The sequence below is a fragment of the Pseudomonas sp. MT92 genome, from assembly GCF_058792515.1.
The window spans coordinates 111450-161568 of the sequence record NZ_JBXAFA010000016.1 but is presented as its reverse complement, the minus strand read 5'-3'; the positions used below and the strand labels follow the sequence as shown (position 1 = coordinate 161568).

Below are 50119 nucleotides of genomic sequence, written 5' to 3'. Positions count from 1 at the left end.
GCCCACACACCGGATTGGCAAGGTGGTTATTGCTTCTTCGAACATATCGCGAAGGCCCTTGCGGGAGGATCCGGGAATCCCGGTACACCAAAACAGTTCGCGACCCATCCCTGACTATCTGCACTATCTATCGGGGCCGACATGTGGATATAACCGCGGGTGGGATCAGAACAGTCTGCTCCTCCTCCTAGGACAATCTCGTCTGAGTTACAAAAAGCGACGCCTCCGTCTCCTCCGATGTTCCCGAAAGTCCCGTAAACTACTCTAGGACGCTCCAATTTGAATCCTTTTGCCCACACACCGGATTGGCAAGGCACGCGCTTCGTACGATACCTTTGACACGATTTCTATCGAGCAATTGTTGATGCCTTTTTTCGCGGCTTAGCCAAGCAGGCCGGGCGTCTCGTCAGTTATCTAGGTCAATATTCCTAATACTTTATTGAAAATTTTGGTTGTTCAAGCAGCCGCTAAAGGATCAATCATCACTACGCTTGTTTCCTCAATCAATTCCAGGTACTGATCTGGTGCCGGTATGGGTGTAGCGTCCCTGAGTGCCGTCATCAGTCGTCGAAGTAGCCTGTCCTGGGCGAGCGCGAGCGTGGAATCTCTGCAGGATCCCGTGATCAGGAGCTCATCAAAGTCCAGGAACCGAACCGTTACGTGATTCTCCGTCTGCAGGAGAATGGCGGGGTAGGGGATCAGGTGATTGATTACGACCTGTCGACCCTTGCTCTTTCCGCCCTCAAGTTTCTTGACCAGGCGCTGTGCCTTCAAGTGCGTGTAGCGCTTAAGCATGCTGAGCGACTTGTGGCCACTGATGGCTGCAACTTCCATCATGTCCAGCGTGCCCAGTTCAAACAGCCTGCTGATGGCTTCATGGCGTAAGTCATGGAAATGGAGGTCCACGATCGCCAGGCGCTGCAGCATCACGCGCCAGGTCGATTTGAGGCCCTGCGATCCATACTTGAAGACCTGCCCGGTGTTTTCGACACCCATCCTGATGATGGCATCACGCGCCTTCAACGAGAGCGGCACGTCGCGACGCGTGCCGTTTTTGGTGTCTGGCAGATGCGCCACTCGCGCCTTGAGGTTGATGTTCTCCCAGCGCAGGCCGAGGATCTCGCCCTGGCGCATTGCTGTCTCAAGCGCAACGACGATGATCGAATAGAGAGATTCGTTACCGTGGTTGTGGGCATATCGCAAAATCAGGCGCTCTTCGCGCGCAGTGAGTCTTCGCTCGCGCCCAGGGGGACTTTTTGGCTTCCGAACTTTCAGGACAGGGTTGTCGTCACAAATCCCCCATTCAATACGACCGAGCTCGAACAGATTCGATAGCAACGACATTTCAAGCCTGACTGTCGCGGGAGACAGAAGCTTGCCGGTTTTCTGGTTTTTCTGGAGGAGGCGCTCATCACGATAGGTCGCGATGTCTACTGAGGTGACAGCCCGGGCGGTCATTGGGCCTAAGAACGATCTGGACAACTGCTCGACGCGATAACACTCTTGAACGTAGCCTTTTTTGAGGATCGAAACCCTTGTCTTGTAGTGATCAAGGGCCTGGGCCATGGTCATTTCGGTCATTTTGAGATTCGTCCAGATCTTGCGCTCTAACGGCCAACTCGACCAACGAGATGCCAAGTACTTCGCAGAGGGAAATTAGCGTGTCGATCGTTGGGGAACGCCGGCCGAGTTCCAGGACGGAAATGTAGGTGCGATCCAAGCCGGCCTCGAACGCGAGAGTTTCCTGCGTGAGGCACCTTTTTTTCCTGAACTCACGAAGAGCCTTTCCGAAGGCCTGGTTGTGCGTGCGGATGATTTTGCGTTCCCGGCTTGATCATTTGAAGGGCCGGGATTTTCAGCGGTTCCGACTATAGTCGTCTTCCGTTTAAAAGCGGAATTGAGGAGCAACGGCAAATCCTATGCCGACATCGAAGGCTCTATCTCAGGGTTCCCGGAGGGGGCAGCAGGGTATATGAATCAGCTGTTTTTTTCAGTCGTGGCGAAAGGCAAACTGCCATCACAAGTTGCCGGTTGTAGGCACAAGTGCCTATAATCGGTGATCAGACTAGCAGTGGCCGTACCGAACGACAGGCAATGAGCTAAGACTGGAAGGTTTCCTTGAGAGAGGAATGTACGAATGGAGAAGCTGGGTTAGAATAGGCACAAGTGCATTATGAGGTGTTGAATGTCGAACCAAGAAACATTGCGATCCTTGATCGATCGTGCCTCGATAACCCAGGGAGAGGCCGCTGCTCTCATCGCTGAGGAGACAAAGCGTCCCTGCAGCATTCGGAGTATCAGATCGTGGTTAGCGGCAAGCGTCCTCAAGAGCGCCCGACCATGTCCGAAATGGGCACTGGATGCTCTGGAGGCTATCCTCAGGCGACAAAACAAGATCCAGTAGCTCCGACAGCGTGAGCCTGGGGCAACACAACTACGCTCAGTGCTGGGTGCTGCTCAATCAGATCTAGCAGCAGTTCCCGAATTGTGAACATACCGGCGGACGGGTCTTCTCCGACGCGTAACCGGTCAAGGGTCTCCAATACCGGCGCGGGGACAACTGTGTTTTTGGTGGCTCCAGTACCATCACTCCATGCAGATCCCACGGTCAGCGCCCGCTCGATCACTGCCAAGTAGGGGGAGGAATAGGTCAACTCAGTCATGTCTCGTTCCTTTCACTTGCTCGCTATGGTTCAGGCCCATACATACCTCCGCAACCGATATGCTTGAGAACCCTGGTGCACATCTCCAAGGTTGGTACACCGCTAAACCCACCTGGTACGCCATACGGATTGTCCATCCAGGTGATGCCATCAGCTTTGTCGTAACTGAATGAATGCCCGTCCACATCAACACTTTCGCCTGCAGTCAGTTGCTGCAGGAATTCATCAGGGCTCGGCAGGTTGAGTTCACCCCATCGCCCAGCTTCCATGGAAACTAAAGCCTGCGTGCGCCTGGCTTGGCGTTGTTGCTCATTGGCTGCTTCTAATCTTTCTTCCTCCCATCGCGCCTCTTCTTCAGCATTCAGTTGCTCAGCGAGCTCCCGTTCCTGGACGAACGCGGAGAGGTAGTGGTCAGCCAGTTCTGGGGCGTCCACGAGAAGAGGCGGGAGGTGCTCCCCATAGACGGGGTTGCACCGATTTGCCTCTAGCTCAGCAAGACAGGCCACTATTTCAAATGCGCGCAGCCTGGCCGCGGCGACGGTTTTCTCACCCCCGGTGATTGAGCGCCAGACAACCACATCGATCCATTGAAGTCTTGCGGAAAGGCATAGTTCGAAGGACTGGTTCATGCGGGCCAATGCTCCTCGTTTGAATGGTGTGCGTATCTAATCACAATTGCGATAGTATCACCGTGATCAAATTCTATAAGGACTTGCTCGCATGCTCAGGCGACGCAGCTCACCAGATGTAAATGCAGAGCTTCTTAAATGCGCAGTGTTCGACGGCTTCGACTATGGATTGTCGTTTGCTTATGTCGAGGGATTGGGCCGGGTGCTGAGCAGCCTCAAAGCTCGTTGCTTCAGAAAACCCGGGCACCCGCTTCACAACACTTGGCGCATCGCGAAGAATCTTGTTCACGAGGAAACCCAAGAATTTTTTGCGACCCTCAAAGCGGCCGCGGGTGAAGCGTTCGTAGAAACCTACGAAACCTTTACACGCAAGCTCGACGTTTCCCGGGCGAAGCCATTACTGGCGGCGTACACGACCGATATCCAGGTCAGAATCGCAGTGATGGCCGACGGAAAGGTTCTCGCACGGGGTGATTACCACCCTGGATTGATAGCGATCTACCGGCGAATGGGTGGGGTATATCTGGGACCCAGCAAAGCCTGGAAAATCGTCTGCACTGCCGAAGCGTTGCGCAGCAATCTCATTGACGGACTGGGACTCAGCGAAGAGCAGGTGCAGATTCTCGAAGGTCAGCACGAGCTGCTTGAAGATGGCGCCTTGGTGCAGGCTCGCGAATGGGAGAGCATCGCCGTAGGTGGTGAACGTCCGGACCCTACGGGGGAAAGCGAGGATTCTGTAAACGAGGTGTACCTGGCCAGCATTCCCCAGATTACCCCGATCTCTTGGACTCCACAGGCACTTGAGGAGGCTCTCAACCAGTACCAGCTCTATGACTATCAGCGCGCCGGAGTTGCTCACCTGGTGCAGCGCAGCAGCGCTTTGCTGGCTGACGATATGGGCCTCGGCAAAACACGGCAGTCGATCGTTGCTGCACACATCCAGGCGAAGGGGCGGCCGATCCTGATTATTTGCCTGGCCAGCCTCATCATCAACTGGAGCCGCGAGATCCAGGCGGTGTGCCCGGATGCAAAAATTTCGATGCAGGCCGCTGACCCTTCGGCCCAATGGGTGATCATCAATTACGAAAGGCTGGGACAATTTGTCACGACGGCGTCCCTGTACAACGTCATGGTGATCGATGAGGCGCACCGTCTCAAAGAGCCAACGGCGGAATGGACGCGTCACGCGTTCGACATCGCCTCAAAAGTCCCCAATCGATATCTGCTGACCGGGACGCCTGTGCTGAACCGGGAAAGCGAACTGCACACGCTGCTTCGTCTGTCGGGCCATCCGATTGGCCTCATGTCCCTCAAGGCGTTTTGTGAGCAATTCGCTGGAAGTAGCGAGTTCCGTGCGTCGCTTCGGACTCTTCTCTCAGACTGGATGCTTCGCCGTACCAAAGACGTCCTGGTCAATTTGAAGGGTAAGCAACGCCAGACCTTCGCCTCGCAGATGTCGCCGGCAGAACGTCGGCAGTACCAGGAGGTGTTTTACAGCGACAGGTCCCCTCTGGCCCGAATTGGCGTCCTGCGTTCGATGCTGGAGCGCTTTAAGGCCAGGACCATTGTCGATATGGTCAGAGAGCTCGACACCCAGGATAAAGTGATTATCTTTTGCGAGTTCATTGAGACGGTCGAGTGGCTCAACAGCGAGCTGGCCAACGAGGGCATCAATTGTGTGACGTTGACTGGTAAGCACTCAGGCGCCCGGCGGCAGAAGGCCGTCGATCAGTTCCAAGAGGACGAAAATATTCGTGCATTTATTGGCACCACTGCAGCGGCGGGGACAGGTATCAATCTGACAGCTGCTAATTACGTGTTTTTCGCCAGTCTACCTTGGACACCGGCCCTGCAGGATCAAGCGGAAGATCGTGCATACCGCAATGGTCAGCTGCGCTTGGTGATCGTAAAAATCCCGCTTATTGACGACTCCATCGACCAAGGATTGTGGAGCATGCTCGCAGCGAAGCGGGCAGTAGCTCGCGATTTGATTGAGCCTGAAGACGCATCGGAAAAAGCGCAACTGGAGCTGGCTTCGTTACTGTTACAAGCGGCTTAATTTGAACCGCGCTATTGGTGAATAGCGCGGTTTGATGTCCAACTCTAATAACTATTCGTCATCGAAGTTGTAACTGCCTGGTGCGAGGTTTTCGAATCGGGTGTATTTACCGATAAACGCCAATCGCGATGTACCAATCGGGCCGTTTCGCTGTTTTCCGATGATAATCTCAGCGATGCCTTTGTGTTCGGTTTCAGGGTGGTACACCTCGTCGCGGTACACGAACATGATGACGTCGGCATCCTGCTCGATCGCTCCGGACTCTCGCAAGTCGGAGTTTACCGGTCGCTTGTTTGGACGCTGCTCCAGAGAACGGTTGAGCTGTGACAGCGCGACCACTGGGCAATTGAACTCCTTGGCCAGCGCCTTCAGAGAGCGCGAGATCTCCGAGATCTCATTGGTTCGGTTATCGCCTCCAGAGCCTGGAATCTGCATTAGCTGCAGGTAGTCGATCATGATCAGCCCAATGTCACCGTGTTCACGGACCAGGCGCCGGGTGCGGGCGCGCATTTCTGACGGGCTGATGCCGGCGGTATCGTCGATGAACAGTTTGCGATCGTTGAGCAAGTTGACAGCGGCAGTCAGCCGCGGCCAGTCATCGTCTTCCAAGCGGCCAGCACGTACCTTGGTTTGGTCAATGCGGCCCAGGGAAGACAGCATACGCATGATCAATGATTCGCCGGGCATCTCCAACGAGTAAACCAGAACCGCTTTGTCGCTACGCAGGACAGCGTTCTCTACCAGGTTCATCGCAAAGGTGGTTTTGCCCATAGATGGGCGGCCGGCGACGATGATCAGATCTGAGGGCTGAAGGCCGCTGGTCTTCTCGTCGAGGTCGGTGTAGCCGGTGGACAAGCCGGTGATGGCATTGTCAGTGTTGAACAAGGTATCGATACGGTCGATGGCCTTGGTCAACAGGTCGTTCACGCTCACCGCGCCCCCCGTCTTCGGCCGCGCCTCGGCGATCTGGAAGATCTGGCGCTCCGCTTCGTCGAGAATCTCATTGGCAGTGCGACCTTCAGGATTGAAGGCGCTGTCGGCGATCTCGGTGCTGATGCCGATCAACTGGCGCAGAGTGGCTCGTTCACGGACGATCTGGGCGTAGGCCTTGATGTTGGCCACCGACGGTGTATTTTTCGCCAGCTCGCCCAGGTACGCCAAACCACCGACTTGGGTTGTTTGGCCCTCTTTATCCAACTGTTCTGCCAGTGTCACGACGTCGATCGGTGAGTTCTGGTCAGCGAGCCGGGCGATCGCACGGAAGATGAGGCGGTGGTCGTGTCGGTAGAAATCGCCATCGGATACCTGATCAAGTACACGCTCCCACGCGTTATTGTCCAGCATCAGTCCTCCCAACACCGCCTGCTCTGCTTCAATCGAGTGCGGTGGCACCTTCAGGGAAGCGGTTTGCAGGTCGTACTGTTCGGGAGCGGCGAAATCGTTCATGTCTTCTTCCTCGGCCGGAATGGGCCTTTGGCATAGTTTTTAGTCTGCGGGTCGTATTTACGAAATTTTTCGATGTGCACCAGCTCCGATGCGATGGCTCTCCCAACCCGCGGATCTTTGGGTTTGGGGACGTTGCCAAGCTCCGAATCGGAGAAAGCATGTGCACCTGGTACGAGGTTTTCAAAGCGGGTCAATCGGTCGACAAAAGCAAGTCTTGAAAAGCCGGTTTCACCCTCTCGCTGTTTGCCAATGATGATCTCTGCAGTTCCTTTGAAGCGGGAATCGGGGTAATAGATTTCGTCGCGATAGACAAACATGATCACGTCCGCGTCCTGCTCGATCGCGCCGGACTCGCGGAGATCCGAATTCAATGGCCGTTTGTTTGGGCGCTGCTCAACGGTTCGATTGAGCTGTGACAATGCGATCACTGGGCAATTGAATTCCTTGGCCAAGGCCTTCAGAGAGCGCGAAATTTCGGAGATTTCGTTGGTCCGATTCTTGCCGCTGGCCCCCGGGATCTGCATTAACTGCAGGTAGTCGACCATGATCAAGGCAAGCGGCCCGTGCTGCCGAACTACTCGGCGAGTCCTCGATCGCATCTCCGACGGACTGATGCCGGCGGTGTCATCGATGAACAGCTTGCGGTCGGTAAGGCGTCTGACGGCGTTAGTCAGCTTTGGCCAGTCCTCATTCAACAGGCGTCCTGAGCGGATCTTGCTGTGGTCGATACTCCCAAGAGACGACAGCATTCTCATGATGAGCGACTCGCCTGGCATCTCAAGTGAGTAGACCAGCACCGCCTTCTCGCTATGCAGGACGGCGTTCTCGACCATGTTCATGGCGAACGTTGTTTTACCCATCGACGGCCGTCCTGCGACGATGATCAGGTCTGCCGGGCGCAGTCCATCCAGTTTCTGGTCTAGATCGGCATAACCAGTTGATAGTCCGGTCACCAGATCGCCGGACTTTGACCGCGCACCGATTTTTTCGGTGGCCTTGGTTAACAGCGTGCTGATGCCAACTGGGCCACCGGCCTTCGGCCGAGCGGAGGAGAGGATCAGTATTTGGCGTTCCGCGTCCTCGATCAGATCCTCTGCCGACATTCCGGCAGGGCTTTGTGCCTGGTCATTGATACTGATGCAGGTGGAGATGATCTTTCTCAACTGAGAGCGTTCGCGAACCACCCGGGCGTACGCTTCAATGTTCGCAGTCGACGGCGTATTTTTCGCGAGCTCGCTTACATAGCCCTGGGTGAACCCCACGAGTTCGCTTTCTCCTGAGAGATTCAACACTTCCTGCAGCGTCACGGCGTCAAACGGTTTCTGGCGCTCGGCCAGTTCAAGAATGGCTCGGAAGATCGAGCGGTGTTCTTGCAGGAAAAAATCATCGGGGGAGAGCAGGTACTGGAGTGAATCCAGGGTGGCGTTGTCCAGCATCAAACCACCGAGCACGCCCTGCTCAGCCTCTACCGAATGGGGAGGGACGCGAGGCGCTGCAGTTCCTGCAGCACCTTCTTCCGCGGCGGCGATCGTACTCAAAGCGTTAGTAATCCGCAGCGAAGCGGGCTTCTTGGAAGCGCGATGTCCGACCAGTCGTGCTGCGTCGTTTTTGTAGAGATCAAATACACCTGCAGTTCTCCAATAAATTACTGATCCAAGGCTAGGCACATGTGCCTATCTAGTCAAGCATTTTTGCTACCCATCCCTCAGTCCCTCCCTGCCATCCAAATCCGTCGCTGAATCGGCCAGCGTCCACTGGCCGATCGGAGCGTCGCTCAGGTTAACGAGCGCTCTCGGATCTGCAAGGCGTCGAGGCTGTCTGTCCGCGCGTTTCGCACACTTCAACCCTAGCTACTGCTGAGCGAGAGGCGCCCTACTCTGGCTTAATGCTGATCGCTGATAACTAAGGTTATCAGCGATAAACGACATTCTATCATTGCATATGTAACAGGTATCCTCATTGCATATGTTCGCGAGCTGCAGATAAACCTCAGTAAATGCCGTTGCATACTGCAATTCATCGTGAGTGAGCCAAGGTGGGTGTGTTGCAGTTGTCGTTATCGACGATCGTCAACACTGCGCGAGCGGCACACGGCGAGCGCTTCAGGGGGGGGGATCTGCGAGACGCCCAACGCGAGGTGGCGGCAGCGGTTCGCAAGCCGGCATCCGCCAGGCAAAATTTCCTTGGAGCAGCCTTGCGTGACGATTGACGGCGCATAAGGCCTGTTGCTTAATGTTGTTCTATTGAATCTACATTAGGATGTGATACATGGAGCGATTTAAGGACCGGCTTTCTCGCCTGGAAAAATGCGCAGCGGCCGTTGCAAACAGCAAGGAGACTGACGCGGCAAAAACCGAAGTTGCCGGTCAGGTGGCGGTGTATGCCGCAATCCTTCTGGATCTGGGCGCTACGCCACGGTCAAACGAGAGCGAGGTTCTGGGACCTATCGACCAGTTTTGCGTGCTGGTGGAAAGGACGTTTCCGCAAGCCATAGGAGTCGCGCAATGAGCATTCCAGCAGCACCTGGTGAAAGTCTGTTTCAACAACTATCGCGCAACATCTACACCAAGTGTACGGACGCGCTGCGGCGCATCGGGGCCAACGAACTCTTCGGTCTTGCCTCATTCGTTCCTGCTGCAATGACAATGATTGGAGCGGCATCTGGCGCCTCGTACGGCGCCGATATGGCGCATCAAGGCCATGCGGTCTACCAGGCATATCTTGACGCAACCAGGGTCGATAGCTTGGGTGAGGGTGTTGCCAGAGCGCTTACCGGTGGATTCGAAAGCACCGGTGTCGCGGCATTTTGGGCTGGGAGTGCGGGCATGATCGCATTCCCTTCGCTTGCGATGGCTGCCAAAGCCGTCGTTCATGCTTTTGACCTCGGAAAGCCCAAGCCGGATCGCGACGTCAACATACAGATTGAGCACGAACATTCTGGGCCATCGATGTAGCGCCGTATTTGGCACCGATATCAGAAGACTGCTGGTCCGTAGTGATGCGCCCATAACCAGATGAGCGCATCACCTCCCCCGCTCCTCCCTCCATCGTCCCTCCCTGTCCGACTCTCGGCCTGCCCTCCAGCACCTCACTTAAAGGTTCTTGCTCGAAGCGAAATCTTGTGTTGACAGAAAAAATATCAAGTTATAGTTTGGCGATTACAAAAGCACGTCGCGAGGCTATTATGCGCTCTCCTAAAATGTCTACTCCAAGCTCGCCCGCTGAGCATCGCAGCAATCTCGTCAAGCTCTTGCGGGCTAATGCGGGGCGACACAACCTTTGGGACGTGTTCGGCGACTTCATTGAGATGTCCGCTCTGGCCATTGCCAACAAAGTGGACCTTGCCCAATTTGAGGAGCGCGAAAAGCGCTATCTATCGATCGTCCGGCGCTATGAGCCACACGAAGTGGCACGCTTTCCTCAGATGTATGCAGAACTTGTGAATGCTCTGGAGTACGGGCCTGACGACGTTTTGGGGAAAGTGTTCAGCGAATTGGAGCTGCACAACGCTTCCCGCGGCCAGTTTTTCACCCCCTATTCCTTGTGCACGCTCATGGCCAACATGCAGGTCCAGGACGGGAGCGGTTTTCGAGAGAAAATCGAACAACGCGGATTTGTTAGTGTGAGCGAACCTGCCTGTGGTGCCGGTGCGATGGTTATTGCAACCGCCGAAGCCATGCTCGGCGCCGGCATCAACTATCAGCAACATCTGCACGTCATCGCCCAAGACATCGACTCCAGGGCAGTACATATGGCTTTCATTCAGCTGAGCCTTCTCCACATCCCTGCGGTCGTGATTCTCGGCAACACCCTGATGATGGAGGAGCGGGAGCACTGGTACACGCCGGCGCACGTCTTAGGCGGGTGGCAGCGTAAGTTGGACCGCGGATACGCCTTGGGCAGCAGCATCGATCCTCATCGCGACAACGAACGAGATCAAATGACCTCTGCAGAACCTTATCAGGAAGAGACTCTGCCGCGGGAGCTCGTCGCATGAATGACCATCATGACTCATCAGCTCAGCGAGCTCTGGCTCGACTATGCGACTTTTGCTCGAAGCAGCGCTTGAACATGGCGCTTGAAAAAAGGGCGCAGGCGGATCTCGAAACAGCCTTGGACGAGGCTGGCTTCGAGTTCAAGCGGGAGCAGGAACTTTCGAAACGTGACATTCCAGACTTTGTGGTGACTATCGACGGTCACGCCATTGTTCTGGAGCTAAAGACCCGCGCACAGCGCAAGGCAATTTATAGGCAGCTGGAGCGTTACGCCGAGCATGAATCGGTTGATGGTTTGCTGCTAATGACGGGCACGGCCATGGGACTTCCATCTCACATTAACAACAAGCCTTCACGGGTGGTATCAATGGGCGGGGGCTGGTTATGAGCACTCGATACGGGCAATTGAGCCTGGAAAACGGCACCCAGTGGGTAATGCGCAATATCGCGCCTCACATCGCGATCCGACTCAAGCAGATATTCCCGCGGGTGCCGAAGTGGCAGACCGACGAGTACGTCTTTCCAAACGACCTTGCGCACTGCGCTGACATCGCCTGGTTCACCTCTCGCTATCCCCTGGCCATCACTCCGACCGACGCGCAGGCCCTTGATTGGGGTCGTCAAAGCTTCGAGCGCGAACAGTCGCGGATGGAAGAAATTCTTCGTCCGGAGTACACCCCGCTGGCCGCCATCGGCCTGAAACCAGGCTGTGTCATTCGTCACTATCAAAGCCAGGCTGTTGACCTGACACTGGCGCGGCGATCGTTGCTTTTGGGCGATGATGTCGGTTTGGGCAAGACCTACACCGCCGCTGCTTTGATCCTGCACATGCAAACACGGCCGGCGGCCATTGTTGTGCAAACCCATCTGCAGCAGCAGTGGTTTGAAAAGCTTAGCGAATTCACGGACCTGAAGCTTCACTGCATCAAGGGCACCCGGCCTTACGAGTTGCCGCCGGCTGATGCGTACATCTTCAAATACAGCCAACTGCTTGGCTGGATCGATACTTTTAGCGATGGCTTTTTCAAGGCAGCAATCTTTGACGAAGTTCAGGAACTGCGCACCGGCACCGACAGCGGTAAGGGGAAAGCAGCCCAGGCGTTGGCCAGCAAAGCAGATTACCGTCTGGGCTTGAGTGCGACGCCCATTTATAACTACGGCATCGAGATTTGGAACATTGTCGAAGTCATCGAACCAGGGCTCTTGGGCAGTCACGGGGACTTCCTCAGGGAATGGACCGATGGCGACAAAAAAGTCACCGATCCTCAGGCTCTAGGAACCTTTCTGCGGGAGCAGATGGTGTTCCTGCGCAGGACTAAACGTGACGTTGGGCAGCAGATGCCGCCGCTGAACGTCATTGTTGAGGAGGTGGGTTCAGATGACGAAACACTCCGCTCTGTAGAACTGCTCGCTAGACAGCTGGCTATCCGAACCACCGAAGGGACGTTCATGGAGCGCGGTCGCGCCGGGCGCGAGTTGGATCTGTTGATGCGTCGTATCACCGGCGTGGCCAAGGCACGCTTTGTTGCCCAGTACGCACGCCTTCTGCTTGAAGCCGACATTCCGATCATATTGATGGGCTGGCACCGGGATGTGTATGACATCTGGCTAAAGGAGTTGGCGGACTACAATCCTGCGATGTACACCGGGTCAGAAGGCGACAAGCAGAAGATTGATTCAAAAGAAGCGTTTATTTCCGGGAAGACGAATCTTTTCATCATGAGCCTGCGCTCTGGTGCGGGACTGGATGGCCTACAGCACCGCTGTTCTACCGTCATTTTCGGTGAGCTCGATTGGTCTCCGAAGATCCATGAACAGGTCATCGGCCGCCTTGAACGCGAGGGTCAGGAGGAACAAGTTACAGCGATCTACCTGAACAGCGACGATGGCAGCGATCCACCGATGGTCGAACTACTCGGACTCAAAGCATCGCAGGCCCTTGGCATCATCGATCCGAATGCCCCGCTCACGCAGCGGCACTCCGATAAATCGCGGATCCAGGCACTGGCTGCGCAGTTCCTGAAACGAAAGGCTGCGGCTTAGTGGCGCTCAATTCAATTTTTGCAATCCAAGGGCAAGCCAATGACTGATCGACTGAGCGCACTGATTGCCCTGGGGTGGCTACCAGGAGTTGGGGCTGCAACGCTTCGAAAAGCTGCAGTCCATGATGAGCTTGAGCACATGTCCACGGAGGACCTCGGCGCTATTGACTCTCGTATCTCAAGGGCGCTTGCGGAAGCAGGTGCCTGGGATGCCGCGCTGCGAGCCGCCGACGCCGATCGCGAGCAGGCTCTGAAAGCTGGGGTGCACCTCTTCATCCATGGCGACCCTGGCTTCCCGAGGATTTTGGCGCGGGCGTCAGAGGTGCCATTCTTCCTGTATGTCAAAGGGACACTGCAGGAGCAGAACACCTTGGCAGTGGTTGGGACCCGGGCGCCGACGCCCCGCGGAGCAGTTGTGGCCACCAAGATCGCGACGCACTTCGCAGCCTCAGGCGTTTCGATCGTCGGGGGGTTGGCGTTTGGCATCGACGCGGCCGCGCACGTCGCTGCACTCGACGCCGGCGGCCACACGGTAGCGGTGCTGGGCCACGGCTTACAAACCATCTACCCCAGAGAACACGCCGCACTAGCTGGACGCATTCTCGACCAGGGCGGAGCTCTGGTAAGCGAGTACCCTTTTGGAACACCGCTTGTTCCGGCCCGCCTGATCGAGAGAGATCGCATCCAGGCCGGCCTGAGTCAGGCTGTGATCATGGTTCAGAGTAAATCCGATGGTGGCAGCATGCATGCCGCCAAGGCGGCGTTGCGTTACGGTCGCCGGCTGTATGTACCAGCACCTCTTGACGCCGATCTGGCCGGCGACAATCCCGCCATCGAAGTTCCTCGAATGCTTACCCAGGCTTCTGCAGAGGAGATCTGCGCACTTTTTCGTTGTGACGAAGAAAAGTTGGCCGAGATTCAGATGATATCTGGACGGGATGATTATCTGGGGGTGACTCAGTACCTGCAGGGCAGTGCTCTTTCGACAGCAACCCCTATTCTGCAAACGCAACTGCAGGAGACAGCCTTCATGCCCGACAGTCACGCCTCCGCGCCTGATCCCGTGTGGATTAACCCTGGTCCTACTAAAGCTCTGCAAACGGAGTCACAGTCACCAGAGCTGGAGATAAAAATTTCTCTACTCCAGGAACAATCGCAGCAACCTCAGGACCTGGATGCGCTTGCTGAAATTCACTGCTTCCACGATGAAATCACCGGGCTGGAAAAAGTCCTGGATGAGATGCGCCGTGGAAACAGAGCATATAGCCTGGCTCGCAAGCACATTGTTCAGTACTACGGGTTTGACGGTACGACCCATGAGCAGGACATGCTTCAGGTAATCCTTGATGGCATGGACGCTAGCCCGGTCTACCGGCGTACGATCAACGAGGAGGCAACCAGCGATCTTGACTTTGCACTGCTGGCTGCAGCGGTGGTGCGCGATCGGGCGATCGTTGCAAAAGAGATGGGGCAAGATGCGGACATGCATCTCTCTGACGCAGAACCGGCGCCGGAATACGAGTTCCAATTCTAACCGTCTGAGGTTTCTGACCAGGCCCCGTCGCCTTACGGAGCTGATCGCGCGACGAACTGCGCCCTTGCACGAATAGGCACATGTGCCTATTATGCTGAACATCACCAAGGAGCCTCCTATGAATCACCCCATTCAGCCCCTGGAAGCGGATGAGCAACATTCGTTTCGTTTCAAGCAAAACAAAATCGTTACGCACCTGCTGGACAACGGCGGCATCGACATGAACGCTCTTGCGATGCTCGATTTTAGCGTGGAAGATCGCGAGCAATTTGCGCAGCTCATTGGTTACAGCCTGGCTGGTTTTGGTGAGCTGAGCTACGTGCGCGCCGACACCTATGCAGTCGCGGCAACCATGGCAGGCACCGGCCAAACGGAGGTCGAAAGCCGTATCGCCTATCTTGAGGCGGAATTGAAAGCACTAAGAGCTGCCCTGCTTGAACCCGTTTCAAGGCTGTACGGTATTCACCCCGATGACCTCACATCTTCGATCTGATGTACACCTCCTCGCCGCCTGTAAGGGCCGCACTGTGAATCGCCTACAGGGATAAAGTTTGGAGCATCCTCAATGATTAAGCCTTACAGCCAGCAGACTTACGCCGCGGTGATGGATCTCCTGCGTGCTGGCCAGACCCCATCATGGAGGCGAGTGCGCGAGATTACCGGCACAGGATCAAGCAACGACCTACTGCGTGAAATTCGGCAGATCGTGATAGAGGTCGCCGAACGTGCGTCCGCCGGCGACTACCCCAAACAGGCTCAGGACGCTTTCTGGTCGCTTTGGATGGAACTTAAAGGCATCGCGTCCCGTGAGCTGGATACGATGCGCGAGCAATTGTTGGAACAGAACCGTCTGGCACAGCATGCCGCAACGGACGCGCAGATAGATGCCGCCCAGGCGAAGCAACAACTTGCGGAGCGTGAGCGCCAGGTTCAATTGCTGGAAAATCAGCTTAGCCTGGCTGGAGCGCGTGAGCAGAAACTGAGTGACAATATCGAAGAACTCAACGGCCGGATCGTCCAAGAACAGGAAAAATTGGCCGTTTTGCATCAGGCTCATCAATCAGCGATCGAGGCGAAGGATCAGGATATCCGCACCTGGCAAGGCAAACTGGAAACTGAAACGCAACTCCGTCACCAGGTGCTGGCCGAGACAGTTTCAGAGCATCAGGCCAAAGTGTCGCGCCTTGAGCAGGAAATCAAAAACGAGCTGGACCGCTATGACAAGGACACCGCGAAGCTGATGCGTCAACTGGATGCGGATAGAACCGAGCATCGCAAAGAGCAGCTGGTCGTCAATGGCGAGCTCAAGCTCGTCCGCGAGCAGTTGGCAGATTCACGACAGCAGAGCGCTGCTGTTGCCGGCGAGAACTCCGCACTGCTCCGACAAATCGGCGACCTGACAAGCCAGAGGCAAGCGCTTGAACAGCGCAATCAGGCGCTCCAGGATGAAACCCGGGCATTGTCCAGCCAGGTTGCTGAGCTCTCTGGAACGTTGAGGTCCTTGGAAAAATTGAACTTAGATGCCGATCGCAAAACGGAGTGAGCATCTAATCAAATGCGCTTCCATTCGGTCGCCGCGGACTTAATGGCGATTCATCGGTGGCTGACCCTGAATACGCAAGCAAGCCGTAATCCCGAAGTGGAGAGATTGGGTAGCCGTTAGACTGGACAAAACATGTGCACCTGGTAATGCGCATCAACGATGCCGTGCTGGGTTTGCAACCCTGTCAGGTCATCCACCAGTGGCTCGCCCCCCCATCTCCCCCCATCTCCCCCTACCTCCCCCTTGAGAGTGAGCCGCGCGCGTGGCTCGCAATTTCATGTCAGCTATCACTCTCCCCAGTTTTCTCGATCTCTGCCGTTCACCACAACTCATGCTGATCTGGCTATTATTTTGTCGTTGACACGAAATTCACATAAGTATAATTTCGAGACTACGAAACAAAACTTACAAGGATCATTGCATGTTCAACCAACCCTTCAATGGCGTTTCCAGTGCGCTGCGTCGCGTGTTTAAACATTTCCACTTCTGCTGCGGGCTGGGTAGCGGCGCTGCAGGGTTCAACGATTCAAAGGCCGTGGTCTCTGGAGTGCAGGCTGAATGGGAATGCCTCGGTGGGATCGATGTTGACCCAGCAGGCCTTCGCGACTTTGAAATGCTCACCGGTGTGAAAGGCACGCTGATGGACCTTTTCACGCGTGAGCAGTACACAGCGTTCCACGGCAAGGAGCCGCCCTCGGGGTGGCGTGAGGCGACACCCGATGATGTGCGCCGGGCTGCTCGCAACGAAAATCCTGATGCGGTGTTCATCAGCAGTCCGTGTAAAGGTGCCTCTGGACTGCTGTCTGAAACCATGAGCCAGACACCGAAGTACCAGGCTCTCAATGAGTTGACGTTGCGCTGCGTTTGGCTGATGTGTGAGGCCTGGAAGCACAAGCCTGTGAAGCTCATCGTATTTGAGAACGTGCCACGTCTTGCGAGTCGTGGTCGCCACCTGCTTGATCAGATCAACAAGCTACTCACCTACTATGGTTACGCAGTTGCCGAAACCACTCACGACTGCGGCGAAATCGGCGGCCTGGCCCAGAGCCGGAAACGTTTCCTGTTGGTGGCCCGGCACGTTGAGCAAGTGCCCGCGTTTCTTTATGAGCCTGAAAAACGCAGTTTACGCGCGGTTGGGGACGTGCTGAGTCGCATGCCGTTGGCGGGCGATATCGAACAAGCCGGCCCTATGCACCGGGTTCCTGCCTGTCAATGGAAAACCTGGGTACGCCTTGCCCTGGTAGAGGCAGGGAAAGACTGGCGCAGCCTGAGTCGCTTTGCGATCGAGGATGGTCATCTGCGCGATTTTGTAATCGTGCCAGAGTACCGGGCCGGCTACCTGGGAGTTCATCAATGGCAGGACACTGCCGGCACGGTTGCAGGACGATCGACTCCCACGAACGGCAAGTTTTCAGTAGCCGATCCACGACCAACCAGTAACGCCGAATATACCCAGTATGGCGTGCTGCCTTATGACCGCCATTGTGGTGTGGTCACCGGACAACGGAGTCCTGGCCAAGGGACGTTTAGCGTTGCTGATCCGCGCATGTCTGGTGAACGACACAAGAATGTCTTTCGCGTAGTGCCAATGGAGCAGGCCGCGGGCACCGTTACTTCTGGGCACGGCCCAAGCTCTGGCGGGCAGTCTGTGGCCGACCCTCGCCAGCCAACAAAGGGCTTTGGCAAATACCTTGTCACCGACTATTCCAAACCAGCAGGGACAGTGATCGCGGGTAGCACCACCGGGCAAGGCGCATTCGCGGTAGCTGATCCGGCGTACAAGAACTGGCATCCCAGCGCGAGTACTCAGAAGTTGCGTATCACGCCGTGGAGCGATCCGGCAGGAACTGTGACAGGGTCCCAACAAGTCGCAAGCGGCGCCCTGTCGATCGCCGATCCTCGTACTGGCATGTCGCGGAAAAAAGGAGACGCCTATCTCACCGGTGGCCATTACGGGGTGGTTAATTGGAATGAACCGGCCGGGGCTGTTTCTGCCAGTGCCTGCCACGACAACGGCCGCTGGTCCATCGCCGATCAAAGGATGCCGGCTCCCAATGACCGCCTCACTTGCATGATCACCAGCCTGGACGGCACCTGGCACCGTCCCTTCACGACACTGGAATTGGCCGCCCTGCAGTCGTTGTTCGATCCGGACGAAATGTGGTCGAGCGACCCGAAAACAGCACTGGAAATCCAGAAAGAGCAGCACATGCGGAAATTGGAACAGGCGCGGTACTTTCAGTTGGACGGCATCAACGACGGTTACCACCGCGAGCGTATCGGAAATGCTGTTCCTCGCGCTGCAGCCAGAGCGATGGCCGACGTGTTTGCCACAACACTTCTCCTGGCTGAAGCCGGTGAAACATTCATGCTCAGCAGCGTACCGGTTTGGGTGCAGCCAGTGGCCATTGCACTGAGCGTCTCACAATTGAGCAGCGCCGATTAATCACTCTACCCAACCGCCGGATACAGCTACACAGGAGTCAGCATGTCGCACCAAGAAGAGAAGCATCCACTGGACCTGGCCATCCCTGATCGTTCGAAAGTCACAACGGCTGCCTCTCCAACCGCGGGGAATAGCCCTGTGTCCACGGAGCCCCATATCGACTGCCCAGCACTGCGCAAGCGCAGCAGTAGCTACCCGTTTGGCGACCGAGTGCCGCGCGCGGTCCGAATGCTCAAAACCGTCACCGCCGATCCTATGCCAGGCATAGGGCTCGCCTACATCAAGGGTGATGCACCGGTGGCAAAAGCTGGCCAGACGTATCTGGCGTGGACGAATAGTCACGGCGCCGTCGCAGCGGTGATGCCAGACGGTAGCCACCTTGGCCTGCGCCCTGCCGAGTTCGAGGTCGACGCCTGGCACGACCTCTCGCCGGCTCCAGGAGGATCAGGAACGGCGCTGCATACTGAGCGCTCGACCGTGACAAAGCTGGTAATCACGGGCGCGCCGAGGCTCGACCCGATCACCGTTTTCCTTGAGGACTTCGGCCGCCGCGCCGTCCCAACCGACGACAACCCGAACTACGAAACTGCCCAGGGCAAGATCACCATCAACTGCTGGGACAAGAGTTGGAGCGCGTACTGGGGTGGCATGGGGCCGCGCACCGTGGCGGAGTTTGTCGCCGACTGCGGCTGGGACTACGTCCTCAACTGCCTGGATCGGGGCATCAGTCCCACGGTATTCAGTGGCAACGCGCTGCACGCCCTTGCAAAGAAGTGCATCGTTCAGCGTCGGCGGCAACAGACCGGACGCCACGATTGGGAACTTGGCGATCTGAGCAAAAGCGAAGCCCGACAGCTTTGGGATGACATCGACGTTCTGCTCAGCATCGAAAGCCCAAGCGAGTGCTGGCATCAGAGCGCGCTGCTGACCTTGCTGTTCGGGGACGAATGGCATTATCCCCTCGACGGGAAGGCCGTCGAGGAGAACCACGATTACACCTACCTGCGCCTGATTGTTGAAGCTGTGCAGCAAGCACTGCGCCAACAAAAAGCGGCGCCGGCATTCGAGCCTAGTTACCAGCGCATGTTCATGACGGCAATTGAGAGCCTGGCTGTGATCGACAAAGCCCTGGGCATCTCCGAGGAAACGCACATCGTAGGCGGAGCGGGCCCGGCGCTGCACGAAATCAAGAAGTTGAAGGACGAAAACCAGCGACTCACGGGCGAGCGCGACGCCCTGCAGCAGCGCCTGAACGCAGCGGATCAGCGGGTTGATGAGTTGGGGTCCCAACCGCTCGAAAGCCGCAAGATCACGCTGTCAGGTTGTGAGTTCAGCGAGCATGAGTTGGTCGGTCAAGCTGTTAGAGCTGCGACCGGAACTCACCGGCGCGGCACTCAGCGCTGGGTAGCGATAATGGACGCTTTCTGTTGCGGGTCTGGAGTCGCGCATGCACTCTGCCGTCGATTCGGATTCGATCCTGACGAAATGGTGAAGCCATGATCGATCTCAACAGTCTGTCGCCCGCCGCGCGCTCTGCGGCGATGCGCGGCGGAACCTCTGGCTGGGGTCAGGTTGGCGGTCTCCCTGAACAGGTACGGTACATGGAGCTGCGGCCAAGACGCCCGGGGCGAAAGCCGAAATGCCATTGCGGCTGCGGTACGCCGAAAACGCACCTCGGCATGGCCAATGGTGTCTGCTTAACGAGCGGCTGCGAGCTATCCATTCGACGCTGGATCAAGACGGGCGAACGCCGGGCGGTGACGCCATGATCGCCCTCCCCGCCGCAAGACAACGATCCGAGGGCGGCCGATGAAGCCGCTCGAACTCCTTCAAAGTCAGCCGCTACAGCGGCAAAGGAACAGTCATGCCTGAAATTAAGGATCGGCCGATATTGTTCTCGGCCCCGATGGTGCGCGCCATCCTGGAAGGGCGGAAGACGGTCACGCGGCGGACGGTGAAAGTGCAACCCTTCGACCTGACCTGGTCGAGTCGCGATCATCGCTTCGAGTACGTGTCTGGTCGCAATGAAAACGGCGATGAGGTTGATGGGTTTCACGCCTACACCACCCGCAACGGCGGTGAGTGGAGTGCGAAATGTCCATACGGCCAGCCCGGCGACCGACTTTGGGTGCGCGAAAGCTGGTGGCAGGCCGGCGACTGGCAGGCCACCTACCCAGAGGACGACACGGGCGCCTGGTTCGGCAGTCGGCGGGTTGTTTACTCGGCTGACGGCACACCGCCGAACGAGCCCAATACCAGTTACCCGAACGGATTGCGCAATGGCGCTTACTCTGCAGCAGCACCGAACAAGATATGGCGCCATCGGCCGAGCATCCACATGAACCGCTGGGCCAGCCGCATCTTGCTGGAGATCACCGACGTGCGCATCGAGCGGTTGCAGGAAATCAGCGAGGAGCAGGCCGCGGCCGAAGGCGTAAGTGATCAGGTCGTCGAATCGTTCCGCGTCACCGGCGTTGACCAACCCGCCGGTTTCGCTTTCCGGGATATCTGGACTTCGATCAACGGTGACGAGAGTTGGTCAGCGAACCCATGGGTTTGGGTGATTCAGTTCAAGCAGGTTGCAAGCACTGTCTCTGTCCCAAATCGGCCAACCCTGTTAAAAGCTGAAGTCGCGTAACAGGGCGAGCAAACCCAGGTGCATGGGGTAAAAAAGATACCCCCAGCGGCCAACAGGTTTGATGGTCAAGGTCAGCTTTTTGCTGACCAACCAAAACCCAGCCGCTGGTGCAAAAAAAGCAGCGACGGCGACAAATACCGCTCCGATATCTCCCGACAGCAACACCGTCCTGACCTCCGGGACAAGCATGTTGGCCAGGCAGCACAGCGCACAGCTTGCTGCGACCCAGGCCCAATGTGTGGTTCCCTTACTTCGCAATGCCAGCACCATCACAGCAGGGATCAGTACCCCGACTGCGTGATAGCCGAGCTGGTCATGAAACACGATGGCGAGCGCAGCCCCAAGCGCTCCCAAAAGCAGCGCGGCAGGTGTGCGGTGGTGCACTGCGAGGGCAATGGCCAACGCCGATGACAGCAGCCAGAAAATGTTGAGGTCCTGCCCAAACACTGCGTAGAACATCGGCTGGCTGATCACCCCAAAAAACAGCAGTGACCCCAGATACCTAACGTTGCCCGGGCTATTTAAGGAACCGCGTTGCTGACGAGCAACGTTGCATGCCATCACCAGGCAGAACAGGGGGAACGCCAATCGCCCTGGAATGGTTAGCACCTGCAGTGACGGCCAGATGGCTCGCGAGTGGTCCATGACCATCGTCGCGATCGCCAGCCACTTGATGAGGTCCAGTATAGGAATACGCTTACCGATCGCCTGTGTCTCGGCCGCGATTTGACTCTCGGATCGATCGGATTTTGTGAGGGAGGTATGGTGCATGCGCGTGCCAGTCACCGATGAGTGAGAATCTTGACCACTGGTATTGCAGTAGAATAGCAAGTCATCTATAGCCAGACTAACTTTACCGTGTTGGCCTTGCTCGCTGTAGAGCGGATTGGCCCTATTACCACCGGATCTCCGACGAGATCGAGAGGAGCTTCAGTATGTTGTTACAACTCGCACGCCCGACAAGAATCGTCATGTGGCATGGCGGCCGTCAATGGGACGGGGCGTCGGAAATTCGCCCAGGGCGCAAAGGAGGAACAGAACAGGGCCCAGGCATCTACTGCACGAACCACTATCTCGCAGCCAGAAGATATGCCAAGGAAGAAGGCCAGGTTCGCAAGCTTGAGCTTGAGCCTCGCTTACTGCTCGAATCTGCAGCGTTACCTTTGCAAACCGTTGAAAGATTTGTCCGGGACAACACGCCCAAACGCGTGCACAAGCAGCTGCTCGGTGAGTTGCGCAAAGCAAGTTCAGAAACCGATCTAAGCAAGCGCATTTTGATTGGAGACGCGCCGCACTGCCCTGCCGAGTCAATTTTGAATCTTTGTGTGGCGGCGGAGCTTGCGCACGGAGCACGAGGGCTCGCACTGGCTACTCTTTTCATCGTGAACGGAATTGACGCCAGTCTGCAGCGCATAAACGGTAATGAGGTATGGGGCGTGATTTTCAATCCGGCCTGTATCAAGAGCAACACGCCGGCGGATCCCGATCAAGTCGATGCAGAACAGTATCAGTTGCCGGATCCCTTGCAGTCGCTGGAACAAGGCGCCTGACTGCATGTTGATTTTTGGCATTGCAAACGCATATAGTTCGCCGAGGACCAATTGGAAATCTTGATGAAAGTCGATTTAGCGCAATGCGAACGAGTGCGTGTTACAGCCGATGGCCAGAACGTCCTTGCCTTTATGGACCGGTGCGGCCCCGCCTGCGTAGAGCTTACTTTGGTTGACCAGGATACGCGCAAAGCCTGGTACGCCAAATTCGTTAGTAACTACTCCCCTCGGCTCTATTTTGCCGCGCAGTCGGCCAACTTTATTGCGGAACAGTTCTCCATCAGTGGGGAAGCTGATCGGGTACTGATATCCCGTGTAGCTCAACAACAAACCATTGCGCAACGCAGGGTGAGAGCCTTGAGCCAGGAGAAAGCACGGGCGTTGTTCGACGCGGCATCCACCATTCCAGACATCGAACTGGAAGATGATTGGCCTGAAGCAGTTCTTGAACTGGCCTACGGAGTTGACTGGAGAGCGCGCTATCCAAAACTTCGCGATCCTGCGTTTGAGACACTGCTTCGGCATGTGAAATTACTTCAGCAAGCGCTTGATGCTTGTCCTACCTAATGCCGTGGAACCACCGCCTGGCACCTCGGCATCAGGCGAGTCGAAGGTTCGCCCGGGCGCCCATCACACGCAGGCCCCTTCCTGCCCCGAGCGACAAAACGATCTCTCGCATCCGGCGCTCCAGTCTTTCAACGAATTGAAGGTTATCGATTTCAAACAGCCGCGACACACTGCGGGCGTTCTGATGAGACCACCACTCGTTGCGCACCAGGTTCACGCTCAGCAGATGCACGGGAGCACTTTCCGAATGGATCGCGTGCACCACTGTGACACGCTCGCCAAAGGTAAATGCTTCCGGTGCAACAGGCAACGCAATCACGCACTCCTTGCCGGTTTCGTCATCCAGGAGCTTGACGCCGATGCCGTGTTCGTCTGGTTTAGAAACCCAGATGATCACCCCAGTAATAGCGGCAAACCGAATGACGGTTTCACCATCGTGAAGCGACCGGTCGACAGGTGAGGAGTGGAATTGCAGAACATTGCCGCACGCATTGATTGATGCGTTTGCGGGCGCCGAACCGACCCAATGATTCTTAGACGTTACGCGTGCAGCGCAGAGATGATTGGAGGTGAAATGCGTTTTAGCTGTATTTCGCCAAGCCCTGGTGCTCACCGGTAGAACTTTATCCATAAAGAGGCGCTTTAACTGCTGGTAGCGGAAGAATGATGGCTCGTTGCCATCTGTGAACTGTCGCACAGTTTACGCATCGGAGGAATCAAATATTTCGATGGATAGCGAACTTTTGACGTTAGAAAATTGTCATATCACGCCTTGAAATTTGGATCCAACGAAATTTTCCGCTTATAGTCAGAGAAAGATAGCGATTTTCAATCTAATAGATCGGTCTATCTGATGGAGCTGTGAATGGCTTGAGTTTCCAACAATGGTGCCTCGGCGTACTTTACGTCCGATCGGCGCCGCCGCTTGGCGTGGCCGGAGTTTGACAGAGGGGGAATGTCCGGACCTTCACCGCAGATGAATAAAGGCAGGGATGTCTTCACCTTAAGCCTCGCTCCGTCGTTCCACGCCAGGTTGACATGGTAGATGTACCCGCCGCGGTAGATGTATGCCAAATCTGGGACAGGGCTCAAACGCATGAGCGAGGAGAGTCTCGATATGTCACGTTGCGCCGCGGCGTGCCGCTCCCCCTCATCCTCCATAATTTTTCCAAGGGCCTCGATCAGGATTGAAGGGTGGCGCTTTTTCACGATGTGCTGGATGGTTTTGCAGAAGGAGATCTTGCGAGGCGGACTTCCCTGGGCGCCCTCAAGCATTAGGGGGCGAACGGCGTACCGAATGCGAATGCGTGGTTCCCCTAGTGTCGCTGAAACGGCGTTCCAGATACCGTCTTTAGGGCGAAGGGATTTCCAGTGTACGAGCTGGCCACCTCCCAACTCCATACCAGTCGGCAGTCTCGACAAATCCGCGCGCTTCAGTTTCCGCAATGGCAGGCTGACGGCATCAAGCTGCGCCCGGGCGGCCTGCGCCGCGGAAACGATTGAAGCGGCTTCCGCCGGCAAGAAAATGGCTCCGGTCACGCGAAATGCGGCTTCATCCTCAACGTCCAGGGAGCACAACGCGCGCCGGAGTTCGGTTGGGGGCTCTGAACTTCGCTGAAAAGTCTTAAGGCCGAATTCGCCAAAGAGCCAGCCGCCCGCATGATGCTCTTCGCAACATTTCAGCAAGGCTTCCTGGGCGCCTTTCCACTGGTCAAGTGCAGCGCGCAGATCACCGATCTGAGCCAGCAAGAGTGAAATGGCGATCGAGGTTCCGGAACTATTGTCGGCCATTTTGCTTTCATTCTTCGTCCTAGGCGATCTGAGGCAGATTACATGCGAACGAAGAACCAGGCCACTTTGACCTGGTTCGAGCGCCGATCCCGAACTCTGTTCGACAATCAGGACGCCAGTGAGGACTGGCAGATTTCTGCCACCCAGCAGACTGGGTCAAAATCCCAGGGCGCCCCGGGGTAGCGTTGATTCCAGTGAAAGGCATATTCCGTCCAGTTCTCGTAGCCTTCGGCACGGATAGTGGTGTCCGAAATCAACTCAAGAGGCTCGACTTTAACGGCTGCAATTCGAGCCTTGCCCACTGGTTTCGAGCGACTGAAGCCCTGCAGCAGATTCACGTCGACACAATCGCCAGCCTGGCCAATCGGGCATTGCGCAACCAATTCCTGCGATGTGACGAAGACCCCAGATCCTGCAGGCCATTCGTAGCCTCTTTCGGTTGGTGCCAGGTCAAACAGCGACTGCTGTTCCCCGCGGGCCACCATTTGACGCTGCGCAAGGCCCACGCCGATTGGAATCCGCAGAATGATGCGACCAGCGCTGTCTAACTGTCGGGCACGTTGCTCGTCCAAAACAACAGGCAGGCTCACGATACTGCCTCCCCTGCGACCAGCCGGCGGCTGCCGTCAGTGTGCATCTTGCTGACGACACCACGCAGTTCCAATTCCTCAAGGATACGGGCAGCCCTGTTGTAGGCAATTTTAAAGTGCCGCTGTAGCGCACTTGTGCTCGGACGATCCTGGCTGCGTACAAACTCCACCGCGGCCGGGTAGAGCTCGTCGCTTTCGTCAGAAGCGGCGCCAAAATCGGTATCGACACCAACATCGACATTTGTTGCCGGATCCATCGCCTCCTGCGGAAGCTCCTCCCCCCCCAAGGCGCCGAGGAGCAGCGGCAGAAAATCGCTCAAGGTCAGCATCATCAATGCAAAACTTGCCGCCAACTGGCCCAGCGCGTCATCACCGCCATCCTGCTCAGCCTGATCCTGAAGCAAGTCTTCAAACTTCAGACGCTTGATCACCATTTTGTCGTCGAGGACAAAAGACAACTTGTCCTGCCATGCCACAGCCAGCTGAGTGACGACCTTGCCGGTGTTCAGGTGCATCTGCAGCTCTTCGCTCGTCAGGTCCTGGCGTTTGCACCGGACGATCCCACCATCCTCGTGCGTATCGCGCAATTCGCATTCATCGAGCACGAAAAAGTCTTCGGCGGCCTTCTGGGTCTTTAACCAGTCGGTCATGGTTGCTGAGGGCGAAATCTTCACTGTCGCCGGCCGCACCGGCAGCGTGCCCAAGACCTCACGAAGTGTGGACAGCAGGTCCTCGGCACGTTTCGGGCTTGGCGAATTGACCAGGATCAGACCCAGCTTGGGTGCGATCGCGGCGAACGTTGACGATCGGCGAATAAAGGCGCGAGGAAGAAACGCTTGCACGATCTCGTCTTTGATTTGGTCGCGCTCCTTTTTGTAGACCTTTCGCATCTGCTCCGTCTCGATCTCCTCTACCTTTTCGGCCACCGCGTCACGGACCACACTACCGGGGAGAATGCGCTCCTCTTTGCGCGCACCCACCAGCAGAAAGTCGCCACCGACATGCACGAGAGGGGCATCGGCGCCTTTCCCGAAGGGGGCAACGAAACCGTAGGTTGTCAGCTCCTGGCTTTCGCATGCGCGGGCGCGTTTGGAGGCGAGCGCCTGTTCCAGCGTCTCGGCGTCGAAAGCCAGGTTTTGGGTGAGGCGGTAAATGAGGAGATTTTTAAACCACATGGCCATGTCCTGAGTTGGTAAGTTTGCTAACGCAATATCAATAGCAAAACATTAGACTAAATAGCAAGCCAAGAGTAAATTTGCTGTTATCCCCTCCCTGAGAGCGTTCACATGCGATCACCCAATCAAAACGCAGGCCACCAGCCACAAAAATGGCTTGATCAACTCCCGCATGACTTTCTGACCCACCGCAACGCCTGGCGCCAGGCGTTTGAACGCCTGATCGAACTGGAGCCGGAAAGTCATCTGCCTGACCAGGATGAAAAAGGGTTCTGGAAACACGAGTTGAACGCGCTCGATATCGCCTATCGAGAGCTAGATCTTCTCGCCGAAGAGGTGCAGGCCGATGGAGCCTGGGTTGAACGGTTGCCCCATGATTTCTTGAGCCACCGCAATACTTGGCGCCAGGGGCTGGAGCGCCTTATAGAACTCGAACCCGAAAGCCACCGACCTGACGAGGATGAAAAGGGGTTCTGGAAGCACGAGCTCAACGCGTTTGATGTCGCGTATCAGGAGCTCGATTGCGTCTTGGCCGAGCCAATTGGCATGGCGCCCTCACCCGCTATTCCCCAGTAGCCTTTCCTGAAGCGTGGAGATCGCACCATGAAGAAGCTCATTCCCCCGGCCCTGATCCTGACGATTCTCACCGGGTGTTCCAGCATTCCGCCGCAATACCAATACACGACCCGATACGGTGGCGTGGGCGCGCTAGCAGGCGCGGCCGCCGGAGCAGTCATCAACCATGATAATCGCGGGCAAGGCGCAATCGTTGGCGGTGCGCTCGGCGCCGCCGGCGGCGCCGGATACGGTTATTACGTTGATCAGCAGGAATCAGAACTGCGATCGAAGATGCTGGGCAGCGGCATCACGGTTAAACGCGACGGTGACAAAATCAATCTCATCCTGCCTGAGAACATAGCGTTCCAACCTGGTGGCTACCGCCTCACCGCCCAAGCCCAGCGCGCACTTGATGAGGTGGCCACATCGCTCCAACGCTACCCGGGTAGCTCCCTGGTCGTCACCAGTTCGACAAACGCAAGCAAACCGCATGCAGGTGCAGATCAACTGTTCGGGCAACGTGCCGCTGCACTCACAAGCTACCTGATGGCCAAGGGGGTTGAGCCATCCCGGGTCAGCATTCAAGCGAGTGTTGAGCACGAGACAAGCCGCACGATCGCTCGCAACTCAACATACCAGGTGCAGCCGGCTAACATTCAGCAACAGGTGCAGATGCAGCAGGCCCAACTGGCGCAACAGCGGCGCCAGTATCAGTACACGCCGACGCCGGTGTACCAGGCCCCCTATACCGCAAGCGCGTCGACGCGCGTTTTAAGCAACACCATCATGCAAGGCATCTCGCAGGCCATTTCGAATGGACCGGCCGCAGGATTGAGATCCGGTGCGGCCACCGCGGCTCGCGGCGCAAGCCAGGAGCTCAACCGCGGAATCAACGGCGCTGTTCGTGACTTCCAGTACAACAGTTTCGATCGTTAACCCCTCGCCCCTGCCGGGGCGGCGCGCGGCCGCGTCCGGCATAGTTATGCCAAACAATGCCTGTCCTCTCCAAAGTATGGGTAATTACCACTAATCCAGATTCCGCCTGTTGACCTAATCACCCTCCTGCGCGAGGTTCATGGGTGGACAGGAGCACGAGAATTTATGGGTTAGTGGTAATTGAAACTCCGCGCACACCAGGCTTTATAATTTGATTGTCAATTATTTACGCTGCTATATTATCGCAATGATGTTGTTAAATTTATTTGCGTAAGGTGTGCCATGAGACAACCCAACTTCCAAGGGAATGCGCGCCCTGACGCGCTTGATCTGACTTCACTCTATGAATTCGATGAACTGGTCATCATCGGCGATAACGACCAGGTCATCGGGCTTCAACTCGCCCCTGAGGCAGTCGCCCACGGCATCGACCCGATCACCCTGTCTGGACGGTTCATCTATGCCGACCTCAAAAACAATCGTGCGTACCCAATCACCATGGGGCCCCTGCCAGAATTTGTAGTCCAACTGCCGACCTACGAGGTTCACGAGATTTCGTACTGTCTCGCCGGCAAGACGCACGCCAACAGCGAGCTGTCCCTGGGCAGTTACCACTCGCCGGCAGCAAGACACCAGGTTTCGAATGCACTACGTGCCGTCAATCAACCTAGCCAACCGCAACTATCAAGTGCCCTCGCCTCCGTTTTCCGAACACGCCATGGTGACCGTGTACTCACCGAGTTGACCTCTGACCTCGCGGAGGGTCTGCCTGGCTCTACCGCCTCCGGTCGAGTTCGCCACCTCGTGGTTTCTGCCCTGGAAAGCCTGTGCTCCCATCTGGATGCGATCACCCCACTGGCTCCACGGCTTGCCGCGGCGAATATCGAAGATGCAGACCATTACCCACAAACCGGCCCCGGCCACTGACCAGGAGCATCAGATGCAAATTCAACCATCTGCTGCCGGCGCTGATGCCGGCACTGCCGTCATCACAACGGAACAACTCCTCGGCATGCCTGAGGACCAGTACATGTCCATTCCACAGTTGCAGTTTTTCGAATCGCTCCTGCAACGCGAGCTCGGCGAGGCCCGCGAACGCCACGGCCAAGCACGTCAAACCATTCAAGACAGACCTGCGATCAGTGACGTTTCTGACTGGGCCAGCGCTGAAGAAGAGCGAGCGTCCGCATTGAGCCATGCCGAACGAAATCAGCAGCTGTGCCGCAAAATCGCCAGGGCACTTGAGCGTATCCGCGAAGGCTCGTACGGCTGGTGTGAAGTAACTGGCGAGCCGATCGGACTCAAACGCTTGTTGCTGCGTCCCACCGCTTCACTGTGCATTGAAGAGAAGCAGCGCCAGGAAGCCAAAGAGCAGCATCACTACAAGGCACGCGGTGCCGCTTAACCATCCCCCAACCGCATGGAGCACGTCATGCTTATCGAAACCAGCAATCGCTTGCAGCGCCTTGAGCGCTGCGCCCAGGCTCTTCAACTCAGTCCTGAACCCGACGAGTCAAAGGCCGAACTTTTGACTCACATTGCCGGCTACACCACGGTACTGAAGGGTGTGGAAGCCGAGCAGACCACAATCGGAAATGCGGACGTCGTTGCCGCCGTCGTTACCATCGACGAGTTCTGCGAACTCGTCGAAAAACACACGCAGCCGGAGGCCTGAAATGTCGGTTTCTAAAACAGTTCTTCAAGGCGGTGCCCGGGCGCTTTTCAAAAAGGTGACCGACCTGTTTCACGGCAGTAGCACCCTGCAGGGTGTGGTGAGCAGCGGCGCCAAGTCGCTCAGCAAAGACTCCCCCGACAAGGCATCTACCGTCGGCGCCCTGGTCGACATGTTCAAGGACAAAGGCATCGCAATGGTCCAGGACAAACTCCTCGGCGAAACGAAATCGGGACTGTTGCGTTCCCTGCTCTCCTCAAGCTCAACCTCCGGCGGAATGTTCAGCAAAGTGGTAGGCCCGGCGCTGGCCGGCGCCGTCGCACTTCTGACCAAGGTGACGTCAGTGCTGCAGGGCCTGGGTTCAACGCCGGAGCAGAAAGCCCAGGGCACACCTCTCGCCTCGCTAATTCAACCTGCCACGGCGCCGATGCCAGTGCCTGCAGCGGGCACGCCCTTGACCGGATTGATCACTGCGGGATCAACCGTGACCATGCCTGCGGTTGACCCTGCATACACAGCCTGGGCTAAACGCGATCGACAATCTTTGTCGGAATTCACCCACACCGAAACCCAGCTACGCGAAAAAACCAACGTGATGCGCCTGCTCGAAACAGATGTGCGCAACGACCCCCACAATGCCGAGGCGAAACGATTGCTTGACGTCGTGTCGCGAGACGTCACCAAGGCGCAGGAGATGCATCACAAATCGATCGATGATCGAGTGGCCGTCGAACAGGCAGGCAAACAGTTCAATCTTCCCGAGCGCTCCGCGCAGCTCTCCTCGCCAATTCCAGCCGACTGGAACCGGCCGAAGGAGGATGCCTATATCCCTCCGTCCTGGGATCAAAACGACGGCCCTGGCCGCTAATCAGGTTGGATCGCGCGGTGGCAGCACCGCGCGTCAAACCCAAGCATCAAGTGGAGGAAGCATCGTGCGCAAGGACCCTTTAGAACACGTCAATGAAGGCGTAGAACACCAACAGGAGCCTGAGTTTGCCCCGGAAGTGGTGGCATTGCTGGAACAGGATAAGGCCCTTAATGCTGGCCAGCACTCGATCATGGACACATGGCTGGCATTAAAGGCCGAAGCCGAGCGCCATGGGTATGTCGCCCGACTCGTCCTGCCGTATGACATGGACAATCTGGAGATTGAATACACCGACCCGCAAGGCGTGCGGACCAACATATTTTCGATGCTGTTCGCCGCAGGAGAAGTGCGTACCACTCAGGATGGACTCGTGCTTTTTAACATGCCTGACGACCTCCCTGACGACATCGAAGATCCGCTGAGCTTGGTGCCCGACAGGGACACATCTAACAACATGAAAGACCAGACCGCTTTTCTACGAAGCTCAATTGAGTGGCACAAAAGAAAAGGGGAAAGACTTGGCAATGAACAGGATTTCCAAAGTGAAGATCCTCAGTTGGATCACGAGGGGCCTTGATTGGCCTCTTTTTTTGCCAATGATTAAGGACCCATCATGAGTTTCGAACAACCTTGGTTACTCACACCTGTTCAGTTCAGCGAGATCGCTTTGTTCCACGGGAGTTGCGAACCTTGGCGTACTCCAGAGCCACAAGGTGGCGGCTACGATGAGGTTTTTTGGACCGCCGAAGATCCGTTGACGGCTCAGATTTACATTCCAACATGGCACGGCGAGATGCTGTTTAGCATCGATGAATATCGGCTGGCCGAATCCATCATTCCCGATACCAGCAGTTTTCTCTGGGGTATCGCTGAGCAGCTTGGCGCGCGCGCGGTGATTCACCGCAGTGACGCCCTTGGCCGAGCAGAAAGCTGGAGCTCAACCGGGAAAGACATCACCTACGGCGATATCAAGGCACATTTGCACAGCCTGGGTTACACCGGGGCCGGCTACAGCAACGAAAATTTTCGTGTGAAAGACGCGTACAAAGCTCAGCCGGACGGTTCAAAGATCAAAGTGCCGATTCCGGCGGCGACATTCCCTCTCGGGCGCCTGGTGATGATCCCCAGACCACCACAACAGGACGATATCGACTTCAGGGAAGGCCGAGATCCAGATCTCACAGAAAAGCAGTACCACATGATCGACAGGTTCCGGGCCGCTTTCGCCCAGGGAGCACAGTCGATTCGAATCAACGATTTTTGTCAGTCACCTTACATGGGCAACGTTGGCCACACCTCGATCGGCTTTCATAGCGACACCATGAAATCGCTCAGCGACGCCGGTCTGGTCCGTATCATCCCAGCCACGCATCGAGACTTTGCGGGCAGCTGGTCGAAATATCCCGATGACTTCCTTACTGAAGACTTCCTACAGTGGCATTTCGGCGAAACAGTCAGGGCGTTAGCGCTAGGCCAGGAAGTACCGGCTGAAGTTATCGACGCTCACCAGGTCCGTCTTGATCAAGTGCTCGCCACTGCCCAGGGCGAAGATCCCTTTCTAATCACGGTTGGGCTCGACAGCCTTAATCTCCCGCAGCCTGCTGCAGGGCTGAACGATGCTCGGATCGCCGAACTGACCTGGGAGATAGAGACCAACAGTTGGCAGCAAGGCGGGAGTTTCAGCGTTAACAGCTTGGGTGGTCTTCACTATTGCGGTGAGCCCGAATTTATTGAGGCTGTAAGGCAGAAGGGTTACTGCGTCCCCGTCAAGGCGACCATGCTGGACGGTGATGGCCGCACGGTAACGTGCGCAATGATCGCCGATGCCACTGCCCTGGCACGCGAGCCGGCAGTTGTCGATCTGTCGTACCCATGATCTTTAATCGAGGAGAATCTCTGGCGACAGATCGAGGCAGCGCGGCAGGACATCGCCTGAACCGTTTCAACCTTCGTGCTGAATGCCGACAGCGAGCTTGTCGTCCCGTAGGCCGAGGAACACAGCGTGTCGCACTTTTCCGGAGGGGGTGATTTCTGCGAATTTGACCTCGCACAGTAACCGTGGCTCCAACCACACCACGCTCAAGCCCTTGCGGATCACTGGCACCCGGGTCAGCGGACAGGTGTCGCGCTGCAGCTCGACCAGGCGTACGCGCAGACCGGCCAACTTGCGGCTGCCCAGTCCGGACTGCACCCGGCCGGCATACAGAAGAACATCATCCTCATCGTGTAATGCGAGCAACAGTGATCCTATGCCCCCAGCGGCACGGGTGAAGCCCACGATGACGAACTCCTGACGGTTCGCACATTTGAGCTTGATCCAGGAGCCATCCCTTTCAGGGTTGTAGGCACTGCCTGCACGCTTGCCGACCACCCCCTCCATGCCCATCGCGCAAACATTAGCCAGAAGGTCGCGGGGATCCACATCGAAGGCTTCGGAAAAGCGCACATGCTCCAAGGGAACGCGCCCGATCAGCTGCTGCAGCAGTGAGCGGCGCCGCTCGACAGGTGCGTCGCGCAGGTCGCGCCCGTTGTGATACATCAGGTCGAACACAAAGAACACCAAGTCATCAGTCTTCCCGGAGCTGAACGCACCTTGCAATGGATGAAATATCGGGCGGCCGTCTTCGTCCTGGGCCACTACTTCACCGTCCAGCCAGGCCGTGTCCAGTTCAAGCTGGCTCAGTTCTGCGGCAATGCGGCGCAGCCGCTTTGTCCAGTCGTGGCCATTGCGAGTGAACAAGGTGACTTGGTCTCGTATCCGTGCGGTGAAACGGTAACCGTCGAATTTTATTTCGTATAGCCATTCGCCGGCAGGGGGAGCGCTGGCCAGCGCAACCAATTTAGGGGTGATCTGTTCGGGCATTGGATCAGTGCCCGATAGTTTCCGCTTGGCCATGCCCGGCTCCCATCTGCTGTCATCATCAGTGTAGATGCAACGTATAGAGCCTAGACTTCAGCGTTCTTGCAGGACTTCGATTTGGTGGCTGTGCGCAGCGTCGGCCAGCTCGCGCAGTTCCCGCGCCTCGCCGGCATCGATCAGACCTTCGGTTTTCATCATGTCGACACCACGTCGCAGTTCCTTGTGCCAGGCGTCGAGATTCCCACCAAGAATCGTGCCCGCCAGCAGTTCGTGCCAGTCGGCCAGGCGCTGGGCTTTTTCGTCGATGACGGTCATACAGGCGTTCCTTGTGGAGACGGTTGGGTAGATCGGGCCGCAGGTCTTGCTGCCGGTACAAAACCATCGCCGCCACAAACCTCACACGCCGGTTCAAGGCGCCGCGGTGCCCGGCCGTTACACCAGCAGCCATCGAACGGGGATGCGTCAACCAGCACACGAAGCGGTCGGGCTAGCGTGTGATTGCCTTCTGTTTCGGCCTTCACACAGGCCTCAAGCACGGCCCGGTATTCTTCGACGTCAGTAATCGGTGGAATCGTCATGGTTTGCATTCTCCTAATCATAAAGGGGATTTACCCTCTACCGCGCCGAGCTACATAATAGCGGTATGCGTTGCTCGACCTGGAACCACTCCCCTTTGGGCTCGTACATCGAGAACGGCAAATAAGTGTCTTCGAGCAACAAGTGCTTGAAGGCTGGGAATGCCATGTGAGGATCAAAGATCGCCAGGTCGAGTGTCGGATGCCTGAACGCAACGACCCAATGCCACTTGTTGAACGCGCCGCGCCAGTCGTCACGCACCTTGAGCACGCCCAGCCCGTGAAACTGGTCCCAACCATTCCAACGCTTCGCGTCAGAAAGCAGTCCCACACTGGCGATGGCCATGTGCATCTCCCGGGACGACGTGGAGAAAGCCGCCCTGTGCGATCGCCGTATGCCCAGTCCAATATTGATGAATTGAGCACGCGCCTCAGCAAAGCTCATTCCACTGACCATGGCCAAACACGCAACACCACAGCCGTAAGGATCGCTCTCGGTCTGCGTCAGCTTCTGAATGCCGCAGTGCAATTGCCACTGGCCAGGATCAGGGATCAACGAACAACCATTGCCCGCGAGTGGCCGCATCACCTCAGCTTGCTCTCGCAATAGGGTCATGCTCTGCAGAGAAGTATCGCCCATTATTCGCCTCCAGCGCTCTTCCGTCGCGTGGGCGCCAAATGAACGTCAGTCCAAAGTCCATGGCGAAGCCGCGAAGGTACTCCAGCGGTACGCCGGCGCTGTACTTTACCCCCTGTTCGCCAAAGTGTTTTATGACCACGGCCTTGACGCCGCCTGTGGCGGAATAAAGCCGTTCGGTAATCGCCAGCGGACCTTCAACCTTGAACATGAATTCGTTGAGAAGGCCTTCTGGGACGCCATTGGCCTCTGCCTGAATCTCTGTATCAAACCAGCCAATCATTTGGTCATCTTTGTCGAACATCTGTGATTCCCCTGGTACTCGAATAAGGTCACGATTTATTTGATATGAAGCCCATTCCCGCAGCTTGTCGACCTCGTAAAACAAGAGGGCCGGTCTACTGCCAAAGCTGTCACGGCCGATCACATAATGACCTTGCGAATCTTGGCCTGAACCCTCGTACCAATGTTGCCCTTTCGCCCAAAGAACCTGGTCAGAGGTCATGCTCTTGCACCTTCTAACTTCGAGAGTATTGTCAGTCCCAGTCATCACCCACCTCGGCCCCCATTTTCACAGCCAGCCACTCAATCATCCTGGTGCTTATGAGCTGTTCCCTCAAACGCATACGAGTCGGTCTGCTGGTGTAGGGCACTTTTGGCCACTCCACGTTGATTACGACTTTCCGCGAGGCAATCTGCTTTTTGAGCCAGGCATGCGCACGACCGACTTCACTGGAGGCTGGGATAGACGCATTCCTGTAGCCCTTCAATTGACGAAGATACAGATGGTGAATGGTTGGCTTTTTTAACCACTTGGTCAGCCCGAATTCAGCGGTAGCCAGGGAGGCACCGTTTTTCCTGAACGACACTATTCGGCTGTGTCCGCTGTAGCAATTCCCGCTGTAACCACTGACGCAATGCGACATGGCTTTGCCCTCAAGCCCCAGCTCATCAGGCAACAAAAGCTCCACTATTTCGATACCCGTGGGCTCATGCAGAAGCGCACCAGGCAGCATCGAAATCCAAGGTCGATCGCCTTCGTCCGGATTTGCTTCGTCGTCCTTTGACAGCTCCAGACTCAACCGCGCCTGAACCTCGTGCCACTCCGCACTGACATTCAGCAGACGCTTGAGGGTCCACTTGGAAGCCGGGGCGCTATCAAAGCGCAACTTATGCAATTCCAAGTCACGGAGATCGGCGGTTCGCCCGCAAATCTCTGTCCACTCACTTGCCGACCAAGCGGGCAATCCCGCAAGAAACGGGACAATCTGCTCCCGACCGAACATCCACCCAAGATCAGTTGGCAGACGCCAGAATAACTCGCGCCAGGCTGACCACTCAGACTTCCCGCTTGGTCGGCGATTACCCAGTTCAAACCCGCGAAGCACCACCTGCAGCGGATTAATCCAACCGTTACTTCCGATATGCGTGAGAGCGGAACCTACATGCCGAGGAGACATGCGGCCGGCTGATTTGATGAACGACTCAGAGCGCTCATAAAACAATGCCAGCTGAGGGGCGATGCTCTTACCCTCATCCACACCCACCCCCACCGATTCAGCAAAGGCTCTCCCCTCAGCGATCTCACTTATCCCGTGTCGGAACTCATTATTGTGGCTGCTGAGCACCACGATCGGGAGGATGACCGGATACGCCCGGATTGCCTGGATTCTCCGTTCCACGTCACCGGCGGTGATCCAGTTGTACACGGTCGCCGTTGGGCATCCTATTCCACGAATTGCGCGCAGAGCATCTGGGTTGAGAAAGCTGCAGAAGCGTTTCAATACGCCTGCACTCATCCTCATGTAGTACGCCCTGCGCGGTCGCGCATAACGCATGTCCCGTGTCGGCCCCTCATTGATCCCTACGCACACGTCTCCGTACATTGCTCGATAAGCCAGCTCGCCGAAGGCCTTGCTGTAGGTCGTCAGACTGTCAAATGAGTTGACGGGCTCAATGACCTCCTCGCATGCCTTCTTGATTTTTCTGATGATCCTCTCAGGCCCGAACTCATCGGGATTCGACATAGGCAAATCAATGAAGGCCTCGCCGTACTTCATTCGGTTGCGCCTAACCTTTTTCGGGATCAATTTTCGGGAGTGGATCCGCTTGCCATCGAACAGGTACACAACGTCCTCAAACCGACACGCCGCGTGCACCACCCCTTTGATCTCGGCCGAGATACACCAGAATCGCCATTCGCGGCAGCGCGTCACGTACCGAAGTATGAAGCGTTCCCTCGCAGGCCCTTTCACCTTGAAGTGGTCTGCCCAGGTTCGGGCCACCGCTGCGATCTTATCTTCCGGCTGCGTGGCAACACCGTTGAAGCTCGACTCGAACTGCGGGGTAAGACCGCCCGATACATCCATCATTTCTTGATCGCCCTCAGAAGTGACCAGGCCACTCACCACGACCAAGTCCGTGTCATCGAAGAGAAGGACTGTGTTCGTACGCGACTGCCATCACGAAATCATAATTTTAGATAGTCGATGCTATATTATCGACACTATCAAATAATTATTTTGGTGACCAGCGATGGCGGTGTACGTCGACGACATGCGAGCGCCCTTTGGGCGGATGGTGATGTGCCACATGGTGGCCACGACTGACGAAGAGCTTCATGCAATGGCCGCCGCGATCGGCGTCGCTCGCCGCTGGCACCAGGCCCCACCCAGGCACGCGAGTCACTACGACATTGCACTGAGCAAAAGGCAGCTCGCCATCAAAGCCGGCGCGATCGAGATAACCTGGAGGGAGGCAGGGACGATGATGATGCGACGGCGGATTACCGGATCGATGGGGGAACCGCATGAGGCCTATGAGTGGTGCATGAACTATCGCCATACAACTGCCACAGCCCCCGCATTGCAGAGTCCATCCCCAGAACAGTTATAGGTAACCCGGTTTTGAGGCTTTGTTTTTTACTATTTCATCGCACTCATATCATGATTTTTCCGGCTAGGCCGATCAGTAGGGCTTGTATCGGAAACCATTATCCAGAAAGGCAAACTCAATTGAATTCACCCGAGTACTTCAACCCAACAACCAATCAGAATCTCAAGTCCAATCGCTTCGCCGAGCATTGGAGTATTCTGTGCCTACTACTAGCTCCGCTGGCCTATTTTGGCTATCGATATATCGCTGATCATGTTTCCGTGCTAGCAGGCGCGATGCTTTATTACGCATACAGCATCCCTATTGTGTACGCACCCGCCCTTGTGTTTCTAGGAATGATGTTCTTCATCCAAAAGAAAGTCCTATTTCGCGAGTTAACTCTTGTTGGCAATTTCTGTTGGAAGGACCTTGTTTACGGTCTTTCGGCGGTGACCATCCTTTATGTCGCGGTGTATCTAACGGCGCACCTGCTGGGCAATCCCCGAGAGCCGAGCATGGTTTTGTTATACGCCTTCAAAACCAATTCTCAGATTGCCATTCTGCTGTTCACCGTCTTATTGCTTCCCCCCATTGTTGAAGAATTACTGTACCGGCACTTCATTCTGACGAGTGTTCCGGTATTCAAGGGAAAAGTCACACCAGCACTCGCGATACTGATCACCGCCGCATTGTTTTCTCTGGTGCACAAGTATGAGTACCAACTAACTTACATTTCCCTATTTCTGGTGGGCATTATATTTGGAGTCGCCAGAGTTCGTTCGAAGGGCTTGCTCCTACCGATTATGCTTCACATGTACGCCATCGGATTCGTGCTGCTGGGCGACCAGGTTGCCAAACATATCGAGATCGCTCAACAACTGGGCCGCTGATCCCGCCCCGAACACACGCAGGACTAGGACGGCGCAAAGAACCGCGGGTGTTTAGCGTTGAGCACAACACGACACAAGGATTATCCTCCACTTAGCCCTGCAGCATCCCGCTGAAAGGGCTGACCAATGAGGCCTTAAACATGATGAAAGATGGCGTAATTGAACACTGCGAAGCCGGTATCAACACGGTGTGCGACACGATATTGCTGCTAACCGCAGCCGGCCAGAAAGTCGAGCACGCTGTGGAAGCAGCCCGGATTCTCACCCTGCAGTCGGTGAAAGATACCCTGGAAGAGAAACTCGGCAACCGAAGCGCATCGGAGATCACCCACACCCTGGCGAAGGAAACCGCTCAGGCTCCCGCACCAACCCCTCAGCCCCAGACCGTAGATTGATCTGCAGCACCGGCCGGGAGATCACAGATTGCAGGCGATCTTCCGAGCCGACCATCGCCTAACCTCATGATTCTGGGCGTGCAACCAATTTGAGAAGAAGTAAACCCCCGCTTTTGCCTTGATCACCCTCCGGCCGCGTAGCGGCGCGTTACATGGCCTGGCGCAGCCAGGCGACTACACATACCAAAAAATACAATGTGGTCTGGGCAACCTTTTTAGGTCGGTCTGGACAACCTCATTTGGGCATTGAAATCAATCCAGCTCTCCTGATCGACTGGGGCAACCTCTACCTGGTCTTCATCGACAAACCAGAATGCATGCCGCGGGGGACGGCCAAAAGTAAAGTGCACACGCGCACGCCCTTCGATCATCTCAGCCTTCATCACGCTCACCTCTGGCCACAGTACCTGGGCGATCTCTGCGGCCTCATCCAGGACAGCCTGCACCAAGGCCCGATTGCCGGTGAATTTTTCCTCGCAGGCAGATGTGCAAAACACTTCACTGCCGCTGACAACCAACTTATCGACGGCTGTGATCATCTCTCGGCAGCAGAAGCACTGCGCGCTGAGTCCATGCTCCACCATGACCGACCAAGGAATCCGGCCAGACTGCGCATATTGATCAGCCCAAGGCGCTCGCTTGCATTCGGCTGAACCGTCCGGGCCCGAACAGACCAACGCAGAGAGCATCTCACGAGCTTGGTTTGTTGAAATGGCGAACACCACTTCGCGCTGCTGGCCCGTAGCCTCGTAGGCGAGGAGCAGGCTTTTTGATTTAGCCATGGACGAAACTCGCGGGGGGCGATGAGAGCGGCGACGATCCAAGGATCCGGGCTGAGTGTACCGACATAGTGTCTCCAATGGGCCTAACGGGAATTTTGGCGGCTACGCCTATCCATGCCAATGCTTTCGTGTATGCTAAAGCATATACGTTATTTTGTCCGCCCGTAAGAGCAAGTCCGTGAGATCCGAGGAGACAACGATGGCCACAAAGGCCCAGTTTGACGACGCCGCCAAACGTTTACTTGGCGAAGAAAAGTATTCCAACCTGCTCAACTCAGGATTTACACGCCCAGATTTCTGCCGGGAAATTGCCCAGGATGAATTCGTGGCCAACTTGTTCGAAACCCCAACGAAGCAGGTTGATCTTGAAACTATTCGCTACGTTGCTGATCGCCTCTGGAAAGGTGATGGCTGCACCGGGCTAACTGAATAGGGAATAATCCCCTGCACACAGTGCCGTGACCACTAGGAATACCCTCATGAGCAAGCAGCCTCCTCCGCTATCGTGGCGCATTACACCCGAACAGGTACTGGAAGCGTTGCGCTTTTACGGCGGCAAAGAGCTACAGGCAGAACAGACCAAGCTTTCCAGTACGGCCACGCAGCTTGAAAAGCTCAACACCGGAAAACTTGCCCAGTTTCTCGATCAAGATGAACGAGAAACTATCCAGCGCGCCGCGAAGCTGGTTCGCGAGTTGAATATTCGCGTGGAGCATGCCAAGGAGATCAAGGTTCGCGAGGAGAAACGCCTGGAGCGTGAGCGCGAAGCCTATTACGCCGCGGCCACCCGAGCAGTCAATGGACGCTTCCCGGGAATACCCACAGATGCCGTGGATTTACCGGAAAGGTTACTGGTCATCATCGAGCTTCACCTGGGCCTGTTCGAATGCAACTTTCTGGATGGTTACTATGCAGGCGATTTGACTGCACGCTTTGTTAGAAACTTTGACCGCTGGCAAAACGGACGCGACTCACTGCTTTATTTGGTAAATACATCCCTCTCCGAGATCAAGCGCGACCTTGAGGATCGCTTGCATTACGTGCGGTCCCGAACGCCTGATCCAGCTTTAGCGTTACAGGAAATGCTGGAGGCTGCGAGAGCGAAGCGTGACCAGGTACGCGCAAAGAATCTCGCATTGTTTGACCGCATCGAGCATTTGCTGGCCATCGAAAAAGCAGACAACGTGGAACGGCTACCAATGCGAAACAAACCTGGCGGTCGGGGTGCATGATCAGTCCGTAGTCAATGACGCCCGCCGGCAGATAACTCACCAGGCAGATGACCCTTTCAATTCTCCATCTGGTGATCAAGGGCCATGAATTGGTCCGCCGTTGACTCCAGGAAGCACGACTGGCGGAAAAAACCTTCAAGGCTGTGCAACGCATAGTCTGCCTCAAAGTGTGTATCAACCCCGAGCTCCAGGCGATGAAGAACGGCCTCGGCAGTGCGCAGCGTGACCAGCTCGAACTCACCTGCAGGGCTCTTGTCCTTAACTGAGTCGACCAGGTCCTGGACTTTCTGTCGAACTCCTCTGTATTGCCCGGCGCGGGCTTCCATCACCGCAACTTCCTCGCTCCCGTTAAATCTTCGAAAAAACTCGTCCGAAGTAGCCGCCGATAGTCCGGGCAATGCGCGGCCGAGGGCTTTCTTGGCCATGGCCATGCCGTAACCCGCCTCCTGCGCCGTGAAGTTCTCTCGAAAGGTGAACCCGTGCAATGTTGCAGCGCCAATCAGCAAAATACTGTGCGCCAAGTGCCCATAAATCCCTTCCGTGCTGAGCGCTCCGCCATTCGAGCGTCGGTCCAGACGAAATGACTGGCCGCGCTCACTATCAACGCCGTTCAACTCGATCGCTACAGGCAGCGCGTCAAACCCATCTCCAAGCCCCGGAGGCAGTGTCCGGTCAAAGGCTTCCTCTGCTTCCATCCGTCGCCCGCCGCAGTCCCCCACGGGAATCGATGGGCTATGCGTGAGAAGCAACGAAACGCCAAAACAGAAGGCGTTCCACTCCGCCGGCCGGATCGGCTGATTAAAGGACCAGCTCATGCTCACGTTCATACCCCTCCTAAAATCTTCTTTCGCAATTGCAATAGGATAACTAAGCAACTATAGTTTCGAAGCATAGCGCTGGCATGAAAAAAACGGAAGAATGGCCCGGGCGATTTTCAGCCCATCATCTGGAGTAAGGCATGTTCAACACCCCCAACGATTCGGGCGTACCAGAAAAAACGGATGACAAGGCGGTCATGCACTCTCCGCCCCGGAACGATATCGCCACTGCCCGCAACGAAGCGTTCGAACTGGCTATCCAGTACCTCGAAGAAATGCGCCGCGGCTTTCTCGCCCATGCAGAACACATCAAGTCTTCCAACATGAGCCCGGAATTTCATTCTTCGGCCATGGCTTCAGCAACCAAACATGCTGAATTCGCTGAGGATATTCGCCGCATCAGTCGCGGCGAACTGCCGGTGTATGGCTCGCCGAAATACAAAGCAGATCTCCAGACCAAACTGATGAGCAAAACTTCATGAAAGGCTTAATCCCCCTACTCATCCTCTTTTTTTACGCGGTGTCCGCCGAGGCGCAGGCAAACGCGTACAACCCTACTTCGCAAGTCGAGGACCTGGCACTGCAGTACGCACAAGCGCGTTGCGGAGAGATCCAGGCCGGTTCTGGCGAAATCCGGGCTAACAACAACGACAAACTGCACTGCCAGTATTTGCAGGAGATGCTCGTATCCCCCTGCAGCAACCAAGGTGCCTGTGCTGACTACAGCACTTGGGTTAATCAGTTGAACCCCGCCATTTCGCCGAATGACCGAAACTTTGATGAACTCCTGAAACAACGCGGGACTGACTTTCGTCGCTCCCTCTCCCCCCACAAACGCTGATAGCGGCTTTCGCCAAAGGAATTTCTATGCCTCTTCGTCACGCAATCGTCCACTTTATCGACAAGAAACCAGACGGCTCACCAGCGGTGCTGCATGCGGCGCCGAGCGAGCTGGCTGAAAGCCAAGCGACCGAGAACCTGTTGAATGACCTCAACGAGAGCTACAACGCCAAACAAGGCAAGGCCTGGGGCCTGTTTCATGCAGAATCCGGCGCGCACCCGTTCAGCGGCTGGTTAAGGGAATACCTGGCGCAGACCACTGATTTCACCGCTTTCAGTCACATCGCAGTCGAGCATCTGCAAAAGCTGATGGAAGAATCCAACCTCTCGGTCGGTGGCCATGTACTGTTCGCGCATTACCAGCAAGGCATGACCGATTACCTGGCCATCGCCCTGCTGCACCACAGCGAAGGCGTGGCGGTGACCGATCAGTTGGACGTGACCCCGTCGCGACATCTGGACCTTGGCCAGTTGCACCTGGCTGCGCGCATCAACCTCTCCGAGTGGCAGAACAACAAGCAGTCCAAACAGTACATCTCGTTCATCAAGGGCAAAAACGGCAAGAAGGTTTCGGAGTATTTCCGCGACTTCATCGGCTGCCAGGAAGGTGTCGACGGCCCGGGCGAAACCCGCACCCTGCTCAAGGCCTTCAGTGACTTCGTCGAAAGCGAAGACCTGCCGGAAGAGTCCGCCCGGGAGAAAACCAAGACCCTGGTGGATTACGCCAGCAGCCAGTCCAAACTCGGCGAACCGATGGGCCTTGAAGAACTCTCGGAGCTTATCGACGAGGATCGTCCGAAAGCCTTTTACGATCACATCCGCAACAAGGACTACGGTCTATCACCGGAAATCCCCGCGGACAAACGCACCATGAACCAATTCTGCCGATTCACCGGGCGCACGAATGGCTTATCCCTCAGCTTCGAGGCGCACCTGCTGGGCAACACCATCCAGTTCAATGAAGAGGGTGGCACCTTGACCCTGCGTAACCTGCCGACGCAACTCATCGACCAGCTGCGCCGCGCCAAGGCCTGACCAGTGCGCCCCGGCCATGGGGCGCCCCTCTCTAACACTCTGAAGCGGTGAATCTATGGGAATTTCAATCGGGGGCGTAATCCTCAACCAGCGTCAGCTTGACGCTATCACACCGGTCATGAATGACCTGCTGCAAGGCAAAGTGAAGCAAGTCAACCTCGACGCTGCGTGTCTCGCAGCCATGGCGGACGCAGGATGCCCAGTGGGCTATGACCAGGGCCTGGATAAAACGTTGTCGCTGGACGATCGTGCCCGACGTTGGATCGTCGACGGCCGGGTTGGAATGTCATCGAAAGCCATCTGGGCGCACATGACGGGCACCCCGAGTGAGTGCATGTCCGCACCTTCTGACCCTGACGATCTGAATCGCTGCCTTCTGCTGCTGGACCTGATCCCGGAATGGACTGCACGCATGGGCGAAATGGCTACGCACGGCAACGAATGGCAGGCGCTTTCGCCTATTTGGACCGACCTTGCGAGCACCTTCATCGCTGAAGCTGGTCTGGACTGGTGCAAGGGCAAATCCGCACCAAAAACTTACCAGATGATGAAATCCGCTATTGGCGGCATGGGGGTGAATCGTGGCTGACGCTCAACGGAATGCCGAAGCCGGATCTGTAGGTAACCCTCCACATGCGTTCCCATGGCAGTACGGCGGCATGAACTTCCGTTCCCGCGGTGAACTTGAGCGCATCGTCGAGCAGCTGGCCAACGGCCCAACCCGTCAGCATACAAAGGCCGCAGCTGAGCTGGCACATGAGGACAAGCCGCGCGCGTGATCAGCAACGACCAGGCCACGGAACTGAAGGCAAGGCTATACCTGTAAGCGCCGGTATCAGTCCACGCGGTACACCCAAAAATCAACAGGAAGCGCACATGTCTGCCCACCTCATTGATGACCGTTTTGTTTTGCCACACCTACGGGGGCTCGCTGGGCTTAACTCCAACTCGGGCAAGCGCTACTTCTCGGCAGCGGAAGTTGACCTGGATAGCTACGATTCGATCATCGTCTGCGCGTCCGGCGGCAAGGACTCAATCGCGTGTCACCTCCGCCTGCTTGAGTTGGGTGTTGATCTGTCGCGGGTGGAGTTCTGGCACCACGACGTCGATGGGAATGAAGGCAGCCAGCTTATGGATTGGACGTTCATGCGCGACTACAACCGCAAGCTTGCTCAGGCGCTGAATGTCCCGCTGTATTTCTCCTGGCTCGACGGTGGCTTCGAAGGCGAAATGTTAAAGGAGCAAAGTTATAGCCGTCCACATAAGGTCGAAACCCCGGATGGCCTTATCACCCTGGAGCGTGACAGCCGCCGCGCTCAACCAGGCACTCGCCTTCGCTTTCCTCAGTTGTCGCCTTCGCTGCAGACTCGTTGGTGTTCAGCCGCCCTGAAGATTGACGTCGGCCGGCGCGCCCTCAACAACCAATCACGATTCGAGAACAAACGCACGCTGTTCATCACTGGCGAGCGGCGAGAAGAAAGCTCGAACCGCGCGAAATATAACCAGTTTGAGCCCCATGCATGTGACCGGCGGACGGGTCGCCTCGGTCGAAGTGTGGATTCATGGCGGCCAATCCTTCACTGGTCAGAGGAAGACGTTTGGGCCATCCTGGAGAGACATAGAGTGGCACCGCCGGTGCCCTACCGTCTTGGCTGGTCCCGCAGCAGCTGCATGACCTGCATCTATAACAGCCCCCGGGTCTGGGCCACGATCGCCAAATATTTTCCCGAGCGCTCTCGGGAGATCGCTGACCATGAAGATCGTTTTGGGGTGACCATTTCACGGAGCCGGATCAACGTGATTGATCTCGGTGCCACCGCACAAGCCTTGATCATTGATGACCAGGAAGCGTTGCGCCAGGCCGCCGAGTCAACCTACCAGTTACCGGTTATTCTTCCCGCCGGCACGCAATGGCAATTACCGATCGGAGCGTTCAACGGAGAAAAGTGCGGTTCCGACTGAAGCACCGGAGCAGACCAGGTACGTGCACGGCCGGATACACACTCACCATAAATTGGCCGCTGGACCTACGTCCCGCGGCCTTTTTTTGCCACCAACTATACTGACCCATAGCGCCCAACAACTATGGGGATCGAAATGAACAAGGTGATGTTCTTCCTGTGGATAGCGAGCCTCAGCGCCGGCATCCTTTGCACTCAGGCAAATGCAGAAACGAAGTCCGCGCCCCGGAGCACTCCTGCTCCCACGTTCAATCAGCCAAACGCTCCGGTGAGACCTCAGTTCAAGAGTCCCCAGCAAGCAGTGCCAAAACCACCGCAAGCCATCCCCAGTCAGGGCCGGTTCGGTAGCTCAACATGGAACCAGGTTGAACCTGTTCCAGAGGGCACGACTCGCTTCGGGAGCCCTCCACTTGATCCGCCCAAGAAAGGACAGACGCCCTAATTCAAAAGCGTCGTAGCAACCTCACGGACGAAATGCCCCCACATCAGCGAGATCCAGCCCATCACCGCCAGACAAGGGCCGAAGGGCATCATCCTGCTCGCGCCGTTACTGTTACTCCCTGGGTTCAACGCTTGGAGGGCGAAGAACGCACAGCCAAGCAGGCAGGCGCCGTACAAGATGACGGGCACCAGCTGCCAGCCACACCAGGCCCCCAGCGCGGCGAGCAATTTGAAGTCCCCATGCCCCATCGCCTGCTTGCCGCTGAGCCGCGTAAACACCGCGCTGATTGACCACAATCCGGCATACCCAATCACTGTGCCCCATAATGCATCGTCCAACGTGGCGAACACTCCCGTGGAGTTGAGTACAAGCCCAATCCAAAGTAGCGGCTGTACCAGGCAATCAGGGATCAACTGGTGTTTCGAATCGATCAGACTGATCGACATCAGCAGCCCTGTCAGAGCGAGTAATCCCGCCGTTTGGACGGTGAGTCCAAAACGCCATGCCACAACGGCGAACAAAATGCCGGTGACCAGTTCCACCAGTGGGTAACGGATGCTGATCGGAGTGCGACACGACGAGCACTTCCCTCGCAGAGCCAAATAACTGAGGACCGGGATATTTTCCCAAACTGCTATTGGGTGGTTGCAGGCAGGGCAGCATGACCTGGGAACCGAAAGATTCAATCGGGGGACCTCGGCCGCCGCCGGCAGACCCAATTCGGTTCGGGCGGCGGCGGTCCATTGCCTTGAAAGCATCACCGGCAGGCGATGTACCACAACGTTGATAAAGCTACCAATGATCAACCCCAGAATAAATGCATAGCTCACCACCAGCGATAGCGGGCCTTGAAATGACAGCGCCTGCATTCAAATTTCCCTCCCGGCCCGGGCAAGTGCTGGGTTCATCCAGAACCCCTGGAAAGGCCTGAAAAGCTCAGCGCCTCCCCGAAGATATTCCAGCATGATCTCAACGCATAGCCAGCGTCGCTCGTTGAGCTCCGCCGCCAATCCCGTAATGATTCGACCTCCGAACAAGTCCACGACCAAATCACCTGGCTCGGTAAGAAACCGAATAAAAAACTCCGGAATCGCCAATGGCCAACCGGCACCGTGAGTAGGAAGTTCAAGGGCCTGCAGGACCTTCCGATGCTCTCGACCGATCGAGCAAGCGTGTCCCGCCTGCAGAATATTGCGCGGGATCCGGCCTGCAGTGAGATTGCCGAAACTCCCTTTGCGAATTCGGTAAGCCCCATCGCCGTAGACCGCTTCGCGGTTTTCCCCGCCCTGGTTCATCAACTTCAGATGACGCTCCGTGTGAGGTTCCAACACTCGGCGGTTATCCGCTTTGCATTTGAGCGGGTCGCGGGCGAACCAGAGACAAGGTTCCCAACACACGTTGAGCTGATTACGCGCCTTGGAGGCCCACTGAATAGGACCTGGCGCCTTGCTCGGATTTTGCCAAATGACGCGATCCATCAGGGAAAGCCCAAGACGATCTTCCAAGGCGATAGTCACCCGTTCCAGATAGGTCGAGCGCGCTGGCGAGCGCTCCAAAAAAACGTCGTTCGAAAGATTCAGGACCAATGAGCCCGATTCAGCCATGCAGGGAATGATTGGCTCCAGAACGCGGCAAATGAAATCGACATACTCTGCGCAGGTGGGATTACCGTATGCCCGGGGAATTCGAAGCGGGTACGGCGCGGAGGTCAAAAGCAGTTCGATAGGCTGTTCCAGGCCTTCAAGAGCGTCAGGACTCGTTCCCCACAGTGCCATCCCGAGATCAGTACTGAACCCCAGCAGCGTCACCCCTGGCCGAGCCTTGTGAAGGCCTTGTCTCGTGCGTTCAGTAAGCCGCCAAGCTCCGCGCATTCCGGGGACTTTCTCGATCACCCCAAGATTCTTGAGTGTCTGCTGCTGCCAGCGAATAGCGCGCTTGGTGGGGCTTCGCAGGCTGCCGGCGGAACCAATGGGCATGCGGTGGTTCAACGTCGCCTCATTGATGCCGGCGCGCTTTGCCACCATCTCGTAAAGCCTGGAATTGGCTACTGGTGTATCGGGATCATCCCGATACGCTTCCATCACATGGGTGAACAAAGTCAATTGCGAACAGGTGGCAGTGCCGACGCAGGACATTGCGAAGATCCTTTTGGGTGAGGTTTGCCCGGACCGCGCGGGACAGAAATGTAGCCCCACTCTATAGTTCATATGGATAAAAAAAAAGACTGCTGATATTCTTTTGAGACTATTAATTTATACAGGTATCAGCCATGTCGCTCTCTGAAGCCGCCCCTCGCGTCAATTACGTCTACCTTGTGATATCAATCATCACCGCGGTGCTCATGGGCTACAAATTCGGTCCCGTATATGCTCTGGTCGGTCTCCCGGCTTACCCCCTGATCGCGTTTCTTGAGCAGCTGTATGAAAAACTGCCTCAACGACTTCACTCAATCGCTCCCTGGGCGACACTGCTCCTGCTGTTCATCCTCTGCGCAACACTGATGATTCTCGCCGGCAAAGCCATGGCCGAGACCATCGAACCAACCGAGACGAAGGCAACGGGATCCGTAAATCCGTTTTCCGCAGGCGACGAAACGGTCGCCTCGGTTGGCCGCATCTACGTGATGTTTCAACAACAGCTCGCAGAGCGGGCCGGCAACCAGAAGTTCGACAAACTTGCCTGGATGAAGGCCATGCAAGATTGCTCCACCCAATCGGCAGAGCCCAAGATCACAGAATGGGCCATGGCGGAATTAGCAGCCTGCGCCGATGCGCGCGCTGCAAAATACGCAGGCGGCCGGGCCGCTGCAGAATGATGAAAAGGCTCCTCATTGCCAGCGCCCTCCTCGGACTGCTGTCACCGGTGGCCCAGGGCGATCCGCTCACCGCGAAAGATATGCCCTACCTGCATGTGATGCTGCTCCGGGCACAAGCTGCCCCGGAGCAAATCGCGACGGCGCTATCTCAATTAAGCCTGGCGTCCAGTGGCACTGCGTACCTGCTTCCCGCGGGGCATGCTCAGGCCGAACAACTGCTTCAGATACTGGCCTCCATTCATCCCAAAGTCCTTGCTGATACCGACGTGAAGCCATCCCTGGCCGCAAATACGGCGATGGATGCGGTTGTGGAAAATGAAGGCCTGCGCATCCGAACGAAAACAACCAGCATCAGTGGCGAGCGGCTTAAATTGTGGTTGGGCATCGAGCGCTCCACGGCCGACGGCGGACCTACAAACATTGTCGATCGAACAAGCATCCCGGCTGAGATTGCCTACGGGGAGGCCTTCGTGACCACTACCGATTCCGGGTTGATCGTGGCAATCATCCCTGGTGCATTCGACTCTGTTGAAGAACCTCCCGAACCTGATACCTCTCCAGCCGCCGAGGGCCGGAGAGTTGACCAGACACTGGATGAACCACATCGAATTATTTGGGATACCGCGGCACCCGATGACGCCAGGTCATCGGATCCATCCTGATAGGAAAGAAGTCGAGGACATTGCCATGACCACAGCAGAGATAAGCACCGGCAGTAACATTGCACTAGGTACGTGGATTGGCGATCTGTTGAGCGCGATTGCCCCAAAGAACTCACCCGCGTTCTCGGCCAACCTGCATCGCTGGATGCGAAGTCACGGTCGAGTAGGAGACACCGTTTACCGCCTTGATGCCGGTGGCAAGTTGTCTAGGGTCTACGGCGCCGGAACACTGTTCCTCGGTCAGCCATACGCTGATTACCGGGGCGATACCGACTTTTCAGGTGTTCTGCTTATGGGAGTGCTGTGCAACGGCTCCAGGGCGACGCGAGTGTGCCTTGGCGGCGCTGCGCCGTCGCTGGTAGAAGTTGGGAACTTTTGGGACCAGTACAAGCAAATAGGTCGGTGCGCTATCGATGTGACTCACTCTGTCGGGTTCAGAGATGAAGCCCGGCGGTTCCACCTTGTTGACGGTCAACGGACCTGCAAATGGTGCGCTGCGCCGACAATGAACACGTCTAAGTAAGAAGTGCAGCGCGCTTCTCGTATCCACATAAACGAAGGAATGAGTAATGACAACATTGACATCCAGATCTGTGACC

General features: G+C 56.5%; 56 protein-coding genes and 1 pseudogene (1 of these 57 running past the window's edge). 35 read left to right on the top strand and 22 right to left on the bottom strand.

Going from position 1 to position 50119, the window contains the following annotated elements:
• Nucleotides 1-456: 456 nt before the first annotated feature.
• From AC1Q6D_RS27005 to AC1Q6D_RS26990, 4 genes are all read right to left on the bottom strand, one after another.
• Entirely contained in the window at nucleotides 457-1581 is a 1125-nt protein-coding gene (locus tag AC1Q6D_RS27005) for a site-specific integrase (protein WP_102616873.1), read from the bottom strand.
• Nucleotides 1550-1813 carry a helix-turn-helix domain-containing protein gene (locus tag AC1Q6D_RS27000; RefSeq protein WP_074321506.1) on the bottom strand — a complete coding sequence of 88 codons (264 nt, stop codon included), beginning with the start codon at nucleotides 1811-1813 and terminating at the stop codon, nucleotides 1550-1552. The genes AC1Q6D_RS27005 and AC1Q6D_RS27000 overlap by 32 nt, the downstream gene beginning before the upstream one ends.
• A gap of 565 nt (nucleotides 1814-2378) precedes the next feature.
• Complete coding sequence (locus AC1Q6D_RS26995; protein ID WP_102595743.1) at nucleotides 2379-2663, bottom strand: hypothetical protein; 285 nt, start codon at nucleotides 2661-2663, stop codon at nucleotides 2379-2381.
• Between the two features lie 23 nt (nucleotides 2664-2686).
• Nucleotides 2687-3292 carry a hypothetical protein gene (locus AC1Q6D_RS26990; RefSeq protein WP_102595742.1) on the bottom strand — a complete coding sequence of 202 codons (606 nt, stop codon included), beginning with the start codon at nucleotides 3290-3292 and terminating at the stop codon, nucleotides 2687-2689.
• A gap of 91 nt (nucleotides 3293-3383) precedes the next feature.
• On the opposite strand from AC1Q6D_RS26990, the gene AC1Q6D_RS26985 reads away from it, so the two are divergent.
• A complete protein-coding gene (locus tag AC1Q6D_RS26985; RefSeq protein WP_102595741.1) occupies nucleotides 3384-5351 on the top strand; it encodes a DEAD/DEAH box helicase in 1968 nt (655 codons plus the stop codon).
• Between the two features lie 51 nt (nucleotides 5352-5402).
• On the opposite strand, the gene dnaB (AC1Q6D_RS26980) is transcribed toward AC1Q6D_RS26985, so the two are convergent.
• Both dnaB (AC1Q6D_RS26980) and dnaB (AC1Q6D_RS26975) read right to left on the bottom strand, forming a co-directional pair.
• Nucleotides 5403-6797 carry a replicative DNA helicase gene (gene dnaB / locus AC1Q6D_RS26980; protein ID WP_054078420.1) on the bottom strand — a complete coding sequence of 465 codons (1395 nt, stop codon included), beginning with the start codon at nucleotides 6795-6797 and terminating at the stop codon, nucleotides 5403-5405.
• A complete protein-coding gene (gene dnaB / locus AC1Q6D_RS26975) occupies nucleotides 6794-8335 on the bottom strand; it encodes a replicative DNA helicase (RefSeq protein WP_102595740.1) in 1542 nt (513 codons plus the stop codon). Before dnaB (AC1Q6D_RS26975) ends, dnaB (AC1Q6D_RS26980) begins: the two co-directional genes overlap by 4 nt.
• Nucleotides 8336-9065: 730 nt before the next feature.
• Here dnaB (AC1Q6D_RS26975) and AC1Q6D_RS26970 point away from each other — a divergent pair.
• The 12 genes from AC1Q6D_RS26970 (at nucleotide 9066) to AC1Q6D_RS26915 (ending at nucleotide 20995) form a co-directional block, all read left to right on the top strand.
• Complete coding sequence (locus tag AC1Q6D_RS26970) at nucleotides 9066-9305, top strand: hypothetical protein (RefSeq protein ID WP_102595739.1); 240 nt, start codon at nucleotides 9066-9068, stop codon at nucleotides 9303-9305.
• A complete protein-coding gene (locus tag AC1Q6D_RS26965) occupies nucleotides 9302-9751 on the top strand; it encodes a hypothetical protein (protein ID WP_102595738.1) in 450 nt (149 codons plus the stop codon). The genes AC1Q6D_RS26970 and AC1Q6D_RS26965 overlap by 4 nt, the downstream gene beginning before the upstream one ends.
• A gap of 230 nt (nucleotides 9752-9981) precedes the next feature.
• On the top strand, nucleotides 9982-10794 hold the full coding sequence (locus AC1Q6D_RS26960) for an N-6 DNA methylase (RefSeq protein ID WP_102616874.1): 813 nt from the start codon (nucleotides 9982-9984) through the stop codon (nucleotides 10792-10794).
• The gene (locus AC1Q6D_RS26955) at nucleotides 10791-11180 is read left to right on the top strand and encodes a hypothetical protein (protein WP_102595736.1); all 390 of its coding nucleotides are present in this window, start codon (nucleotides 10791-10793) and stop codon (nucleotides 11178-11180) included. Before AC1Q6D_RS26960 ends, AC1Q6D_RS26955 begins: the two co-directional genes overlap by 4 nt.
• Nucleotides 11177-12835 carry an SNF2-related protein gene (locus AC1Q6D_RS26950; protein ID WP_102595735.1) on the top strand — a complete coding sequence of 553 codons (1659 nt, stop codon included), beginning with the start codon at nucleotides 11177-11179 and terminating at the stop codon, nucleotides 12833-12835. The genes AC1Q6D_RS26955 and AC1Q6D_RS26950 overlap by 4 nt, the downstream gene beginning before the upstream one ends.
• 39 nt (nucleotides 12836-12874) lie before the next feature.
• On the top strand, nucleotides 12875-14368 hold the full coding sequence (locus AC1Q6D_RS26945) for a DNA-processing protein DprA (RefSeq protein WP_102595734.1): 1494 nt from the start codon (nucleotides 12875-12877) through the stop codon (nucleotides 14366-14368).
• A 118-nt stretch (nucleotides 14369-14486) separates the two neighbouring features.
• A complete protein-coding gene (locus AC1Q6D_RS26940; RefSeq protein ID WP_177426694.1) occupies nucleotides 14487-14861 on the top strand; it encodes a hypothetical protein in 375 nt (124 codons plus the stop codon).
• A gap of 72 nt (nucleotides 14862-14933) precedes the next feature.
• Complete coding sequence (locus AC1Q6D_RS26935; protein WP_102595733.1) at nucleotides 14934-15911, top strand: DNA-binding protein; 978 nt, start codon at nucleotides 14934-14936, stop codon at nucleotides 15909-15911.
• Between the two features lie 421 nt (nucleotides 15912-16332).
• Nucleotides 16333-18357 (top strand): DNA cytosine methyltransferase, encoded by a 2025-nt coding sequence (locus AC1Q6D_RS26930; protein ID WP_102594736.1) that lies wholly within the window; start codon nucleotides 16333-16335, stop codon nucleotides 18355-18357.
• 42 nt (nucleotides 18358-18399) lie between these two features.
• Complete coding sequence (locus AC1Q6D_RS26925) at nucleotides 18400-19857, top strand: phiTE_072 family protein (protein WP_256580224.1); 1458 nt, start codon at nucleotides 18400-18402, stop codon at nucleotides 19855-19857.
• Nucleotides 19854-20126, top strand: a complete 273-nt coding sequence (locus AC1Q6D_RS26920) for a hypothetical protein (protein ID WP_102594737.1) — start codon at nucleotides 19854-19856, stop codon at nucleotides 20124-20126. The genes AC1Q6D_RS26925 and AC1Q6D_RS26920 overlap by 4 nt, the downstream gene beginning before the upstream one ends.
• A 95-nt stretch (nucleotides 20127-20221) precedes the next feature.
• On the top strand, nucleotides 20222-20995 hold the full coding sequence (locus AC1Q6D_RS26915) for an ASCH domain-containing protein (protein ID WP_102594738.1): 774 nt from the start codon (nucleotides 20222-20224) through the stop codon (nucleotides 20993-20995).
• Here the strand turns inward: AC1Q6D_RS26915 and AC1Q6D_RS26910 are convergent.
• Nucleotides 20975-21766, bottom strand: a complete 792-nt coding sequence (locus tag AC1Q6D_RS26910) for a TraX family protein (RefSeq protein ID WP_102594739.1) — start codon at nucleotides 21764-21766, stop codon at nucleotides 20975-20977. The two genes, AC1Q6D_RS26915 and AC1Q6D_RS26910, sit on opposite strands and share 21 nt — an antisense overlap.
• A 164-nt stretch (nucleotides 21767-21930) precedes the next feature.
• Between AC1Q6D_RS26910 and AC1Q6D_RS26905 the strand changes: the two genes are divergently transcribed.
• Together AC1Q6D_RS26905 and AC1Q6D_RS26900 are read left to right on the top strand one after the other, a co-directional pair.
• Nucleotides 21931-22545 (top strand): hypothetical protein, encoded by a 615-nt coding sequence (locus AC1Q6D_RS26905; protein WP_102594740.1) that lies wholly within the window; start codon nucleotides 21931-21933, stop codon nucleotides 22543-22545.
• 63 nt (nucleotides 22546-22608) lie between these two features.
• On the top strand, nucleotides 22609-23112 hold the full coding sequence (locus AC1Q6D_RS26900) for a hypothetical protein (protein ID WP_102594741.1): 504 nt from the start codon (nucleotides 22609-22611) through the stop codon (nucleotides 23110-23112).
• Between the two features lie 31 nt (nucleotides 23113-23143).
• Here the strand turns inward: AC1Q6D_RS26900 and AC1Q6D_RS26895 are convergent, their stop codons facing one another.
• The 5 genes and pseudogenes from AC1Q6D_RS26895 to rdgC all read right to left on the bottom strand — a co-directional run.
• Nucleotides 23144-23743: a hypothetical protein gene (locus tag AC1Q6D_RS26895; RefSeq protein WP_146012981.1), complete on the bottom strand. Its 600-nt coding sequence runs from the start codon at nucleotides 23741-23743 to the stop codon at nucleotides 23144-23146.
• Nucleotides 23744-23958: 215 nt separating this feature from the next.
• Complete coding sequence (locus AC1Q6D_RS26890) at nucleotides 23959-24903, bottom strand: hypothetical protein (RefSeq protein WP_102594743.1); 945 nt, start codon at nucleotides 24901-24903, stop codon at nucleotides 23959-23961.
• A 107-nt stretch (nucleotides 24904-25010) separates the two neighbouring features.
• On the bottom strand, nucleotides 25011-25493 hold the full coding sequence (locus AC1Q6D_RS26885) for an ASCH domain-containing protein (protein WP_102594744.1): 483 nt from the start codon (nucleotides 25491-25493) through the stop codon (nucleotides 25011-25013).
• The gene (locus tag AC1Q6D_RS26880; RefSeq protein WP_256580228.1) at nucleotides 25490-25750 is read right to left on the bottom strand and encodes a DNA translocase FtsK; all 261 of its coding nucleotides are present in this window, start codon (nucleotides 25748-25750) and stop codon (nucleotides 25490-25492) included. Before AC1Q6D_RS26880 ends, AC1Q6D_RS26885 begins: the two co-directional genes overlap by 4 nt.
• A gap of 6 nt (nucleotides 25751-25756) precedes the next feature.
• Nucleotides 25757-26668, bottom strand: a pseudogene (gene rdgC, locus AC1Q6D_RS26875) (recombination-associated protein RdgC); the annotation flags it as partial.
• 111 nt (nucleotides 26669-26779) lie between these two features.
• Here rdgC and AC1Q6D_RS26870 point away from each other — a divergent pair.
• The 8 genes from AC1Q6D_RS26870 (at nucleotide 26780) to AC1Q6D_RS26835 (ending at nucleotide 32578) form a co-directional block, all read left to right on the top strand.
• The gene (locus AC1Q6D_RS26870; protein WP_102594746.1) at nucleotides 26780-27244 is read left to right on the top strand and encodes a hypothetical protein; all 465 of its coding nucleotides are present in this window, start codon (nucleotides 26780-26782) and stop codon (nucleotides 27242-27244) included.
• A gap of 27 nt (nucleotides 27245-27271) precedes the next feature.
• Nucleotides 27272-28162: an OmpA family protein gene (locus tag AC1Q6D_RS26865; protein ID WP_102594747.1), complete on the top strand. Its 891-nt coding sequence runs from the start codon at nucleotides 27272-27274 to the stop codon at nucleotides 28160-28162.
• A gap of 282 nt (nucleotides 28163-28444) precedes the next feature.
• Nucleotides 28445-29089: a hypothetical protein gene (locus AC1Q6D_RS26860; protein WP_102594748.1), complete on the top strand. Its 645-nt coding sequence runs from the start codon at nucleotides 28445-28447 to the stop codon at nucleotides 29087-29089.
• A gap of 13 nt (nucleotides 29090-29102) precedes the next feature.
• A complete protein-coding gene (locus AC1Q6D_RS26855) occupies nucleotides 29103-29567 on the top strand; it encodes a TraR/DksA family transcriptional regulator (protein ID WP_102594749.1) in 465 nt (154 codons plus the stop codon).
• Nucleotides 29568-29594: 27 nt separating this feature from the next.
• On the top strand, nucleotides 29595-29837 hold the full coding sequence (locus tag AC1Q6D_RS26850; RefSeq protein WP_102594750.1) for a hypothetical protein: 243 nt from the start codon (nucleotides 29595-29597) through the stop codon (nucleotides 29835-29837).
• Between the two features lies 1 nt (nucleotide 29838).
• Nucleotides 29839-30702 carry a hypothetical protein gene (locus tag AC1Q6D_RS26845; RefSeq protein WP_102594751.1) on the top strand — a complete coding sequence of 288 codons (864 nt, stop codon included), beginning with the start codon at nucleotides 29839-29841 and terminating at the stop codon, nucleotides 30700-30702.
• 64 nt (nucleotides 30703-30766) lie between these two features.
• On the top strand, nucleotides 30767-31279 hold the full coding sequence (locus tag AC1Q6D_RS26840) for a hypothetical protein (protein WP_102594752.1): 513 nt from the start codon (nucleotides 30767-30769) through the stop codon (nucleotides 31277-31279).
• Nucleotides 31280-31315: 36 nt separating this feature from the next.
• Nucleotides 31316-32578, top strand: coding sequence for a hypothetical protein (locus AC1Q6D_RS26835; protein WP_102594753.1), 1263 nt, complete (start codon nucleotides 31316-31318; stop codon nucleotides 32576-32578).
• 66 nt (nucleotides 32579-32644) lie between these two features.
• Here AC1Q6D_RS26835 and ligD read toward each other — a convergent pair whose 3' ends face one another.
• The 5 genes from ligD to AC1Q6D_RS26810 all read right to left on the bottom strand — a co-directional run bounded on the left by ligD (nucleotide 32645) and on the right by AC1Q6D_RS26810 (nucleotide 37182).
• The gene (ligD, locus tag AC1Q6D_RS26830; protein ID WP_492618487.1) at nucleotides 32645-33565 is read right to left on the bottom strand and encodes a non-homologous end-joining DNA ligase; all 921 of its coding nucleotides are present in this window, start codon (nucleotides 33563-33565) and stop codon (nucleotides 32645-32647) included.
• Nucleotides 33566-33655: 90 nt separating this feature from the next.
• A complete protein-coding gene (locus tag AC1Q6D_RS26825) occupies nucleotides 33656-33877 on the bottom strand; it encodes a hypothetical protein (protein ID WP_102594755.1) in 222 nt (73 codons plus the stop codon).
• Between the two features lie 300 nt (nucleotides 33878-34177).
• On the bottom strand, nucleotides 34178-34777 hold the full coding sequence (locus tag AC1Q6D_RS26820) for a hypothetical protein (RefSeq protein ID WP_256580226.1): 600 nt from the start codon (nucleotides 34775-34777) through the stop codon (nucleotides 34178-34180).
• Nucleotides 34728-35279, bottom strand: coding sequence for a hypothetical protein (locus AC1Q6D_RS26815; RefSeq protein ID WP_102616862.1), 552 nt, complete (start codon nucleotides 35277-35279; stop codon nucleotides 34728-34730). Before AC1Q6D_RS26815 ends, AC1Q6D_RS26820 begins: the two co-directional genes overlap by 50 nt.
• Before the next feature lie 31 nt (nucleotides 35280-35310).
• Nucleotides 35311-37182, bottom strand: a complete 1872-nt coding sequence (locus tag AC1Q6D_RS26810; protein WP_146012982.1) for a PcfJ domain-containing protein — start codon at nucleotides 37180-37182, stop codon at nucleotides 35311-35313.
• A 127-nt stretch (nucleotides 37183-37309) separates the two neighbouring features.
• Between AC1Q6D_RS26810 and AC1Q6D_RS26805 the strand changes: the two genes are divergently transcribed.
• The 3 genes from AC1Q6D_RS26805 (at nucleotide 37310) to AC1Q6D_RS26795 (ending at nucleotide 38933) form a co-directional block, all read left to right on the top strand.
• Nucleotides 37310-37669 (top strand): DUF4031 domain-containing protein, encoded by a 360-nt coding sequence (locus AC1Q6D_RS26805; RefSeq protein WP_102594758.1) that lies wholly within the window; start codon nucleotides 37310-37312, stop codon nucleotides 37667-37669.
• A 119-nt stretch (nucleotides 37670-37788) separates the two neighbouring features.
• Nucleotides 37789-38538, top strand: coding sequence for a CPBP family intramembrane glutamic endopeptidase (locus AC1Q6D_RS26800; RefSeq protein ID WP_158243830.1), 750 nt, complete (start codon nucleotides 37789-37791; stop codon nucleotides 38536-38538).
• A gap of 140 nt (nucleotides 38539-38678) precedes the next feature.
• Complete coding sequence (locus tag AC1Q6D_RS26795) at nucleotides 38679-38933, top strand: hypothetical protein (RefSeq protein ID WP_102594760.1); 255 nt, start codon at nucleotides 38679-38681, stop codon at nucleotides 38931-38933.
• A gap of 215 nt (nucleotides 38934-39148) precedes the next feature.
• On the opposite strand, the gene AC1Q6D_RS26790 is transcribed toward AC1Q6D_RS26795, so the two are convergent.
• Nucleotides 39149-39715, bottom strand: coding sequence for a hypothetical protein (locus AC1Q6D_RS26790; protein WP_102594761.1), 567 nt, complete (start codon nucleotides 39713-39715; stop codon nucleotides 39149-39151).
• Between the two features lie 199 nt (nucleotides 39716-39914).
• Between AC1Q6D_RS26790 and AC1Q6D_RS26785 the strand changes: the two genes are divergently transcribed.
• A complete protein-coding gene (locus tag AC1Q6D_RS26785) occupies nucleotides 39915-40148 on the top strand; it encodes a hypothetical protein (RefSeq protein WP_102594762.1) in 234 nt (77 codons plus the stop codon).
• Nucleotides 40149-40194: 46 nt separating this feature from the next.
• On the top strand, nucleotides 40195-40947 hold the full coding sequence (locus AC1Q6D_RS26780) for a hypothetical protein (RefSeq protein WP_102594763.1): 753 nt from the start codon (nucleotides 40195-40197) through the stop codon (nucleotides 40945-40947).
• A gap of 56 nt (nucleotides 40948-41003) precedes the next feature.
• Here the strand turns inward: AC1Q6D_RS26780 and AC1Q6D_RS26775 are convergent, their stop codons facing one another.
• Nucleotides 41004-41774 carry a hypothetical protein gene (locus tag AC1Q6D_RS26775; protein ID WP_102594764.1) on the bottom strand — a complete coding sequence of 257 codons (771 nt, stop codon included), beginning with the start codon at nucleotides 41772-41774 and terminating at the stop codon, nucleotides 41004-41006.
• Nucleotides 41775-41905: 131 nt separating this feature from the next.
• Here AC1Q6D_RS26775 and AC1Q6D_RS26770 point away from each other — a divergent pair, with 131 nt between their 5' ends.
• The 5 genes from AC1Q6D_RS26770 (at nucleotide 41906) to AC1Q6D_RS26750 (ending at nucleotide 45602) form a co-directional block, all read left to right on the top strand.
• Nucleotides 41906-42247 (top strand): hypothetical protein, encoded by a 342-nt coding sequence (locus tag AC1Q6D_RS26770; protein ID WP_102594765.1) that lies wholly within the window; start codon nucleotides 41906-41908, stop codon nucleotides 42245-42247.
• Complete coding sequence (locus tag AC1Q6D_RS26765; protein WP_102594766.1) at nucleotides 42244-42606, top strand: hypothetical protein; 363 nt, start codon at nucleotides 42244-42246, stop codon at nucleotides 42604-42606. Before AC1Q6D_RS26770 ends, AC1Q6D_RS26765 begins: the two co-directional genes overlap by 4 nt.
• A 26-nt stretch (nucleotides 42607-42632) precedes the next feature.
• Complete coding sequence (gene yejK / locus AC1Q6D_RS26760) at nucleotides 42633-43640, top strand: nucleoid-associated protein YejK (RefSeq protein ID WP_102594767.1); 1008 nt, start codon at nucleotides 42633-42635, stop codon at nucleotides 43638-43640.
• Nucleotides 43641-43758: 118 nt separating this feature from the next.
• Complete coding sequence (locus AC1Q6D_RS26755) at nucleotides 43759-44229, top strand: hypothetical protein (protein WP_102594768.1); 471 nt, start codon at nucleotides 43759-43761, stop codon at nucleotides 44227-44229.
• A gap of 287 nt (nucleotides 44230-44516) precedes the next feature.
• Nucleotides 44517-45602 carry a phosphoadenosine phosphosulfate reductase domain-containing protein gene (locus tag AC1Q6D_RS26750; RefSeq protein ID WP_102594769.1) on the top strand — a complete coding sequence of 362 codons (1086 nt, stop codon included), beginning with the start codon at nucleotides 44517-44519 and terminating at the stop codon, nucleotides 45600-45602.
• A gap of 437 nt (nucleotides 45603-46039) precedes the next feature.
• On the opposite strand, the gene AC1Q6D_RS26745 is transcribed toward AC1Q6D_RS26750, so the two are convergent.
• Together AC1Q6D_RS26745 and AC1Q6D_RS26740 are read right to left on the bottom strand one after the other, a co-directional pair.
• Nucleotides 46040-46912 (bottom strand): prepilin peptidase, encoded by an 873-nt coding sequence (locus AC1Q6D_RS26745; protein ID WP_102594770.1) that lies wholly within the window; start codon nucleotides 46910-46912, stop codon nucleotides 46040-46042.
• The gene (locus tag AC1Q6D_RS26740) at nucleotides 46913-48178 is read right to left on the bottom strand and encodes a DNA methyltransferase (RefSeq protein ID WP_102594771.1); all 1266 of its coding nucleotides are present in this window, start codon (nucleotides 48176-48178) and stop codon (nucleotides 46913-46915) included.
• Nucleotides 48179-48312: 134 nt separating this feature from the next.
• On the opposite strand from AC1Q6D_RS26740, the gene AC1Q6D_RS26735 reads away from it, so the two are divergent.
• On the top strand, nucleotides 48313-48858 hold the full coding sequence (locus AC1Q6D_RS26735; protein WP_102594772.1) for a hypothetical protein: 546 nt from the start codon (nucleotides 48313-48315) through the stop codon (nucleotides 48856-48858).
• Nucleotides 48855-49520, top strand: coding sequence for a hypothetical protein (locus AC1Q6D_RS26730; protein WP_102594773.1), 666 nt, complete (start codon nucleotides 48855-48857; stop codon nucleotides 49518-49520). Before AC1Q6D_RS26735 ends, AC1Q6D_RS26730 begins: the two co-directional genes overlap by 4 nt.
• A 277-nt stretch (nucleotides 49521-49797) precedes the next feature.
• On the opposite strand, the gene AC1Q6D_RS26725 is transcribed toward AC1Q6D_RS26730, so the two are convergent.
• Nucleotides 49798-50119 carry the 3' portion of a hypothetical protein gene (locus tag AC1Q6D_RS26725; protein ID WP_146012983.1) on the bottom strand. Its footprint extends 2 nt past the window's final position, so only the last 322 of its 324 coding nucleotides appear in the window; its start codon straddles the right edge of the window (only 1 of its three bases is visible, at nucleotide 50119); its stop codon occupies nucleotides 49798-49800.

Excerpts from the sequence above, each read along its gene's own strand:
- AC1Q6D_RS27005 (WP_102616873.1), bottom strand. The coding sequence starts at position 1,581 with ATGACCGAAATGACCATGGCCCAGGCCCTTGATCACTACAAGACAAGG.
- AC1Q6D_RS26995 (WP_102595743.1), bottom strand. The coding sequence starts at position 2,663 with ATGACTGAGTTGACCTATTCCTCCCCCTACTTGGCAGTGATCGAGCGG.
- AC1Q6D_RS26990 (WP_102595742.1), bottom strand. The coding sequence starts at position 3,292 with ATGAACCAGTCCTTCGAACTATGCCTTTCCGCAAGACTTCAATGGATC.
- AC1Q6D_RS26985 (WP_102595741.1), top strand. The coding sequence starts at position 3,384 with ATGCTCAGGCGACGCAGCTCACCAGATGTAAATGCAGAGCTTCTTAAA.
- dnaB (WP_054078420.1), bottom strand. The coding sequence starts at position 6,797 with ATGAACGATTTCGCCGCTCCCGAACAGTACGACCTGCAAACCGCTTCC.
- AC1Q6D_RS26970 (WP_102595739.1), top strand. The coding sequence starts at position 9,066 with ATGGAGCGATTTAAGGACCGGCTTTCTCGCCTGGAAAAATGCGCAGCG.
- AC1Q6D_RS26965 (WP_102595738.1), top strand. The coding sequence starts at position 9,302 with ATGAGCATTCCAGCAGCACCTGGTGAAAGTCTGTTTCAACAACTATCG.
- AC1Q6D_RS26960 (WP_102616874.1), top strand. The coding sequence starts at position 9,982 with ATGCGCTCTCCTAAAATGTCTACTCCAAGCTCGCCCGCTGAGCATCGC.
- AC1Q6D_RS26955 (WP_102595736.1), top strand. The coding sequence starts at position 10,791 with ATGAATGACCATCATGACTCATCAGCTCAGCGAGCTCTGGCTCGACTA.
- AC1Q6D_RS26950 (WP_102595735.1), top strand. The coding sequence starts at position 11,177 with ATGAGCACTCGATACGGGCAATTGAGCCTGGAAAACGGCACCCAGTGG.
- AC1Q6D_RS26945 (WP_102595734.1), top strand. The coding sequence starts at position 12,875 with ATGACTGATCGACTGAGCGCACTGATTGCCCTGGGGTGGCTACCAGGA.
- AC1Q6D_RS26940 (WP_177426694.1), top strand. The coding sequence starts at position 14,487 with ATGAATCACCCCATTCAGCCCCTGGAAGCGGATGAGCAACATTCGTTT.
- AC1Q6D_RS26935 (WP_102595733.1), top strand. The coding sequence starts at position 14,934 with ATGATTAAGCCTTACAGCCAGCAGACTTACGCCGCGGTGATGGATCTC.
- AC1Q6D_RS26930 (WP_102594736.1), top strand. The coding sequence starts at position 16,333 with ATGTTCAACCAACCCTTCAATGGCGTTTCCAGTGCGCTGCGTCGCGTG.
- AC1Q6D_RS26925 (WP_256580224.1), top strand. The coding sequence starts at position 18,400 with ATGTCGCACCAAGAAGAGAAGCATCCACTGGACCTGGCCATCCCTGAT.
- AC1Q6D_RS26920 (WP_102594737.1), top strand. The coding sequence starts at position 19,854 with ATGATCGATCTCAACAGTCTGTCGCCCGCCGCGCGCTCTGCGGCGATG.
- AC1Q6D_RS26915 (WP_102594738.1), top strand. The coding sequence starts at position 20,222 with ATGCCTGAAATTAAGGATCGGCCGATATTGTTCTCGGCCCCGATGGTG.
- AC1Q6D_RS26910 (WP_102594739.1), bottom strand. The coding sequence starts at position 21,766 with ATGCACCATACCTCCCTCACAAAATCCGATCGATCCGAGAGTCAAATC.
- AC1Q6D_RS26905 (WP_102594740.1), top strand. The coding sequence starts at position 21,931 with ATGTTGTTACAACTCGCACGCCCGACAAGAATCGTCATGTGGCATGGC.
- AC1Q6D_RS26900 (WP_102594741.1), top strand. The coding sequence starts at position 22,609 with ATGAAAGTCGATTTAGCGCAATGCGAACGAGTGCGTGTTACAGCCGAT.
- AC1Q6D_RS26895 (WP_146012981.1), bottom strand. The coding sequence starts at position 23,743 with ATGGATAAAGTTCTACCGGTGAGCACCAGGGCTTGGCGAAATACAGCT.
- AC1Q6D_RS26890 (WP_102594743.1), bottom strand. The coding sequence starts at position 24,903 with ATGGCCGACAATAGTTCCGGAACCTCGATCGCCATTTCACTCTTGCTG.
- AC1Q6D_RS26880 (WP_256580228.1), bottom strand. The coding sequence starts at position 25,750 with ATGGATCCGGCAACAAATGTCGATGTTGGTGTCGATACCGATTTTGGC.
- AC1Q6D_RS26870 (WP_102594746.1), top strand. The coding sequence starts at position 26,780 with ATGCGATCACCCAATCAAAACGCAGGCCACCAGCCACAAAAATGGCTT.
- AC1Q6D_RS26865 (WP_102594747.1), top strand. The coding sequence starts at position 27,272 with ATGAAGAAGCTCATTCCCCCGGCCCTGATCCTGACGATTCTCACCGGG.
- AC1Q6D_RS26860 (WP_102594748.1), top strand. The coding sequence starts at position 28,445 with ATGAGACAACCCAACTTCCAAGGGAATGCGCGCCCTGACGCGCTTGAT.
- AC1Q6D_RS26855 (WP_102594749.1), top strand. The coding sequence starts at position 29,103 with ATGCAAATTCAACCATCTGCTGCCGGCGCTGATGCCGGCACTGCCGTC.
- AC1Q6D_RS26850 (WP_102594750.1), top strand. The coding sequence starts at position 29,595 with ATGCTTATCGAAACCAGCAATCGCTTGCAGCGCCTTGAGCGCTGCGCC.
- AC1Q6D_RS26845 (WP_102594751.1), top strand. The coding sequence starts at position 29,839 with ATGTCGGTTTCTAAAACAGTTCTTCAAGGCGGTGCCCGGGCGCTTTTC.
- AC1Q6D_RS26835 (WP_102594753.1), top strand. The coding sequence starts at position 31,316 with ATGAGTTTCGAACAACCTTGGTTACTCACACCTGTTCAGTTCAGCGAG.
- ligD (WP_492618487.1), bottom strand. The coding sequence starts at position 33,565 with ATGCCCGAACAGATCACCCCTAAATTGGTTGCGCTGGCCAGCGCTCCC.
- AC1Q6D_RS26825 (WP_102594755.1), bottom strand. The coding sequence starts at position 33,877 with ATGACCGTCATCGACGAAAAAGCCCAGCGCCTGGCCGACTGGCACGAA.
- AC1Q6D_RS26820 (WP_256580226.1), bottom strand. The coding sequence starts at position 34,777 with ATGGGCGATACTTCTCTGCAGAGCATGACCCTATTGCGAGAGCAAGCT.
- AC1Q6D_RS26815 (WP_102616862.1), bottom strand. The coding sequence starts at position 35,279 with ATGACCTCTGACCAGGTTCTTTGGGCGAAAGGGCAACATTGGTACGAG.
- AC1Q6D_RS26805 (WP_102594758.1), top strand. The coding sequence starts at position 37,310 with ATGGCGGTGTACGTCGACGACATGCGAGCGCCCTTTGGGCGGATGGTG.
- AC1Q6D_RS26795 (WP_102594760.1), top strand. The coding sequence starts at position 38,679 with ATGATGAAAGATGGCGTAATTGAACACTGCGAAGCCGGTATCAACACG.
- AC1Q6D_RS26790 (WP_102594761.1), bottom strand. The coding sequence starts at position 39,715 with ATGGCTAAATCAAAAAGCCTGCTCCTCGCCTACGAGGCTACGGGCCAG.
- AC1Q6D_RS26785 (WP_102594762.1), top strand. The coding sequence starts at position 39,915 with ATGGCCACAAAGGCCCAGTTTGACGACGCCGCCAAACGTTTACTTGGC.
- AC1Q6D_RS26780 (WP_102594763.1), top strand. The coding sequence starts at position 40,195 with ATGAGCAAGCAGCCTCCTCCGCTATCGTGGCGCATTACACCCGAACAG.
- AC1Q6D_RS26775 (WP_102594764.1), bottom strand. The coding sequence starts at position 41,774 with ATGAACGTGAGCATGAGCTGGTCCTTTAATCAGCCGATCCGGCCGGCG.
- AC1Q6D_RS26770 (WP_102594765.1), top strand. The coding sequence starts at position 41,906 with ATGTTCAACACCCCCAACGATTCGGGCGTACCAGAAAAAACGGATGAC.
- AC1Q6D_RS26765 (WP_102594766.1), top strand. The coding sequence starts at position 42,244 with ATGAAAGGCTTAATCCCCCTACTCATCCTCTTTTTTTACGCGGTGTCC.
- yejK (WP_102594767.1), top strand. The coding sequence starts at position 42,633 with ATGCCTCTTCGTCACGCAATCGTCCACTTTATCGACAAGAAACCAGAC.
- AC1Q6D_RS26755 (WP_102594768.1), top strand. The coding sequence starts at position 43,759 with ATGAATGACCTGCTGCAAGGCAAAGTGAAGCAAGTCAACCTCGACGCT.
- AC1Q6D_RS26750 (WP_102594769.1), top strand. The coding sequence starts at position 44,517 with ATGTCTGCCCACCTCATTGATGACCGTTTTGTTTTGCCACACCTACGG.
- AC1Q6D_RS26745 (WP_102594770.1), bottom strand. The coding sequence starts at position 46,912 with ATGCAGGCGCTGTCATTTCAAGGCCCGCTATCGCTGGTGGTGAGCTAT.
- AC1Q6D_RS26740 (WP_102594771.1), bottom strand. The coding sequence starts at position 48,178 with ATGTCCTGCGTCGGCACTGCCACCTGTTCGCAATTGACTTTGTTCACC.
- AC1Q6D_RS26735 (WP_102594772.1), top strand. The coding sequence starts at position 48,313 with ATGTCGCTCTCTGAAGCCGCCCCTCGCGTCAATTACGTCTACCTTGTG.
- AC1Q6D_RS26730 (WP_102594773.1), top strand. The coding sequence starts at position 48,855 with ATGATGAAAAGGCTCCTCATTGCCAGCGCCCTCCTCGGACTGCTGTCA.